This is a genomic window from uncultured Shewanella sp. (assembly GCF_947501225.1).
Classification (GTDB): Bacteria; Pseudomonadota; Gammaproteobacteria; order Enterobacterales; family Shewanellaceae; genus Shewanella.
On the sequence record NZ_CANMUW010000011.1, the window covers coordinates 115,343 to 162,797 of the forward strand.

General features: G+C 49.7%; 44 protein-coding genes and 1 pseudogene. 24 read left to right on the forward strand and 21 right to left on the reverse strand.

Features of this window, described 5'->3' with window-relative positions; translation table 11 throughout:
- The first annotated feature begins 489 nt into the window (after positions 1-489).
- Positions 490-1,179 carry a 2'-5' RNA ligase family protein gene (locus Q1B47_RS15505; RefSeq protein ID WP_299795416.1) on the forward strand — a complete coding sequence of 230 codons (690 nt, stop codon included), beginning with the start codon at positions 490-492 and terminating at the stop codon, positions 1,177-1,179.
- 136 nt (positions 1,180-1,315) lie between these two features.
- Here Q1B47_RS15505 and pepB read toward each other — a convergent pair whose 3' ends face one another.
- The gene (gene pepB, locus Q1B47_RS15510; protein WP_299795418.1) at positions 1,316-2,593 is read right to left on the reverse strand and encodes an aminopeptidase PepB; all 1,278 of its coding nucleotides are present in this window, start codon (positions 2,591-2,593) and stop codon (positions 1,316-1,318) included.
- A gap of 287 nt (positions 2,594-2,880) precedes the next feature.
- Here pepB and sfsA point away from each other — a divergent pair, with 287 nt between their 5' ends.
- The 10 genes from sfsA to Q1B47_RS15560 all read left to right on the forward strand — a co-directional run bounded on the left by sfsA (position 2,881) and on the right by Q1B47_RS15560 (position 11,121).
- The gene (gene sfsA / locus Q1B47_RS15515) at positions 2,881-3,621 is read left to right on the forward strand and encodes a DNA/RNA nuclease SfsA (protein WP_299795420.1); all 741 of its coding nucleotides are present in this window, start codon (positions 2,881-2,883) and stop codon (positions 3,619-3,621) included.
- A gap of 159 nt (positions 3,622-3,780) precedes the next feature.
- Complete coding sequence (gene dksA, locus Q1B47_RS15520; RefSeq protein ID WP_299795422.1) at positions 3,781-4,224, forward strand: RNA polymerase-binding protein DksA; 444 nt, start codon at positions 3,781-3,783, stop codon at positions 4,222-4,224.
- A 260-nt stretch (positions 4,225-4,484) separates the two neighbouring features.
- Entirely contained in the window at positions 4,485-5,357 is an 873-nt protein-coding gene (gene gluQRS / locus Q1B47_RS15525) for a tRNA glutamyl-Q(34) synthetase GluQRS (protein ID WP_299795424.1), read from the forward strand.
- Between the two features lie 253 nt (positions 5,358-5,610).
- Positions 5,611-7,008, forward strand: coding sequence for a polynucleotide adenylyltransferase PcnB (gene pcnB, locus Q1B47_RS15530; protein WP_299795534.1), 1,398 nt, complete (start codon positions 5,611-5,613; stop codon positions 7,006-7,008).
- Positions 7,008-7,511, forward strand: a complete 504-nt coding sequence (gene folK, locus Q1B47_RS15535) for a 2-amino-4-hydroxy-6-hydroxymethyldihydropteridine diphosphokinase (RefSeq protein ID WP_299795426.1) — start codon at positions 7,008-7,010, stop codon at positions 7,509-7,511. Before pcnB ends, folK begins: the two co-directional genes overlap by 1 nt.
- Before the next feature lie 112 nt (positions 7,512-7,623).
- Entirely contained in the window at positions 7,624-8,418 is a 795-nt protein-coding gene (gene panB, locus Q1B47_RS15540; RefSeq protein ID WP_299795428.1) for a 3-methyl-2-oxobutanoate hydroxymethyltransferase, read from the forward strand.
- A 132-nt stretch (positions 8,419-8,550) separates the two neighbouring features.
- Complete coding sequence (gene panC / locus Q1B47_RS15545) at positions 8,551-9,396, forward strand: pantoate--beta-alanine ligase (RefSeq protein ID WP_299795452.1); 846 nt, start codon at positions 8,551-8,553, stop codon at positions 9,394-9,396.
- Positions 9,397-9,705: 309 nt separating this feature from the next.
- Positions 9,706-10,236: a DUF4124 domain-containing protein gene (locus Q1B47_RS15550; RefSeq protein WP_299795536.1), complete on the forward strand. Its 531-nt coding sequence runs from the start codon at positions 9,706-9,708 to the stop codon at positions 10,234-10,236.
- An 88-nt stretch (positions 10,237-10,324) separates the two neighbouring features.
- Positions 10,325-10,732 carry a hypothetical protein gene (locus Q1B47_RS15555; protein ID WP_299795454.1) on the forward strand — a complete coding sequence of 136 codons (408 nt, stop codon included), beginning with the start codon at positions 10,325-10,327 and terminating at the stop codon, positions 10,730-10,732.
- Complete coding sequence (locus Q1B47_RS15560) at positions 10,729-11,121, forward strand: DUF4144 family protein (protein WP_299795456.1); 393 nt, start codon at positions 10,729-10,731, stop codon at positions 11,119-11,121. Before Q1B47_RS15555 ends, Q1B47_RS15560 begins: the two co-directional genes overlap by 4 nt.
- Positions 11,122-11,183: 62 nt before the next feature.
- On the opposite strand, the gene Q1B47_RS15565 is transcribed toward Q1B47_RS15560, so the two are convergent.
- From Q1B47_RS15565 to Q1B47_RS15590, 6 genes are all read right to left on the reverse strand, one after another.
- On the reverse strand, positions 11,184-11,954 hold the full coding sequence (locus tag Q1B47_RS15565) for an ABC transporter permease (protein WP_299795538.1): 771 nt from the start codon (positions 11,952-11,954) through the stop codon (positions 11,184-11,186).
- A 2-nt stretch (positions 11,955-11,956) separates the two neighbouring features.
- Positions 11,957-12,913 carry an ABC transporter ATP-binding protein gene (locus Q1B47_RS15570; protein ID WP_299795458.1) on the reverse strand — a complete coding sequence of 319 codons (957 nt, stop codon included), beginning with the start codon at positions 12,911-12,913 and terminating at the stop codon, positions 11,957-11,959.
- A gap of 82 nt (positions 12,914-12,995) precedes the next feature.
- Positions 12,996-13,526 (reverse strand): hypoxanthine phosphoribosyltransferase, encoded by a 531-nt coding sequence (hpt, locus tag Q1B47_RS15575; protein WP_299795460.1) that lies wholly within the window; start codon positions 13,524-13,526, stop codon positions 12,996-12,998.
- Between the two features lie 18 nt (positions 13,527-13,544).
- Positions 13,545-14,204 carry a flavin prenyltransferase UbiX gene (locus tag Q1B47_RS15580; protein ID WP_299795462.1) on the reverse strand — a complete coding sequence of 220 codons (660 nt, stop codon included), beginning with the start codon at positions 14,202-14,204 and terminating at the stop codon, positions 13,545-13,547.
- A gap of 119 nt (positions 14,205-14,323) precedes the next feature.
- Positions 14,324-15,706 carry a UDP-N-acetylmuramate:L-alanyl-gamma-D-glutamyl-meso-diaminopimelate ligase gene (gene mpl / locus Q1B47_RS15585; RefSeq protein ID WP_299795464.1) on the reverse strand — a complete coding sequence of 461 codons (1,383 nt, stop codon included), beginning with the start codon at positions 15,704-15,706 and terminating at the stop codon, positions 14,324-14,326.
- Between the two features lie 37 nt (positions 15,707-15,743).
- On the reverse strand, positions 15,744-16,034 hold the full coding sequence (locus tag Q1B47_RS15590; RefSeq protein WP_299795466.1) for a hypothetical protein: 291 nt from the start codon (positions 16,032-16,034) through the stop codon (positions 15,744-15,746).
- 381 nt (positions 16,035-16,415) lie between these two features.
- Between Q1B47_RS15590 and Q1B47_RS15595 the strand changes: the two genes are divergently transcribed.
- Together Q1B47_RS15595 and Q1B47_RS15600 are read left to right on the forward strand one after the other, a co-directional pair.
- Positions 16,416-16,706: a DUF134 domain-containing protein gene (locus tag Q1B47_RS15595; protein ID WP_299795468.1), complete on the forward strand. Its 291-nt coding sequence runs from the start codon at positions 16,416-16,418 to the stop codon at positions 16,704-16,706.
- Between the two features lie 60 nt (positions 16,707-16,766).
- A pseudogene (locus tag Q1B47_RS15600) lies at positions 16,767-17,174 on the forward strand (NifB/NifX family molybdenum-iron cluster-binding protein); the annotation flags it as partial.
- Between the two features lie 376 nt (positions 17,175-17,550).
- Here Q1B47_RS15600 and Q1B47_RS15605 read toward each other — a convergent pair.
- Both Q1B47_RS15605 and Q1B47_RS15610 read right to left on the reverse strand, forming a co-directional pair.
- Positions 17,551-18,948: a tryptophanase gene (locus Q1B47_RS15605; protein ID WP_299795470.1), complete on the reverse strand. Its 1,398-nt coding sequence runs from the start codon at positions 18,946-18,948 to the stop codon at positions 17,551-17,553.
- Positions 18,949-19,448: 500 nt separating this feature from the next.
- Positions 19,449-20,033: a hypothetical protein gene (locus Q1B47_RS15610; protein ID WP_299795472.1), complete on the reverse strand. Its 585-nt coding sequence runs from the start codon at positions 20,031-20,033 to the stop codon at positions 19,449-19,451.
- A gap of 326 nt (positions 20,034-20,359) precedes the next feature.
- Between Q1B47_RS15610 and Q1B47_RS15615 the strand changes: the two genes are divergently transcribed.
- On the forward strand, positions 20,360-21,064 hold the full coding sequence (locus tag Q1B47_RS15615) for an oxidative stress defense protein (RefSeq protein ID WP_299795474.1): 705 nt from the start codon (positions 20,360-20,362) through the stop codon (positions 21,062-21,064).
- Between the two features lie 115 nt (positions 21,065-21,179).
- Here the strand turns inward: Q1B47_RS15615 and Q1B47_RS15620 are convergent, their stop codons facing one another.
- Entirely contained in the window at positions 21,180-23,231 is a 2,052-nt protein-coding gene (locus Q1B47_RS15620; protein ID WP_299795476.1) for a sodium:proton antiporter, read from the reverse strand.
- A gap of 347 nt (positions 23,232-23,578) precedes the next feature.
- Between Q1B47_RS15620 and Q1B47_RS15625 the strand changes: the two genes are divergently transcribed.
- Positions 23,579-24,319, forward strand: a complete 741-nt coding sequence (locus tag Q1B47_RS15625; RefSeq protein ID WP_299795478.1) for an ABC transporter substrate-binding protein — start codon at positions 23,579-23,581, stop codon at positions 24,317-24,319.
- A gap of 152 nt (positions 24,320-24,471) precedes the next feature.
- Positions 24,472-25,368, forward strand: coding sequence for a LysR family transcriptional regulator (locus Q1B47_RS15630; protein ID WP_299795480.1), 897 nt, complete (start codon positions 24,472-24,474; stop codon positions 25,366-25,368).
- 150 nt (positions 25,369-25,518) lie between these two features.
- On the opposite strand, the gene Q1B47_RS15635 is transcribed toward Q1B47_RS15630, so the two are convergent.
- The 3 genes from Q1B47_RS15635 to Q1B47_RS15645 are packed head-to-tail and all read right to left on the reverse strand — an operon-like array spanning position 25,519 to position 28,220.
- Positions 25,519-26,088 (reverse strand): LUD domain-containing protein, encoded by a 570-nt coding sequence (locus tag Q1B47_RS15635; protein WP_299795482.1) that lies wholly within the window; start codon positions 26,086-26,088, stop codon positions 25,519-25,521.
- 4 nt (positions 26,089-26,092) lie between these two features.
- Positions 26,093-27,466, reverse strand: coding sequence for a lactate utilization protein B (locus Q1B47_RS15640; protein ID WP_299795485.1), 1,374 nt, complete (start codon positions 27,464-27,466; stop codon positions 26,093-26,095).
- A gap of 10 nt (positions 27,467-27,476) precedes the next feature.
- Entirely contained in the window at positions 27,477-28,220 is a 744-nt protein-coding gene (locus Q1B47_RS15645) for a (Fe-S)-binding protein (protein ID WP_299795487.1), read from the reverse strand.
- 386 nt (positions 28,221-28,606) lie between these two features.
- Between Q1B47_RS15645 and Q1B47_RS15650 the strand changes: the two genes are divergently transcribed.
- A complete protein-coding gene (locus Q1B47_RS15650; protein ID WP_299795489.1) occupies positions 28,607-29,617 on the forward strand; it encodes a WD40 repeat domain-containing protein in 1,011 nt (336 codons plus the stop codon).
- 41 nt (positions 29,618-29,658) lie between these two features.
- Here the strand turns inward: Q1B47_RS15650 and lgt are convergent, their stop codons facing one another.
- The 4 genes from lgt to Q1B47_RS15670 all read right to left on the reverse strand — a co-directional run bounded on the left by lgt (position 29,659) and on the right by Q1B47_RS15670 (position 34,375).
- Positions 29,659-30,450, reverse strand: coding sequence for a prolipoprotein diacylglyceryl transferase (gene lgt, locus Q1B47_RS15655; protein WP_299795491.1), 792 nt, complete (start codon positions 30,448-30,450; stop codon positions 29,659-29,661).
- A 193-nt stretch (positions 30,451-30,643) separates the two neighbouring features.
- Positions 30,644-31,174 carry a GNAT family N-acetyltransferase gene (locus tag Q1B47_RS15660; protein ID WP_299795493.1) on the reverse strand — a complete coding sequence of 177 codons (531 nt, stop codon included), beginning with the start codon at positions 31,172-31,174 and terminating at the stop codon, positions 30,644-30,646.
- 377 nt (positions 31,175-31,551) lie between these two features.
- On the reverse strand, positions 31,552-32,835 hold the full coding sequence (gene gabT / locus Q1B47_RS15665; RefSeq protein ID WP_299795495.1) for a 4-aminobutyrate--2-oxoglutarate transaminase: 1,284 nt from the start codon (positions 32,833-32,835) through the stop codon (positions 31,552-31,554).
- 70 nt (positions 32,836-32,905) lie between these two features.
- Positions 32,906-34,375, reverse strand: a complete 1,470-nt coding sequence (locus Q1B47_RS15670) for an NAD-dependent succinate-semialdehyde dehydrogenase (protein ID WP_299795497.1) — start codon at positions 34,373-34,375, stop codon at positions 32,906-32,908.
- A 126-nt stretch (positions 34,376-34,501) separates the two neighbouring features.
- On the opposite strand from Q1B47_RS15670, the gene Q1B47_RS15675 reads away from it, so the two are divergent.
- Entirely contained in the window at positions 34,502-35,431 is a 930-nt protein-coding gene (locus Q1B47_RS15675) for a LysR family transcriptional regulator (RefSeq protein WP_299795499.1), read from the forward strand.
- Between the two features lie 37 nt (positions 35,432-35,468).
- On the opposite strand, the gene Q1B47_RS15680 is transcribed toward Q1B47_RS15675, so the two are convergent.
- Positions 35,469-36,263, reverse strand: a complete 795-nt coding sequence (locus tag Q1B47_RS15680; RefSeq protein WP_299795501.1) for a transporter substrate-binding domain-containing protein — start codon at positions 36,261-36,263, stop codon at positions 35,469-35,471.
- Between the two features lie 133 nt (positions 36,264-36,396).
- Complete coding sequence (locus tag Q1B47_RS15685; RefSeq protein WP_299795504.1) at positions 36,397-36,945, reverse strand: DUF3087 domain-containing protein; 549 nt, start codon at positions 36,943-36,945, stop codon at positions 36,397-36,399.
- 367 nt (positions 36,946-37,312) lie between these two features.
- Between Q1B47_RS15685 and Q1B47_RS15690 the strand changes: the two genes are divergently transcribed.
- From Q1B47_RS15690 to Q1B47_RS15710, 5 genes are all read left to right on the forward strand, one after another.
- Positions 37,313-38,671 carry a Na+/H+ antiporter NhaC family protein gene (locus tag Q1B47_RS15690; protein WP_299795506.1) on the forward strand — a complete coding sequence of 453 codons (1,359 nt, stop codon included), beginning with the start codon at positions 37,313-37,315 and terminating at the stop codon, positions 38,669-38,671.
- A 496-nt stretch (positions 38,672-39,167) separates the two neighbouring features.
- Positions 39,168-39,860 (forward strand): hypothetical protein, encoded by a 693-nt coding sequence (locus Q1B47_RS15695; protein WP_299795508.1) that lies wholly within the window; start codon positions 39,168-39,170, stop codon positions 39,858-39,860.
- A gap of 128 nt (positions 39,861-39,988) precedes the next feature.
- Positions 39,989-40,732 carry a pseudouridine synthase gene (locus Q1B47_RS15700; RefSeq protein ID WP_299795540.1) on the forward strand — a complete coding sequence of 248 codons (744 nt, stop codon included), beginning with the start codon at positions 39,989-39,991 and terminating at the stop codon, positions 40,730-40,732.
- Positions 40,733-41,182: 450 nt separating this feature from the next.
- Complete coding sequence (locus Q1B47_RS15705) at positions 41,183-41,674, forward strand: rod shape-determining protein (protein WP_299795510.1); 492 nt, start codon at positions 41,183-41,185, stop codon at positions 41,672-41,674.
- Positions 41,675-41,786: 112 nt separating this feature from the next.
- Complete coding sequence (locus Q1B47_RS15710; RefSeq protein WP_299795512.1) at positions 41,787-42,089, forward strand: DUF2004 domain-containing protein; 303 nt, start codon at positions 41,787-41,789, stop codon at positions 42,087-42,089.
- Positions 42,090-42,452: 363 nt separating this feature from the next.
- On the opposite strand, the gene Q1B47_RS15715 is transcribed toward Q1B47_RS15710, so the two are convergent.
- Positions 42,453-44,609, reverse strand: coding sequence for a S46 family peptidase (locus tag Q1B47_RS15715; protein WP_299795514.1), 2,157 nt, complete (start codon positions 44,607-44,609; stop codon positions 42,453-42,455).
- 219 nt (positions 44,610-44,828) lie between these two features.
- Positions 44,829-46,007, reverse strand: a complete 1,179-nt coding sequence (locus Q1B47_RS15720; protein WP_299795542.1) for an aromatic amino acid transport family protein — start codon at positions 46,005-46,007, stop codon at positions 44,829-44,831.
- 753 nt (positions 46,008-46,760) lie between these two features.
- Between Q1B47_RS15720 and Q1B47_RS15725 the strand changes: the two genes are divergently transcribed.
- Positions 46,761-47,327 (forward strand): TMEM165/GDT1 family protein, encoded by a 567-nt coding sequence (locus Q1B47_RS15725; RefSeq protein ID WP_299795516.1) that lies wholly within the window; start codon positions 46,761-46,763, stop codon positions 47,325-47,327.
- Positions 47,328-47,455: the final 128 nt, after the last annotated feature.

Consider the following 47,455-nt stretch of genomic DNA (forward strand, 5'->3'; position numbering starts at 1 on the left):
TAACGCCGCTCAGGTGTTCTTCGGGAGCTCCCGAAGGGCAAATCGATAAGCAACATTTTCTGTATTCTTTATTTATAAGAATAAACATTGAATTAGAAAACTAGTCCTTCTATTTCATGAAGACCACCACGGATGGTGGGAATGTCATTAATGCAGGAGCAATTAACGACCTTGAACTCTGCCACTTCTAGACTTGCTGAATTCTGCATATTGAAGTGGTTTGGGTATATTTTCCCAAGCATCTGAACGATATCCAGGAGGAACCTACAGTTCCCGCTACAGGATAGCCTCACGACACAAGGACTAGATTAACCAGTTTAGTCCCTGGTAAGTGTAGCGACAATCGAGGCTATGAAGCACCACCAGCTAAGAGATTACGGCAATCAGCCATAAAGCCATATGATTTTGCTACAATTAACCACAAAAGAATTAAGTCTTAAAAACTATTTAAGGTTAATTAAGCGAGTTCTTTCAGATGGAGCGGCTAATATGAAAAGATTATTTTTAGGCGTATCCCCCGATGCGGCGCAGGTCGAGCAACTACTCAAGATCCAGACCACTCTTTTCAAGGCTGGAGATAAGGAGAGGGCTTGTGAGGGGCGGGATGCGGATAGAAAAACGGCTAACTATTACACCGGTGTCGGGTGCAGGGTCGAAAAGCAAAATTTTCATATGACGCTTGCCTTCCTGGGAGCCGTCAGCGATGAGATGCAGGAGCAACTGGAGTCGACACTGGATAGCTTCTACGCCATCAACGCAAACCAGTGGGCCTCCTTCGATGTGGCATTAGATACACTTACGCTCTGGAGAAAACCTCAGGTGCTCTGTCTGTCGGGAAAAGTCGATGATGAAAATCTGCAGATTACGGTAGACAGATGCAGATATGCCGCCAGAGAGGCCGGACTTTTCAGCGGAAAAACCGACAAAGACAATAGAAGCGGTGAACCAGCCTTCACCCCGCATATCACCCTGTTTAGAAAAGCAAAGAAGATCCCCCAGGCGCTACTGCCCGAAACAAATTTATTACGGGATGAGTTAATAGAGCGCGCCCTTATTCCACTGACGCTCTCACCACAGCAGATGCACCTCTATGAATCGGTCAGCACCCCGGAGGGGGTCGAGTACCATATCCAGCGCTCCTGGAAACTTATACCGACCGGAACAAGCCAGCCCGGTTAACTCTCAAAACTATCAAAACTCTCGACAAGTCAGTTACAACCGATAAAAAAGCCGGCACCTTTTCAGGTGCCGGCTTCAATATTTAGCTCAAATTCGCCGTGATGTACGAGTCGTCTATCGCTCTGAACACGAGATATTAATCCTGCAATAATGCTGCGATAGTCAAGACACCGTGTGTCGTTCCGCCTGCGGCCCATAATGCATTGGAGGTATCTGCAAAGGCGGAGGCAAGATCCATATGTAACCACTGAGCCTCCGGGGCAACAAAGTGCCACAGGAAACCGGCAGCATTAGAGGCACCACCGGCACCGCCCCCCTTCATGGGTCGGCTGTTAGCGGTATCGGCATAGGGCGATGGACACATCTCACGATGCCAGGGGTCCAGTGGCAGCGGCCAGACCCGCTCACCCACTTCGGTCGCTTTAGCCTGCGTCATAGCCAACACCTCACTCGATGGTGAGAAGATAGCGTTATAGTTAGTTCCGACAGCCATCAGGGCTGCGCCGGTCAGGGTGGCCGCATCGATGATCAGAGGAGCGCCGGTTTCCGATGCCGCCTGCAAACCATCGGCTAATACCAAGCGCCCCTCAGCGTCGGTATTGACCACCTCGACAGAGACGCCATTCTTATAGGTCAAGATGTCACCCAGCTTGTAAGCATGACCACTGATAAGATTCTCAGCACAGCAGAGGAACAACTTAACCCGCTTGTTCAACCCCTGCTTCATCGCCAGACCCAGCGCCGCGGTCACGGTCGCCGCTCCGCCCATGTCACACTTCATCCCCAACATGCCTTCGGAGGATTTAATGCTGTAACCGCCGGAGTCGAAAGTGATCCCCTTACCGACCAGGGCAACGGATACCGGAGCATCTTCACCAAGAGGGTTATAATCAAGCTCCAGCATCGCAGGTGGTCGCTCACTGCCACGGCCCACGGCGTGGATACCGATCCACTTCTCTTCGAGCAGTTCGGCACCTTCGATGATGCGATAGCTCACCTTGTCTGAGCCAATCTCGGATAACCAGTGGGCGGCAAGAATAGCCAACTTCACAGGCGCTAAATTTTCAGGCGTCTCGTTGATCAACTGGCGGGCAAAGCTGGCACTGGCGAGTCTGTTTTCCAGTTCGGTCCGGGTCGCTTCATCCCCGGTCCAGCGGATATCGGAATTAGACTTTGCCGTAGCAAATCCCTGAGCGAAAGCCCATTGAGAGTGCAGATCCCACAGCTCTCCCTCTAATGAAAGTGTCGCTATCCCCTGGCTGCGCAGTTTACGCGCCGCCTTCTGGATCTGGCGTAACTCATCGCCCCCCTGCAGGTGAATAGCCGCCTGATCATTTTGAAATGTCACATCGGCCTTCCCCCAGTGGGCAGCAGGTGCCTCTTTGGTGAGGCTCACTTTCATTAACTCTGTCATGCCTAATCCTTCCTTTTATACATCTTTTTGTAGTTAGGTCTTTCCCGTACGCGCTAAACTAAGAGACGGAAAAAATAGATAACCTGAGATTTGCTTGTCCGAAGTGTACTGCATAGAGCTAGATACCGAAAGCCATCACATTTGATTGTTCCCGGCTAAATTAGCCGGGAGTTGAATGACCCGGTGTGATGCTATTTCCCCCGCTTAATTGTAAAAGACTCATTATTAACCCGGGAAACTGATAACCTAATCTCATCTGTTATCTCTTATGGAGCCCCAGCCGGCTAATGCAGTTCACTCCCCCTTTCGAACAGGGCGTCTTACTGAGACGCTATAAACGCTTCCTTACCGACATTCGACTCAGCGATGGCAGTGAGGTCACCATACACTGCCCCAACACCGGCTCGATGAGAAACTGCCTCTTTCCCGGTGAAAAGGTGTGGTTCTCCACCTCCGATAACCCAAAACGTAAGTACTCACGCACCTGGGAGCAGGCTGAGTCCGATGTGGGGCATATAATAGGTATCAACACAGGCAGAGCCAATCAGCTGGCTGAAGATGCCATCAGAGACGGGGTGATAACCGAGTTGAGCGGTTATGGCTCGCTCAGACGTGAAGTCAAATACGGCAGTGAAAATAGCCGTATCGATATTCTTCTCAGCGACGCCGAAGAGGCAAAAAACAGTGAGCGGGGCGACACACTAACCAAGGCCGACTGCTATGTGGAAGTGAAGAGCTGTACCCTGCTGGAAGAGGGTCAGGGCTACTTCCCCGATGCGGTCACCACCCGAGGACAGAAGCACCTGAGGGAGTTGATGGAGGTGGTGGCTGCCGGCCATAGAGGCGTACTGCTTTTTGTGGTGCAGCATACAGGAATAGAGTCTGTTCAGGCGGCGGCTCATATCGACCCTGACTATGCCAATTTGCTGAGTGAAGCACACCGCGCCGGGGTCGAAATCATCGCATATTGCGCCGAAATCTCCCCAAATGGGGCCTCCTTGATTAAATCATGCCCTGTCAAACTTTAAATGGCAGCTAAAAGTTGAATTAATTGAGAATAGGGGACATAGTCAAGGAATAACGTCAAATGGATACAAAAAGTTTGCTTGGATTATCTGTTTCTGATATAGATATCGGCCTTAAAATACAAGCGCCCTACAAAGCAAACGATTAACAGGAGATGGGTTATGCCAGAAGGCACTAAAAAACTCGGCGTGCTCGCTATCGCAGGTGTAGAACCTTACCAGGAGAAACCTGGTGAGGAGTATATGAACGCAGATCAGCTGGACCACTTCAGAACGATTCTGGACGCTTGGCGTAATCAATTGCGTGAAGAGGTCGATCGTACTCTTAACCATATGCAAGATGAAGCGGCTAACTTCCCGGATCCTGTAGACCGTGCGGCACAGGAAGAGGAGTTCAGTCTTGAGCTTCGTGCTCGCGACAGAGAGCGTAAGTTGATTAAGAAGATCGAAAAGACACTTCAGAAGATTGAAGAAGATGATTTCGGTTTCTGTGAATCTTGCGGCATCGAAATCGGCATCCGCCGCCTCGAAGCTCGTCCGACAGCCGATCAGTGCATCGACTGTAAGACACTTTCAGAGATCAAAGAAAAGCAGATGGCCGGCTAACCAGCGGCTCTTGACTGCATGAGTAAGCGGGGGTTGGCCCCGCTTAACAGCTCTTTTCTGTTTTTAAGCTAAATTCAGCGCTTCGCTCAGCTCTCTGGTTGATCACCGACAAGCATTAGATGCTCGTCTCTCCTCCCCGCTGACACATTTATCGTAAAGCCAGATGCCAGCCGATGGCTATTCCGGCACTGTTAAACCCAGCCTAAACATATTATGATCCTCTCTGGTTTTATAACCTATCAACTATAGGTATCGTCACTTTGAGTCAATCCCCATACATAGGCCGATTTGCCCCCTCTCCTTCAGGTCCGCTTCACTTCGGTTCTCTGGTTGCGGCCGTAGGCAGCTTCTTGCGGGCGCGCTCTATGGGGGGTCAATGGTTGGTGAGAATCGAAGATATCGATCCTCCCAGAGAGGTACCGGGAAGCAGCGACGATATTCTTCGAACGCTGCATGCCTATGGCCTGGAGTGGGATGGTGAGGTGTTGTACCAAAGTCAGCGGGTCGAGGCTTATCAGGCTAAACTCGATAGCTTAATGGACGCCGATCTCGCGTATTACTGTCAATGTACACGCAAACAGATCAAGGCGATGGGTGGCACCTATGACGGTCGCTGCGGCAAGCTGGAAACGCCACTGACTCATGGGGCGATAAGAATACGCAATACGATCGGCATAGACAGATTTCAAGATACCCTGATGGGCCGGATACAGCTGGATAAAGCCTTTGCCAATGAGGACTTTATCATTAAACGTAGTGATGGCCTCTACGCCTACCAGTTGGCCGTAGTCCTGGATGATGCATTTCAGCAGATCACTGAGGTGGTTCGGGGCTGTGACCTGCTTGAGACAAGTTGCAGACAGGAGAGCCTCTTTGCACTGTTTGGTTTCAAAGCGCCCACCTGGCTACACCTCCCCCTGGTCTGCACCACACCGGGCATGAAGCTGTCGAAACAGAATCATGCCCCCGCTATCGACATCACTCAGCCACAAAATAGCCTGAACGCCGCACTGTGTTTTCTGGGGCAACCCAGTGTCGAACCCAGAAAAGAGATGCCCCTGATGCTGGAGCAGGCCATATCTCAATTTGATATCGACCTGATCCCTAAGCAAACCGAGATCATCCTCGATTAACCGCTTACGCTGACTTGCGTTCTCCTCCTTAAGAGGTGCAGGGAACACCAGCCCGAATCGGGTGCCCCATGGTGGTTCGGTGCTAACGGCTCAGCTTTTCTGGCGACTTTACCTGGCCAACTATAGAAGATCGCACACAAATTCAAAACGACGTGAGTCAATGGTGATCAATCGTATACTCATTGAGCCATATTTGAGTTATCATAGCCGACTTATTTTAAATCGCAGTTAAGTTCCAAGTTCGAGGTGTCCCATTTTTCGCCGTATTAGCAAATTCTGTAAGCAGTTCTTTGATGACAATCAAGCAGCTGACGAAACCACACAAACAGGGCTAAGTTTGGAGGTTGTCCCGAGAAAAGATCACTCTATCTCTCGCAGACAGATAAGCGAAAATGCCATAAAGGTACTCTATCGATTACATAAGTCCGGGTTTAAGGCTTATCTCGTCGGTGGAGGGGTGCGTGACATTTTGTTGGGCCTGCAACCGAAAGATTTCGATGTGGTAACCAATGCGACACCTGAAGAGATCAAGAAACTCTTTCGCAACTGCCGACTGGTCGGAAGGCGCTTCCGTCTGGCCCATATCGTCTTTGGTCGCGATGTGATCGAGGTCGCAACACTGCGTGGCCACCATGTCGATTCGGGTGAAAAGATCTCCAAGACCAATGCCGAAGGCCGACTGCTACGCGATAATGTTTACGGCACCATAGATGAAGATGCGGAACGTCGCGACTTCACCGTCAATGCACTCTATTACGACATCAGTGACTTCTCTATACATAGTTACGGCGGTGGCCTTGAAGATCTGAACTCAAAAACCATCAGATTAATCGGCGATCCCAACACCCGCTACCGTGAAGATCCCGTGCGTATGCTCAGAGCCGTGCGTTTTGCGACTAAACTCGACATGACCATAGATCCCGGTGCAGCCGACCCAATCTATGATCTGGCTCCACTGCTGAAAGATATTCCCGCAGCGCGCATGTATGAAGAGGTACTCAAACTCTTCTTCAACGGCCAGGCGACAAATAACTTTGAGATGATGCGCGAATTTGGTCTGTTTGCGCCTCTCTTCCCACTGATAGATTCACATCTTGAAGATGAGCCCAATGGCTTTACCGCTAAGATGCTTCAGGCTGTCATGGAAAATACCGATCTGAGAGTCCGCGCAGAGAAAACGGTAACGCCCGCCTTCTTCTACGCAGCCATACTCTGGTACCCATTGAGTCAACGTGCCGACGATATCGCTCTTGAAAGTGGTCTGAGTCTCTATGACGCCTATAACGCCGCGATGGGCGATGTGATGGAGCAGCAATGCCGTAGCATCAGCATCCCACGCCGCTTCAGCACACCGGCTAAAGATATCTGGCAACTGCAGCTCAGGTTCGATCGCAATCAGGGCACGCGTGCGTTTAAGTTTATCGAGCATCCTAAGTTCCGTGCGGCCTATGATCTGCTTCTGCTCAGAGCGCTTGCCGAGGGTGGTTCGGTTGCCAAGTCTGCCGCATGGTGGAAGAGCTTCGTCGAGGGAGGCGATGAGCAACGCAGTGTCATCGCGCGCTCGGCAAACAAGGGCAGCCGTAACCGCAACTCTAATCAACGCAGACGCCGCAGATCCACCCCAAAGAAAACGGCTAAGCCGACAGAGTAATGGCGTTAGTTTTTGTTGCACTAGGGGCAAATCTTACCGACCCGCAGACTCAGCTCGATAACGCCTGTAAAGCGCTTACCGAGCTGGCCCTGCCAAGCCCTGACTCAGCAGATAAGAGCTCACTTAGAGTTTCCCCCTACTACCGCTCCGCCCCGATGGGAGATGTGGTACAGCCCGACTATGTCAACGCCGTCGTCAGCTTCAATACCAGGCTCCAACCTATCGAGCTGTTGGATGCACTGCAAAAAATTGAAAACGAGCAGGGCCGGGTGAGACTCGAGCGCTGGGGACCAAGAACCTTAGATCTCGACATTCTTCTCTATGACAATCAAACCATAGACTCCCCAAGACTCACGATCCCCCATTATGGAATGAAGCAGCGCAGCTTTGTCCTGGTGCCTTTAGCCGATATCGCCCCCCGGCTGACTCTTCCCTGCGGCACAAAGCTCGAGCAACTTATAAATGCCGAATTGACCGCAGAATTAGAACAAATAGTCAGATAATATTGAACTCGGCTCTGTGTTGGCTTATAAAAGCACACTGTCTTTATCCAAATCTAAATGCGAAAGCTGAATATTTAGCACTAATACAATTAATCGATTTAAGATCATCACTATGTCTAAAATAACTAGCTCTACCCTGCTCAAGTTTAAGCAGGAAGGTAAAAAGTTCACTGCACTCACGGCCTATGACGCAAGCTTTGCAAGCGCCTTCGACAGTGAAGGAATTGATGTGCTACTCGTCGGTGATTCGATGGGAATGGTACTTCAAGGACATGATGATACTCTACCCGTAACGGTCGAAGATATTGCCTACCATACACGCTGTGTTCGCCGTGGTATCAAACGCTCTCTGCTTATCGCCGATATGCCGTTTATGAGTTACGCAACGGCCGAGCAAGCGATGACAAATGCCACCGCCTTGATGCAAGCCGGCGCGAATATGGTCAAGCTAGAGGGCGGCCACTGGTTACTGGACACCATAAGTAAACTGACCGAACGCGGTATCCCGGTCTGTGCTCACTTAGGCTTGACCCCGCAATCGGTACATGTGTTCGGCGGCTTTAAGGTTCAGGGACGCGATTCAGACAATGCCCAGCGTATCCTGGATGAGGCTAAGGCTATCGAAGCGGCCGGAGCTCAGCTGCTGGTTGTAGAATGTATTCCGGCAGCACTTGCCAAGGCCGTCAGCGAAGCATTAACCATTCCGGTGATAGGCATCGGAGCCGGTGCCGATACCGATGGCCAGATACTGGTTATGCACGATGTATTGGGGATCTCCAGTGGCTACATTCCCCGCTTCTCTAAGAATTACCTGAAGCAGACCGGTGAGATCCGCGAGGCTATTCGCGCATATATCGACGAAGTCGCACAAGGTATCTTCCCGGGCATCGACCATACATTTAACTAGGTAAGTATGCACTCAACCGCCGGTAAATATCGACACTCACCGGCGGCTTGGCCTGCAAACCAAGCAAAAATTCCCAGCCCGCTCTGGCGGGAGGAAGATCTATTCAGTAAAACAAAATAGTGCAGAGTTACTATGATCACCACTCAAGAAATCAGTCAGATCCGTCAACAAGTTCGTGCATGGCATGCCAAGGGCGAAACCGTCGCATTCGTTCCAACTATGGGCAACCTTCACCTGGGGCATATCACCCTCGTTAAGGAAGCGGTTAAACGTGCCGATCATGTCGTCGCCTCAATCTTTGTCAACCCGATGCAGTTTGGTCAAAATGAAGATCTCGATGCCTACCCGAGAACGCTGGCTGCCGACCAACAGGCATTGACCGATGCCGGTGCCGAACTGCTCTTCACCCCGACACCAGAGATCATCTACCCAAAGGGGATGGAGCAGCAGAGCTTTGTAGAGGTTCCAAAAATCAGCGAAGAGCTATGCGGGGCCAGCCGTCCCGGACACTTCCGTGGTGTCGCCACAGTGGTCTGCAAGCTGTTTAATATCGTCCAGCCCGACATTGCTCTTTTCGGTCGCAAAGATTTCCAACAGCTGCTGGTGATAGAGACCATGGTGGCCGATCTCTCGATGCCTATTGAGATTGTTGGCGTCGATACCATACGCGAGGCCTCAGGCTTAGCCATGAGCTCACGTAACGGCTACCTGAGTGAGGCACAGAAGGATAAGGCTGCGACACTTAAGCGGACTATGGATGCCATGTCCGATGCAATCCAGCAGGGTGAGTCCATTGCCGATGCCATTAAGGCCGGCACTCATCAGTTGAGCGAAGCTGGATTCAGACCCGATTACCTCGAGGTACGCAGTGCATCGGACCTGTCTCTGGCGAGCGACGAAGATGCCTCACTTGTTATCCTTGCAGCGGCCTACATGGGCGATACACGCCTGATTGATAACCTCTGCTTCACCCGCTAAACAGAGTGTTGCCTGTCGGGGTACCCGGTTAGGGTGCCTCGATTAATCCGTTCAACAGCTATATCGTCATACCTCTCTATATTGTCTTATTAATCAAAGCCAATATTGTCAGAACTCCCTCTCAAAAAACTGGTTTTATCGCGCCAGTTACGCCATAGTAGTATGGATATATAAGAAAGTATTAGATGTCGTAATGGCTGGCTGAATGGATGTTCGTCAAATATCTTAGGTGTTTTTCGATATACAGCCAGAGATGGTGACACTCATTAAGTGAGTGAGCAGAAAGCTGAACAGAGGATGTATAGCCTGATGGCAAGAGTGATACTCATATTTTTTACCTGTCTGACTTTTACCAGCCTGTTAGTCGGTTCAGCTCTGGCTGGTAGCATCTATAAATGCATCAAAGATGATAAGGTTGTCTTTAGTCAGACCAGCTGCCCCAAAGAGTTCAGCCAACGCCAGATAGAATACGATCTGGGGATCACCACAGAGATCGACTCAGATAAGCCACAAAACTTTATCGACCCTCTCTCCGCACTGCTCGATATGAAAACCATCTCCAAAGAGAAGCTGATGCAGCTGATCAACGCTGAGATGTACCGTTTAAAACAGGAAAACAGCTATTTCGATATATTAAGGGCCAGTGAAGAGCAGAAGATAGAGCGTAAGCGTTATTGGCAGAAAAAAGAGAAGGATAACCCCGAGTATCTTAGTGAAATGAAGGAGATGCACCTCTATTTCGACGATCTTATCGCTAATAACCAGAAGAGCATAGATCTTCTGCAGCAACGCAAGGCGCTGGTCCAAGCCGAAGAGAAACCGGAATCAACTGAAAAGTAAGTTTTAAGATATTAGTCTTAAGGCCTTCGTTATAAACTGTCTGTTTCTGGTTTTCCCTATTTCAGCAACTCAAGAACTCTCGCTCCCGATGAAAAAACTCACTTATCTCACTGTTTTTATAGCAGGCATACTGCTGGGAACACTCCTCTCCTATTTCACGCTGCAAAAGATCATCGCCAGTCGCGGCGGCATGGGGATGCATGGTTTTATCGATAAAGCCCATACCATACTCAACCAACCAGAGGTCATGGATCTGCTCGTGTGTAGCAAACTCGCCATGAGTAACGATGAAAAGATCGATAATATGCGCCTTAACCTCACGTTAAATGAGCAGCTAGAGCCTATAGACAATGGTGAGATGCGTGCCCTGTTCGTGCTTATTTACGTCAAAGGCTACGCCTTCGGGGTTGCAGACTCGATTGCAGACAAACAGGCCGCCTTCGGGCAATATAGGTGCAGTAATCGTTACCCTTGGCTATTAAAACGCGGCGAATGAAAAGCAGTAACAGAAAAGGCGATATGAAGCGTTACGAGAACAGGCAGATCAAGTGGCCGGCAATACTCATTCAACAAGACCCTGACGGACTTACCTATCTGGCGTCGGAGCATGAGTGGCTACTCGAGACGCAGAGTCATATAGCGGCAAACAGCCGTCTGCTTGATGTATCGGGCGTCGTCTATGAGCTTACTCCGACACCGCATACTCAGCGGATGCCAGACAGACAACTAAGCTGGCAGATAGCGGATGAACCACTGTATTTACCTCAGATATTGGAGTTTGTCAGGCAACATGCCAGCTTGTCGGGTCACTGCTGCACCGCCAAATTAAGGGCAGACTCCTTGGAGCAGGTTTTTGAGATAATGAAGTTTTTAGAGGAGAGCTAGAAGCTTAAAACTATTTACTCAGGATCCCTGAGCTCATTCTCAGGGATCCTGAGCCGTCGCAGTTAGCTGCGCAGGCCTATTCCACGGCTGATCAGATAATACGCCAGGCTCCACAGTGCGACACAAAAGCCCACCATAACGGCGATCGAGAAGGGAACACTCATATCGGCATAACCTAAGAAACCGTAACGAAACACGTTAATCATATAGACCACAGGGTTCAGTGCCGATACCCCCTGCCAGAAGTCGGGGAGCAGAGAGAGGGAGTAGAAGACACCGCCGAGGTAGGTAAGCGGTGTTAACACGAAGGTAGGTACTATGCTGATATCGTCATAACTCTTGGCGAATACGGCGTTAATCAGGCCGCCCAGAGCGAACAGAATCGATGTCAGCAGCACAGTTATCGCGACGAGTCCGGCGTGATGCAGAGAGATATCGACGAAGAACATAGCCACGCCCGTCACTATACTTCCCACACACAATCCCCGGGCGACACCGCCGCCGACGTAGCCGGCAATCATCACATAGTGGGGAACCGGGGCAACGATCAACTCCTCCAGGTTACGCTGAAACTTGGCACTGAAGAATGATGATGCCACATTCGAGTAGGAAGCCGTGATCACCGCCATCATGATCAGGCCAGGTGCGATAAACTCCATGTAGGTGACACCTCCCATCTCACCGATCCGCTTTCCGACCAGGTTACCGAAGATCAGGAAATAGAGTGTCATGCTGATAGCCGGCGGCACTAAGGTCTGTATCCAGATCCGGGTGAAGCGATTGATCTCTTTGGTTAAGATGCTCTTAAATGCCGTGACATAGAGTGCTTTCATATTCATGACGTCACCCCCTTCTGAGCTTGTTCATGCTTGCCTTTCTCTACCAACTCCACAAACAGTTCCTCCAAACGGTTAGCCTTATTACGCATCGACAATACCTCCAGTCCCTGCTCACTTAGCTGGGTAAATACAGTATTAAGGCTTTGATCTTTCTCGACATCGACCTCTAAGGTGTGCGGGTCGCTTAAGCGGCAGGTGAGCCCTTCGAGCACGGGAGGTTCGGTCAGATCCCGGCCCAGATCGAGAACGAAGGTCTCAAGGTTCAAGCGGCTCAGCAGGGACTTCATGCTGGTACACTCGACCAGTACCCCTTTGTCGATGATACCGATATTACGGCAGAGCATCTCGGCCTCTTCCAGATAATGAGTGGTCAGAATAATCGTCACCCCTTCGGCATTGAGCTCCGTCAGAAAGGTCCACATCGAACGTCTGAGTTCGATATCGACACCGGCCGTCGGCTCATCAAGAATAAGTAGCTTCGGCTGATGCATCAGTGCTCTGGCAATCATCAAACGCCGCTTCATGCCACCGGACAGTGCCCGTGCGGGACTGTTGCGTTTCTCCCACAGATCCAGCTGACTCAGGTATTTCTGTGCACGCTCGAGCGCGACAGCCCTGGTTACACCATAGTAACCGGCCTGATTGACCACGATCTGCAGAACCGTTTCAAACTGGTTGAAGTTAAACTCCTGAGGCACCAGACCGATACAGAGCTTAGCCAACTCCAGCTCAGTGTCGATATCGTGTTCAAACACGGAGACCTTGCCTTCACTCTTCTGTACCAGCGAGCTAATCACACCTATGGTCGTTGACTTGCCGGCTCCGTTGGGGCCTAGCAGGGCAAAGAAGTCCCCCTTTTCGACCGTAAGGCTTATCCCCTTTACCGCCTCGACGCCGCCCTTATAGGTTTTCTTCAGCGAGTCGATAACTAATGCATGCTCAGTGTTTGTCATTTCTCTTCCAATGCAGTAAACCGATATCTGTAAAACGAAAAACTCCCGCCAGATGCGGGAGTTGAGAATAGAACGTGTGAGCTTACTCTTGCGGGATCACCTTAGCGATATAGGGCAGATTCCGATACTGCTCGGCGTAATCGATACCGTAACCGACGATAAACTCATCGGGAATAGTAAAGCCGATGAAATCTACCGGAACCTCTATCTCACGGCGATCCGGCTTATCGAGCAGCGTACATAACGCCAGACTCTTAGGGTCACGCAGTGAAAGCATCTCACGGATCTTATTGAGGGTATTACCCGAATCGATCAGATCTTCGACGATAAGTACATCGCGCCCTTGAATATCCGACTGCACATCTTTCAGAATCTTAACTTCACGTGTGCTGGTCATCGCATTACCGTAGCTGGATACCGACATGAAATCGATCTCCACATGGCCCTTAATACGGCGACAAAGATCGGCCATAAACACAACGGAGCCTTTCAACAACCCCACCATTAACAGGCGCTCGCTGTCAGCATAGTGAGCATTAATCTGCTCAGCCAACAGATCCAGTTTCTCGTCTATCTCCTGGGCAGAGATCATCTCTTCGATGGTGTGTTTCATAGTACTCTCAACATAGTATTAATTGTCGCTGTCACTGGCATTATGCTTATCATAGCCCCAGCGATTCGTTAATTCGTGTTCGACACCCAGATGATCAAGGATCCGGGCGACCATGAAGTTTACCAGATCTTCTACCGATTTGGGATCATGATAAAAGCCCGGAGCCGCGGGCATGATGGTCGCACCGAGTCTGGATAGGGACAACATATGCTCTAAATGTATAGAACTAAAGGGAGTTTCCCTGGGAACTAAGATAAGTTGCCCACGCTCTTTTATTACCACATCGGCGGCGCGTTCGAGCAAACTATTACTCATTCCACTGGCCACGGCCGCTAAGGTTCCTGTGCTACAGGGACAGATAACCATCTGTTTTGGCGCAGCCGAGCCCGAGGCCGGCGGTGAAAACCACTCCTCCTTGCCCAAAACATGCAGAGTGCCGGTGATACATGCGCCCTGCTCACGAAACAGCTCAGTAAGCTGCTCTGCGGCCTTGTCGCTGTTGGCACTTAACTGCAAACCATGTTCGGTCGCCATCACGACTCTGGCGGCCGATGAGATCATCAGAAATACCTGATAGTCGGCAACCAGCAGGCACTCCAACAGTTTCAGGCCGTAAGGTGCGCCGGAGGCCCCTGTCCAGGCCAGACTGACAGCCTTGGTTTTTCTTGGGTAACTCATAAAGTCTCAATAAAATAGTTGTAAGCGGTAAGTGTTAAGCTGTAAGCAAAGAAAGTGAAGAGCACAAGCTTGTTTCTCATGGCTCATATCTTAAAACTTATGACTTAAAACTTACCCCTTTAATCTTTCAATCTCTTTAACAGCTTCTGATGCAGACCACCGAAGCCACCGTTACTCATCACTATGATGGTGTCACCGGTTTGCGCCCTGTCGGCTACGGCATCGATTATCTCATCTATTTGGTATAGCACAGTAACGGGCAGTCGGGCCTTTTCCATTGCCGCCTTCACGTCCCAATTGATGTTATCCGCCTGATAGAGGTAGGCCTCATCGGCGAGCTGCATCGAATCGGCTAAGGTGTCTTTATGTACACCACTTTTCATGGTGTTTGAGCGCGGCTCTAAGATAACGGTGATCTTACCCTTACCGACCTTAGCGCGAGTCCCCTGCAGGGTCGTCGCTATCGCCGTCGGGTGGTGGGCAAAATCATCGTATACCTCTATGCCGTTCACCGTGCCGATAAGCTCCATACGGCGCTTAGGTGGTGAAAACCTGGTGAGCGCCTCGATGGCCGCCTCGGGTTGCACCCCCACATGACGCGCTGCCGCGATCGCCATGGTGGCATTCTCGACATTATGCTGGCCGATAAGGCTCCAATCCAACACGCCCTGAGAGTCACCTTCGAAGAAGAGCTCAAACTTATGACCGTCATCGGCCAACAAGTCGGCATGCCACCCACTCTCTGCTGGTGATTGCAGCCCTTTATTAAATGTCTCCTGCTCGCTCCAGCAGCCCAATTCCATCACCTGCTGCACCGCCTCACTATCCTTGGGCCAGATAATTTTCCCCTGACCGGGTACGGTGCGTATCACGTGATTAAACTGACGCTGTATCGCTTTCAAGTCATCGAAGATATCGGCATGATCGAACTCCAGGTTATTGATGACCAGAGTGCGTGGCTGATAGTGAACGAACTTGGAACGCTTATCGAAGAAGGCACTGTCATACTCATCGGCTTCCACCACAAAAAATGGCGAGTTACCCAGGCGCGCAGAGACACCGAAGTTTTGAGGAACACCACCGATCAGAAAGCCCGGCTCGTAGCCACAATCTTCCAGGATCCACGCCAGCATGCTCGAGGTCGAGGTCTTACCATGGGTCCCTGATACCGCCAGCACCCAACGGTTTGGCAGAATATGTTCGGCCAGAAACTGCGGACCGGAGGTGTACTTGAGACCGCGGTTCAATACCGCTTCGACACAGGGGTTCCCCCGGCTCATCGCATTACCGATAACCACCAGATCCGGCGCGTCATCTTCGTTTCTCCCGAGCTGGCTCGGGTCGAAGCCCTGAATGAGTTCGATCCCCTGCTCTTCGAGCTGAGTGCTCATCGGCGGATAGACATTGGCATCGCTGCCGGTAACCTTGTGGCCCTCTGCTCTGGCCAGAAGTGCCAGACCACCCATAAAGGTGCCGCAGATGCCTAAGATGTGTACATGCATGAGGTTGGCTCTGATGAGGAATAATCTGAGGGGTATTCTATCGCTTGAGGAGGCCATTGTCAGTTAACAATGGTTTAAATAACGCTTGTTTTTGATTCTGACTTTTATGGTTTTGAGGTGTATTAAGAACCATAGCTTCTATGGTGTTAATCGCCTGCAGCGGGCTTATGTGCAGGTATTCCTTCGGAACGGTGAATAGAAGCTTCTGGTTTCTGTGCTTATGAACGAGAGGCATGGATGCCGAACTGGCTTTTAGATATGGATATCGTTGTAAAGCCATCCATGCCCGCTTAACGAAAACATCCCTGTTTTCGATACCCTCATTCATACCTACACCTGTTTCTTATCTCTTCGATTTAGCCAAATACGGTGACACTTCGTCAATATTTCCCGCTCCCATTATCTGAAATGCTGTACGGAACAGAATTGGATTCTGCAGACCTTTATATCATTAGAAATTACAGTCAGTCATACCTAGTCTTATCTTCAAAATAAACTATTTGCATAATGCACTAGGCCCTGAATGAATAGCTATAAGCACCCAATTATTTAGCCGACACGAATATTTTTGATGGTGATCTACTGCACAGTTTGTTTTATGAACTTGCATGATAATCCCCAGTTATTGGCGTACGCCAATAACTAATAACTCTTTGCCCATGACTTTTACCAACAAGTTTTTTACTAACAGGAAGGGAGGCGATTCATCATGCCAAGACCCAGAAAGTGTCGCCGCTTATCGGCCTGTGTGCCCTGCAGCATGTTTAAACCTAATGGGATCCCTTCATCTGAGCTGACCAGGATCCAACTGGAGGCCGATGAGTTTGAGGCGCTGAACCTGGGCGATGTTGAGAAGCTGAGTCAGCTCGATGCCGCGGCCCGAATGGGGATCTCCAGACAGACATTCGGCAACCTGCTTGCCAGCGCGCGCAAGAAGGTCGCCACCGCCATCACCTGTGGACATGCGCTTCTCTTGCCTCTGGAGAGCCAAGAGAGCTAAGCCCCAGACTAATATTTACCTTTGATAGATGCCCCTATTGAAGGCTCACAAGGAATGACTATGATTATTGCAATGCCAATGAGTCGTGACCGACTCGCGAGCCACTTTACCAAGGCCCAGGAGATAGGCTTCTTCAACGAACATCATCAACTGATCGGCAGCTTTGCCAACCCTGCACTACAGGGCGAAGGATGCAGTGCCAAGAAGGCGATGTTGGAGCTTATCATCAACAACAAGACCAACATCATAATCGTGCAGCATATCGGCGAGCGTATGCTCGGTAAGCTACTCGATGCGGGGATCAGCGTCAGCAAGGGCGATAGCTCTCTTGGTATCGAAGAGCTGCTGAAAACCACACGCAACCTGAATCTGCGCCTTCTCCATGCCTCACAGGGCAGAGCCTCACTCAATCATGAGAAAAAGGGCGGCTGTTGTGGCGGAAGCGGAAAATCCGGAGGCTGTGGCTGTGGCTCTCATGGCGCCGGTTCTCAGGACAGTGCCCAGGCCTCCGCCAAAAAGAAGGCCGGTGGATGCTGCGGCGGCAACCCAGACCACGGGCAGTCGGGTAATAGAAAGTCCGGAGGATGTGGCTGTAGTGGGAGAGCCAAAGGCGGGGGTGAATCCGTCATGAGTCATCTGGCAAAACAGGCAAAGCCAGAAGCTACGCAACAGAGTAAGATGAGTTACGCCGGGTTCCGTAAACTGTAGCAGCCAGCCTTAACCCGCTGTCTATCGGGTGAAGGCACTATCAGAGGACTCAGCTCACGATTGAGGCTGAGTCCAATATCAAGCTTAACCCTTCTCCGACGTGTCCAATACGGCGCAAACCGAACAGAATCAATGGCTAGAGTGAGTTAAACTTAGCGGTAAAGTGCCTCAATACCGGGGGCTCGTAATCGAAGCTTAGCCCCTTCAGCGACGCCGCCTGCTCTTTGATGGCGATGAGCGCATCGGCGATATAATCCATATGATCATTGGTATAAACCCGGCGCGGAATCGTGAGTCGCATCAGCTCCATAGGTGACGCCTTCTGCTCACCGGTCTCAGGATCGCGGCCCAGCAGCAGTGAGCCTATCTCAACCGCACGAATGCCGGCCTCGAGATAGAGGGCATTACACAGAGATTGCGCCGGAAATTGATGGGCAGGAATATGGGGTAACATCTTAGCGGCATCGACAAACACCGCATGGCCTCCGGTAGGGTATTGAATCGGGATCCCAGCCTCACGCAGGCGCTCCCCCAGATAGGCGACCTGACTTATCCGGTAGTGAAGAAAGTCTTCATCGGCACCTTCATGCATGCCTCTGGCCAGCGCCTCCATATCCCGTCCGGCCATGCCACCATAGGTGACAAACCCCTCCATCGGTACGCAGCGGGTCTGCACGGCTCTGAATAACTCCTCATGGTCGCGCACACAGCAGAGCCCGCCTATGTTGACCATAGGGTCTTTCTTCGCCGACAGTGTCAGCATATCGCCATATTGGAACATCTCGCGAATGATCTCCAACATGGAGCTATCTTGATAACCGGCCTCGCGCTGCTTGATAAAATAAGCATTCTCACAGTATCTGGCCGAGTCGATCACCACGGGAATATCGTTTTGCTGCGCTATCTCATAGACCGCACGCATATTGGCCATAGAGACAGGTTGGCCCCCCGAGCTGTTACAGGTCACGGTAGTGATGATGGCGGCGATATTATTGGCACCATAGGTGGCTATGGTGTCACGGAGCTTATCGAGATCGAAGTTACCCTTCCAATCGTAGTAACTCTCGGTATCGAAAGCCTTTTCTGTCACCACGTTGAGCGCCTTGCCACCGTTCATCTCGATATGACCCGCCGTGGTATCGAAATGATAGTTAGAGATGAATACCGGCTCGGTGCCACCCCGCACCTGTTTCATCCGCTCTATCAGGCAGGGAAACAGTATCTGCTCGGCGCCGCGCCCCTGATGAACCGGCACAGTAAGCTTGTAACCGAAGAAGTGTTCGACGGATTCACACAGATTAAAGTAGTTACGACTACCGGCATAAGCTTCATCACCCATCATGAGCCCCGCCCATTGCACATCGCTCATCGCCCCCGTGCCGGAATCGGTCAATAGATCGATATAAACATCTTCACTGCGAAGCAGGAAGGGGTTGAGCCCGGCCTGAGCCAGGGCTTGCTCTCTATCCTCGAGGTTGGTCATACGAATTGGCTCAACCATCTTGATACGAAAAGGTTCCGGAATACGTTTCATTGTTTAATCCCTTGTAGCATTTTGTGCACCAGCCGAGCCGATTGAATACCACAAGGGTATCGAGATGTTCGCATGGCAAAGCTCGGCTAAATAGCGCGTTATGATTAACAGGTTTGGTAACCTGAATGAGTTAACTGAGTTAGCTTAAATGCGGACCGTTATCCGGCCGACCTGGGGGAATTAAACGTTGGGGAAATCGTAGGCAAGTTGGATATCGCAGTTGTACCAATGGAACAACACGGGCGTGTTGTTGGCAAACAGTTCCAGCATCGGCATCATCCTCCTTTGGCAAGTCGTAGGTTAAGACTACCCCTGAGTTGAGGATAAAACAAGCACTGAGTTTCGATAGCAATGGCATTGAGTATATGCCAATTCAGAGCCCATCAGGACGTGCAATGCAAATTAGAAATGCCTCTCCTGAAGCCCAGCCAGCAAGGCTATAGCCCAGAACCAAGGGCTTTGAACGCCCTTGATGAAGCAGCAGTGTAATGCACTAAATACTACTCTTGATGAGGGGTAAAGTAGCCCCCCAGATAGCGCCTTCCATAAAGCAGGATAACCCCGGCAACAGGCAATGCCATGGTGTATGGTCCTGCAATAAACAGAGCATCAATCAAGACAAGCAGTGACAGGAATACAACCTTATCATTAAATTCCGCGCCCATATTTTCCCCGGTAAATGCCAATGAAGCTATGGTGACACCCAACAGAAAAATAGCGGCGTTGAGTATGCTCGACACCCTGCCTCGCTCAAATTCGACGCTGTTAATCTGAGATTTTTGCCCCCCAACAGCACTACCGACCCTGGAGTTGACGCTCGAAAACTCGCTGCCCCTATAAGTGCTGTTTCTTGCTTTATCCCCGCCGGCCGGGTGCAGATGATCAATCCTGGCTCTGTTATAGATAGTAGCGGGTGAGACTCTTGACTCGACTAATTCAGAGGCGTTATAGGCCAGATCGGTACCATATTGATGCGCCTGGGTCGCCATTGAGACATTTTCCAGCCTGGCACTATAGATACATACCAAGGTATAACAAAAGAGAACGGCTAAGCCTAAAAGCAGATTTCTTCTTATTGAATACATGCCTACCCCCACCTTAGTTTTATTGTTTCAGGTACTTTCAGCAATGTCGGACAGTCATCTGAAGCGGGCGATCAACCGGATAGTCGTTCAGACTCAAATCCACAAACACAAAAAACAACCTGCAAATAACACTTTGATACCTAACGCCATAAAAGACAATCTATATTGAATATAGGTAACAATTTGACGCACCGGAGAGAGAAGTCCAAAAAAAGGGAAAATAAAAAGAGAAAAATAAAACCCTTTCTCAGAATCCCTGCGTTTATAACTTCAGAGATCACTTTTATCTATTCACTTTTATCTATTCACTTTTGGAGTTCAAACTGATGAAAAAATCACTACTAGCAGCACTGATATCTGCCGGCCTTATCTTATCAACACCTCAACTACAGGCCAGTGAACTCAATTTCCCGCACCTTGAAACCGTAGGCGTGAGCGAGGTAGCCGTCGAAGCGGATATGGCCGAAATAGATGTGGCCGTCGTCATAAAAGATAAAACAGCCAAAGCCGCTAAAGAGGGCTCAGATAGGGCCGTCGCTAAATTTATCGCAAGGCTGAAGAGTGCCGGCATAGAGCGCTCACTCATTCAGAGTGCAAACCTGAATCTGCAACCTCAATACCACTACGAAAAAGATAAGCCAGCCGAACTTATCGGCTATACCGCCAGCCGTCGTCTCACCGTAACCGTGAAGGAGCTGACCCGGCTCAATGCCATCTTAGACTCGGCGCTTGAGGAGGGACTCAACAGGGTCAACAACATCGCATTGAAATCCAGTAAAGAGGAGGAGTTGATAGCTAAAGCCAGGCAGGCAGCCATCAAAGATGCGCAGGCCAAAGCACAGCTGCTCGCCGAAGGGTTTGGCGAAAAAATTAAAGGGGTGTGGGAGATCCGCTACTACGAGCAACATCCCGTTCAACCTGTGATGCTGCGCATGAGTGCCAAGGGCGCGAGTTACGATGTGGGTGAGAGCTATCAGCAGGGACACGTCACCATTCGTGACCGGGTTGAAGTGATCTATCGATTGAAGTGACCCCTGTCGCTGTCAAGATAAGCCCTGACTCCTCTATACCCGCAACGGTTCTATATCTCTGTTGAAAGGGGTCAATACCTTTGATGCTATTGACCCCCTTTACAAGCTGGAACAACTAAGTTAATTGGCTCTGCTTCCTGCTTTGATGCATCTTAAACTCCACCGCTTCGATCAACTTCTCCGCATCGATCTGTGAGATCATCCCCTCATGGGAGAGCTCTTGAATCATCTTGCGCTCTGTATTTAACAATATGCGCAGAGCCAGGTATGACTCCACACGTTCTACCAGATGCGGAGACTCCTGCCTGAAATCATTCAGGGTATGCTTTGCAAATTGATTCACCTGCTTTATCTGAGCCATGGCCTGCTCGAGCTGAGCCGGCTCCAGTGACAGACTCGGCGCCAGCTCCAGTATATACTGGCTTGCCTCGAATAAGCCCCTGGCACTCTCGAAGATGATGATATGTTGTCTGTAATTTATGCCCCTGGCATAGGCACCAATTAATGGAACAGAGGCGCAGCGCTGAGACCATCGGGGAATTTGCCACTGCTTCTCAATCGAATGCCTGGGCCATATTCTGGGCGTACCATCGAGCGCCTTCTCGATGGCCTCGACCAGAATATGGGTCGCATCCTGACTCAATAACCCCTTGGCAAACTGATTCCAGTAAAACTGACGCTCAGACTCCAGCAGTTTACGCAGAAACTCTACATGGGTCTCCATGCTCCGCTCATCTTTAAAGGGTTCACTGACCGATACTATGTTGCTATCCACCAGCGGCCAGTTCACCGCCTTCAGGTGCTCATCGGCATGTAACCGTTCCCGTACTGAGATGATCTCGTCTGAGATCTTATGCTGAACCTTGGCAAACGCCTGTTGCTTGGCCTTAGGGAGCTTATCTAAGCCTAATTTCGCCATCACAAATCGCATAGATGAGCCATTCACTATAATGGTTAATACCACGATTCCGGCGGTCAGAAACAGGATCTGGTCCCGCAGTTGAATATCAAGGGATTCGTTGGTGGCGACGATTAGCGCCAACGCTAGTGATACCGCACCACGCAGCCCGCCCCATATCAATACTATCGACTTCTCTTTAGTCAGCCCTATGCCTATTCTGGCCAGGATAGGCATCAACCCCATTATGACCATGGCACGTATCACTAAGATGCCGGCGAATATGACCGCCAAATACTGCCAGTTGGAGAGATCTGCGATACCCAGGCGGGTAGAGACGACCAGCCCCACCAGGATAAAGATCAGGGTATTGAAGAGAAAAGAGAGGGTGTGCCAAAAATGGTGCAGATGCTCCATCACCTCCGGAGAGAATCGCGTTCTCCCCGGCCCGGCGTAGATAAGCGCCAGGGTGACGACACTCACAACCCCCGAGGCATGAAACAGGTGTTCGGCGAGGTAGAAAACCAGATAGGGCAGCACCAGTGTCAAGGCAATCTCAATCAGGCTGTCATTGAATATTGAGCCGATAAATCTCAGGCTTATCGCCGCGACTACCGCCCCGATCAGCACACCGATAGAAACGACACGAAGAAACTCAATGGTTACATCCAGAGGATTAAACTCAGGCTTTATCTGTGTCGCCAGCGAGAGAAAAAGAGTAAACATCACAATCGCCGTACCATCATTGAGCAGAGATTCTCCTTCGATCAATGTCTGCAACCTGACCCGCGAACACATCTCTTTAAGCAGGGAAACCACGGCAACCGGATCGGTCGCACTGACAATAGCGCCGAACATCAGGGCGGTGCCAAGAGACCAGTGCCATGGCAGCACTGTCAGGCTCAAAATTGCCGTAAACAGAGTACATATCACTAAGCCGGGAATGGCCAGCACCGCTATCTGTGAAAACATGCGCTTAAACAGATGCACCTCGAGAGAGAAAGCGGACTCGAACACCAGTGCAGGCAGGAAGATAAACATGATCAGATTGGCATCCAGCTGACTGGCGAGCACAAAGGCCGAACTGAGTTCATTGAGAATCGGCAGCTGAAATTCGAAATCCAGACCGGTTCCGATTAACATCCCCAGCAACAACAGGGCTACCGAATAAGGAATCGCAGTGTTTTTCAATAGCCTGCGAAGAACTATTCCCATTAATATCGCTATCACAAAAAAGACCAACAAGAGTAAGGTCGTTTGCATATGCATGAGATCTCCTATCGATAACTTCCCTATATCCTCTCTATTAAAAGTAGTCCGTAAAAGGTAATTACCCAAAGGTAGTGACCGATAGAAGCTCTGTTAATTGCAGATATCCATAAGTACGACTCAGAGGTCTGATCTGAGTAGTTAAGCAAAGTTTAAACTGACGAAGAAGGGCAGATGTTGTACGATTACGGGGGTAACATATATATTACATACTGGTACTTATTGAGCTGAGATCCGTTAATTCTGACCGAATGGATATCATAGTGAGCTAGCGAAATGTCTCGAGCTAATCCTTATTTGATATAACGCATTACATTGATAATGAAATCAAAAACAAGAGCTAGAGAATGAATATAAGCAAACTTTTTCTACTAATCCTATTTTGGATACCCTCTTCATTACTGACGGCTGCCGAGGTTAGAGTGGCTTTCGGCGAGAAGATCCCCCCTTTCTGTTTTCCCGCCACCGACTCGGGCATTGAGATCGAGGTAATAGGAGAGGCGTTGGCCTATCGCGGCCATGTGCTGAAACCTGAGTATTACCCCTTCGCCAGGATCCCGATCGCCTTCTTAGCCCGCAATGTAGACGCCGCCATGACGGATCTGGGTCGGGATATGGAGTCAGAGGGGGCCCTCTACGGCGATCCAGCAGTGTTTTATGACAACGTCTTTATCACACTCAAAGAGCGAAACCTCACTATCGAGAAGCCGGAAGATCTGCAGGGGCTGAGTGTCATAGCCTTTCATGGGGCCGCCAAACGATACCCTGAATGGTTAACAGATGTTCAGCAGTCAAACCTCTATCACGAACAGAACAATCAGGCGCTACAGGCACTGACCCTCGACAGACAGCATTATGATGTGGTGCTCAGCGATCGTAATATTTTTAATTATTTCACCCTACACCTGAAACGGGAAAAAGGGTTCGATCCTAAACCGGTTGAGGAGCATCATTTTGTTGAATTCAACCCAATGGACTATCGACCGGTATTTTGGGATGAACATATCCGGGATGATTTCAATGCCGGTCTGAAGCATCTGAAAGAGACCGGGCGCTATCAGGAAATATACGATAAATACCTGAAATAACAGAAGCTGGTTCATTACGCTTAACGCCAGTCTGAATAACGACAATCAAGTATAACAAGCTGCTAAATAGAGATTTACTGATTTACTTCAATAAGGCCTGAACCAACCTTGTTATAATTCCCCTATAGGTATCAACGCGAAAGGCTGTTTCAATGAGTTCAAACCCGGCTTGCGAGCTGCAACTAATCTATCTGTTTGTCCATCTGGTCAATAAGGGTGGGTTCTCACAGGTAGCTAAAGCGCTAAACATGCCTATCGCCACAGTGAGCCGTAAGGTGCACAAACTCGAAGAGAACCTGGATACTCAGCTCATCATGCGCAGCACCCGAAAACTACGTCTTACCGAAGAGGGAGAGGCGCTGTTTAAACGTTACCAGGATGCCATCTCTCAATTCGACAGCTGTTCTGACTCTGTGATTAATAAGCCGGAAGGCACACTGAGAATCGCCGCCCCTATCTCGATAATCTCTATGATATTTATCGGTGCAATAAATGAGTTCTCTAAGATGCACCCCGATATTCAATTGCATATCGCGCAAAATAATAACACCATTGATCTGGTGGAAGAGGGGGTAGATATTGCTATCGTCGGCGGTGCTCAGCCCGACTCATCCTGGGTCTCCAGCTCACTCGGTGTGCTCAATTATGGCCTGTATGCCTCACCACACTATTTGGCCCGAGCCCCAAAGATCTCCCACCCCAATCAACTCAGTCAACATGACTTGATTAAGGTTTGGCCCCTGTTTAACTGGACACTGAAACACAAGAGCGGGGAAGATTTTTACTACGATGGTCCGGCAAAACTCACCCTTGGCGATCTGTATGGTGCGGTGCACGCCGCCGTAGATGATGGGGGTATCCTGTATGGACCCGCACTATTTGTGAAACAGCAGCTGAAATCAGGTGAATTAGTCGAGGTACTGCCACAGTGGGCAGGAGAGCAGCGCCGGATCTCCATGCTGTATCATCAGCGAAGCCAGCAACCGATTAAGGTCAAACTCTTTATTGAATTTATGCAGTCAAAAGCCGAGAGCTTATTTGCACTATAGCTCTATGGTGGTCAAAAAGGCGACTCAAAGATTTGAGCCGCCATCATATTTTCAAGTTCACTGCGGCTAGCAAGCCCTGAAACTCAGGGCAGAACAATCAAATATCAAAGTGAACCTGTTGCAAAACAACAGGAACTTCACCTCTCTTACTTAAACCAGATACACGTTCAAACTACAGGCGCCGTGGGCACCGACAACCAGTGCCTGTTCAATATCTGCGGTTTTTGACGGACCTGCGATAAAGGTACCGAACTCTCCCTTCTCAAGAGTGAGCTTAGATGCCGCCTGATGCATATTAGGGACAATCGAATCGGCCTGCAGAACCAAAAACAGATTCTCACAGATAAATGGTGTGACTCTGTGTCCCAGGTTTTTGTTGTTCACCCATATAGCCCCGTTCTCGGCAACGCCAACATCACCTGGGATCACGGCATAATCGATATCCTTGAGCTCGTGAGCAGTCTCGGTAACCTCACGGTTTCCCTTAACACCATCGACCATGGAGATAACCTGCAATCCCTGAGCAGTAAGCTCATCGACCTTCTGCTGCAGTGCCTCTAACCCGCCCTGCTTATGCAGTGTTCCAGCGACAGTGTTAAGGTTTGTTTCGAATTGACCAAGAAGATCATCAATTCGTGGAGCCACATTGAATACGGGCATAGCCTGAGGAGCGATGGCCGAGCTCTTAAGCGCATTTAAAATATAATCTTTACTCGACATCTTTTTAGCCTCTGTTTTTCTTAAACCAAGCTTCGAAGCTTGAGTTTGGAGCGGTAGGAAGTTCACGGTATTTACCCCAGGCACCAGAGAATGGCTTGAGAAGACTACCGGGAAGGACTTTCAGTGCGGTGCGGGCAACACTCATAGAGCAGTTAAGCATGGCTTCGCTGGCCATGAAGTTCCCCACCAGAGGCATATAACTACTCTTGCCGTAGGGCAGTTTACCGGCCTCGGCTTTCAATCGGCGGTGGTGGTGAATGATCTTATCTAACGGTACCTTAGTCGGGCAAACATAAGAACAGCTGCCACATAGGGTACAAGCCCATGGAATAGAGTTGGTATCATCACTCTGCGCCCCGACGGCAATGCCGATAGGACCGGGGATGGTGTAGTTGTAGCTGTAACCGCCCGAGCGGCGGTAAACCGGACAGGTATTTAAGCAGCCGCCACAACGAATACACTTGAGCGACTCAGCCAATATCTTATCTTTAAGCATATCGGTACGGCCGTTATCGACGATGATGACGTGCATCTCGCCGCCATCCTGTGGACCGCGGTAGAAGGAGCTATAGGTTGTGATCGGCTGACCCGTAGCATTACGTGCCAGAGTTCTCAACAGGGCGGAAGCGCTCTCGATATCGGGCACAACCTTGTCGATTCCCATAGAGTGCAGCTGCAACTTGGGCAGGTTGGCGCCCATATCCGCGTTACCTTCATTGGTACAGACAACGACGGCACCTTTATCGGCAATCGCCATGTTGACGCCTGTCATCGCCGCATCGGCCGACAGGAACTGCTCTCTCAGATGAGCCCTTGCTGCCCGGGTCAGATAGGTTGGGTCTGACGCGCCGGCCTCTGTACCCAGCTTGTCATGGAACAGATCACCGACCTCCTCCTTCTTCATATGGATAGCCGGTACCACGATGTGTGATGGCGGCTGACCCGCAAGCTGAATGATCCGTTCACCTAAGTCGGTATCGATCACCTCTATCCCCTCCCGCTCGAGGTAAGGGTTCAGGTGACACTCCTCGGTTAACATAGATTTTGACTTAACCAGTTTTTTCACTTTCTTGTCGGCTAAGATCTTATGCACTATGCGGTTATGCTCCGCACCATCTTTAGCCCAGTGAACCTTAATACCATTATCGAGGCAGTTCTTCTCAAACTCCTCCAGATACTGTCCCAGGTTCGTCAGAGTGTGTAACTTCATCTCAGATCCAATCTGACGTAGCTGCTCCCACTCCGGCAGGCCACCGGCTGCACGGTCACGCTTTTCACGTAACATCCACAGGGCCTTAGAGTGCCAGTCGACTCTGGTTTCATCCTTACAAAATATCTCGGCTTTCTTTGCATGTACCGCTGAATTGTTATTTGACATAGTGGGCTCTCTATAGTGCGGCGTTAATCACCTGGGCGATGTGACGGATCTCAATCGGCAATTTCTGGCGTTTAATCATGCCATCGATATGTAGCAGACAGGAGGGATCGAAACCTACCGCATAGGCCGCGCCGGTTGCCGCATGGGCTTGCGCCTTATCTTTACCCATCTTGCCTGATACCGCCCCCTCATCCAGGGCAAAGGTGCCACCGAAGCCGCAGCATTCATCACGTCTGTCAGGATAGACAATTTCGACCTGAGGGATCTGACTCAACACAGCTTCAACCTTGTTGTTGCGGGGACCCATCTGCTCGCTGGGGGTAGCCAGGTCCAACATGCGGATACCGTGACAGCTCATCTGCAGGCTGATCTTATGGGCGAATGGCTTCTTAAATACCGGGATAGGGGAAACATCGTGCAGGAACTCAGTCAACTCATACAGCTTGTCTATCACCGCCTGTGCTTCAGGGCTGGAATCGAACTCATGAAAATTCTCTTTGGCTGCAACCAGACATGAGGCCGCCGGACAAACGATAGCGTCGCACTCAACGCCTTTAAATGCATTCAATAACTTGAGGGTGGTTTTCTTAGCCTCATTGAAACAACCCGAGTTGGTCATAGGTTGACCACAACAGGTCTGCCCCTCAGGCAGTATCACTTGGTGACCAAGCTTTTCCAGCAACTCTAATGTGGCAATACCCACATCCGGCATCATCTGATTCACCAGACACGGAATGAAAAGTGCGACTCTCATATGGCGTTCTCTTATTGTTGGCTGCCGCGGGTACCTGACTCATCACTCATCGACTGCAAAGCCATCAGTCAGATACATCTCCCCGGTGGCAGGGTTATTTAATAGCCACAAGTCTAGGCATTACCCAAATAATAAGTAGTGCTAATTTAGTAAATATGACTCACAATATTTCCAAAAATGAAACAGAGCCCGCTAATATTCCCCACCTATTCACAACAAACTAACGCCCTTTGTAATACCGTTCGGCTTAAATCCCCATAACAGCTCATCCATCAATCTGGGGCACCAGAATAGGATAAAGCCTGATGATGGCACCTTAGTTATCGGTCCTAAGAGTGTGTTAGGCTAATGCCTATCGGCATAATGCAAAGCAAGGAGAGAGGAGAGTGAAAGTTATCAAGCTTGCCCTGCTCTGCGCCTGCATGATGCTCACCCTGACGGCTTGCAGTGACCCTGCCACGGATAAAACATCACTATCGACAGATAGGCTAACCAGAGATCGTGTCGTGGCGGCTCAAATATCCGCAGACGGGACTACCTCTGCACTGCTGACACGCAACCATCGACTCTCCGTATGGGATAACCAATCCAAAAGTTTACTTAACGAATGGAACGAGTCTGATCTCATCGAAGAGCTCTACCATATTTCAATGTCGGGAGATAAGCGTCTGCTGGGCACGGCCGGTAAACACAGAGTCTCAATTTATGATATACATACAGGAAAACTCACCGTGACCTGGCAGGTTAAGGGGTTCGATCCTGAGGCGACAATCACCAGCCTGCACCTGAGCCATACGGGGAATGAGGTACTGATTGGTTTGAACGAAGGTTCGGTATTCACCGTAGACCTGGTGAATGGTCAGATCTCCATGTTTCTGCTTCACGATGGACCGGTGACCCGCGTGAAATATGCGGCACAAAACCAGCAGGTGATGTCGGCATCTCACGACGGTAACCTGCTGTTCTGGGCCACGACTACAGGTACAGTGATACAGGAGTATGCCAAACGATTCCGTATAACCAGCGTCTCATATGATGAAGCCAATCGAAAATTATTTATTGCCGATGCACTGGATAATCAGTTCATCGCCGACTCATTAACGGCGCAGACTCTAACCAAACTCGACTATCTGGAGCGCTACCGCTATTTTCGCCAGGCACTATTTGTCGACCGGGGTAAGATGCTTATCACCTCCTCCTCGAAGCAGGAGTTAGCCAGTTGGGATGCCAGGACTGGAGCCGAGCTGGCAAGGTGGGATATCACCGCCTTCTCAGCCGGAACGACTGTGCTCTCTATGGCAGTCGATATTTCGAATACCCTATGGAGCCTGAGTTCAGACGGCGCATTAGAGAGCTGGGCTATCGAACCGCTTCACCTCTCCAGCTCGGGACTATAATGTCGTTTCGGCTTCACGAAACGACATTATATCTTGAAGAGTTACTGGGCTGCGCTTTTGGACTTAACATAAGGCAAGATCAACAGAGCGATTCCGACCACGAGGAAGGGGATGCTCAGCATCTGCCCGGCACTCATGACCCAATCACCAGCATAAGCAGCCTGCTTCACCTTCACAAACTCGATAGCAAATCTGGCACCGAAGACCAGACATAGGAAGAGGCCGAATATCGCACCCTCTTTCTGCTTCATCTTAGTGTATTTGTAGATAGCTACCAGAGCGATAAAGATAGCCAGATACGCAACGGCCTCATAAAGCTGCGCCGGATGACGGGGCAGCATATCGACGCGCTCGAAGATGATGGCCCATGGTGCATTGGTTGGCACACCAAGGATCTCCGAATTCATAAAGTTTGCCATCCTGACAAAGAAACCAAATATCGCGGTAGCTATGGCCAGTCTGTCGAGGAGATAGAGAAACGGCATCTTCACTTTTTTATGATAATAGAAGAGCGCTAAGATAGCGCCTAAACCACCACCATGGCTGGCCAAGCCCCCCTCCCAGATAGCGAAGATCTTTAAGGGGTGGCTAAAGTAATAGGCGGGGTCATAGAAGAAGCAATGGGCTAACCTGGCGCCGACAATGATCCCGATAACACAGTATATCAATAGGTTATCTAACGAATCGACGTCAAGTCCCTCCTTGATATAGATGCGTTTCATCACCTGAAAGCCACATGCAATCGCCGTGGCAAACAGCGCGCCGTACCAATGTACCTTAAGCCCCATAAACGAGATTAATACAGGATCGATATTCCAAATAAAGTGGTCCAAATTAAGCCTTCCGATTTAATGCGAGAAAATTGTTTATCTGACAGGAGTTTTACGCTGATACTCTTGATTAGGCAAGCACTGTTTACCCTAAAGATGTGTCTGAATTTTACTGAGAAACAGATATAGAGTGCCGGTGTCACTCACATGCTCTCCGTTTAATCGTTAACCTAAGGTAAATCGCCGGGTAAATAAGTTAAAGCTCTTTATAGAACAGGACGGTTGCCTCATATTCACCGTCTGAGCTCAAGGCGAAATTTGGGATCTCTCCGGCGAAACTATAACCTAGATTCAGATACAGGGTAGAAGCAACATCCCCCTTACGTGTATCTAATACGATGAGCGTTCTGTCCAGCTCTAACGCCAGCGGTTCGAGCTTAAGCATCAACTTCTTTGCAATCCCCTTTCCTCTGGCACAGGTTCGCACCATCAACTTCTCGACTTCGGCGCGATGTTGGGCGTTACGCTTATCTGCCATACAAAGCTGGACACTGCCTAAGACTTTGTCACCATCGTGCGCCAGAATGAGCTTGCGTATGCCTGAGCTCATGTCGGCTTCGACACCTTCCCAATAGGCCATAGCATCGGTATGAACAAAGGGATGAATAAAGCCGACCGAAGCGCCGCTCTCAACGCAATCGATCAGCAGCGAAGATAACTCCTCTTTGAGATGCTCACCCGAGGCTAAAGCTGTCGATTCAAACGACTCTACCACTGAGATATCCACATTCACTCCTTGCACAATCCTGTGCGCTACAGATAACAAGCCATGGTGCGGCTCTAATACTTTCTAGCTCTACTAACTACTTTCTAGCTCTACTAACTAATAGTCTAGTCCCATATGTTCATATTTTTATGCTCAAATCTGCATCCCGGAGATTATTTACCGACGCAGGATCATCAGGATGGCTTCTGAGACAGATTTAGAATGCCCTACAAGCAAGGGAGTCGGTACACTTCAGGTATAAAAAAACACCCCGCCACAGAGGGACGAGGTGTTGACTTCAAACTTGTAATTTACTGTTTATAGCCTGCAGGTCATAGCCCATAAACATTCGCGGCTAAAGCCGCTCCTACAGCTCGCAGCTCAAGGCTGCTCCTTGCTTAACTCCCCGCAAGCTCATTAAACAGCTTAGTGAATCTCTCCAGTCCTTCGCTGATTATCTCATCCTCTATCGTCAACGCCGGCAGGAAGCGGATCACGTTACCATAGAAGCCGCAAGCCAGGAGTATCAGCCCGTGCTCGGCGGCTTTGCCGATAATGGCCTGGGTGAGCTCGGTATTTGGTTTGCCGGCATCGCCGTCGATGACCAGCTCCAGGGCGATCATAGCTCCTTGATGACGAACTTCGCCAATCAGATCCGGATAAGCTTTCTTCAGCAAAGTAAGCTGCTCATGGAAGATGCTGCCGATGAGTGATGCCCGCTGAACCAGATTCTCCTCCTCCATCACCTCCAATACCGCCAGGGCTGAAACGCAGCCCACGGGAGAGCCGCCATAGGTACCGCCTAAGCCTCCCGGCAGAGGCGCATCCATTATCTCACTCCTGCCCACGACGGCCGCGATAGGAAATCCACCGGCGATTCCTTTAGCCATGGTCATCAGATCCGCCTCGACATTCGCGTGTTCAAAGCTGAACATCTTACCCGTTCGGCCAAACCCGGTTTGGATCTCATCGGCTATCAGGACGATACCATGTTGATCACAGAGTCGGCGCAGTGCCTGTAAAAAATCTGCCGGGGCGGCATAGAAGCCGCCCTCGCCCTGCACGGGCTCAACTATGATGGCCGCAACATCACTCGGTGCAATGTCCACCTTAAACAGATTTTCCAGTGCCTTAAGCGAGTCGCTTACAGATACATCATGAAAAGCCATGGGATATGGAGCATGATAAATATCACCGGCAAATGGCCCAAACAGGTGCTTATAGGGAGTGATTTTACCTGTCAACGCCATGGTTAAGTTGGTTCGGCCATGAAAGCCGCCATTAAATGCGATAACTCCTCTGCGGCCTGTATGGGCGCGGGCAATCTTGACGCAGTTCTCTACCGCTTCGGCGCCGGTAGTGACGAAGATGGCCTTCTTATCGCTGTCACCCGGTGCGATAGCGGTCAGCTTTTCGGCCAACTCAACCGCCGACTCATAGGGGTTGATCATGACACAGGTATGGCTGAACTTATCTAACTGAGCCTTGACTGCCGCCACAATTTTAGGGTGGCTGTGGCCGGTATTACACACCGCAATTCCGGTACCGAAATCGATATACCGTTTACCCTCTACATCCCATAGCTCGGCATTCTTCGCGCGCTCGACATACACAGGGTAGACATTACCCTGACCGCGGGGCATAACTTTGGATTTACGCGCTTGTAGGCTGCTGTTCGTCATAACTCTCATCCTTTGATTTGATACAGGCGCCAGACTCTAGGTTCTAGGTTCCTGGTGTCTGGCGCTCTATTTATCTATCCAGGCCACCCATGCACAGGTACTTAATTTCCAGGTAATCATCGAGACCATACTTAGAGCCTTCCCGACCACTCCCGGACTGCTTCACCCCGCCAAACGGTGCCGCGGCATTGGAGATAATTCCCTCGTTTACCCCTACCATGCCGAACTCCAGCCCCTCACCGACCCGCCAGATACGGCCAATATCACGGGAGTAGAAGTAGGCTGCCAATCCATATTCGGTGTCGTTGGCCATGGCGATCGCCTCCTCTTCGGTATCGAAACCGATAATAGGTGTCACAGGGCCAAATATCTCGTTCCGCGCCAATGGCATATCGTTAGTGACGCCGGTGACAATTGTCGGCTCGAAGAAGTTAGCGCCCACTTCGCTGCGCTGACCTCCGGCTAAGAGCTTGCCTCCCTGGGCGAGAGTGTCATCGACCAACTTACTGACACCGTCCACCGCGGCCGATGAGATCATAGGGCCGATAGCCACCCCCTCAGCGAGGCCATCTCCCACTGTCAGATTTGCAACCGCACTGGCAAACTTATCGGTGAACTCCTTGGCTATCCCTTTTTGAACATAGATGCGGTTAGTGCAGACGCATGTCTGACCTGCATTGCGGTACTTGGAAACGAGCGCACCCTGCACGGCGGCATCGATGTCCGCGTCATCGAAGACGATAAAGGGAGCATTTCCACCTAGCTCCATGGAGACCTTCTTCACCGTCGTTGCGCTTTGAGTCATCAAAATTTTGCCCACCGCCGTGGAGCCGGTGAAGGTAAACTTTGAGACGTCGGGATGCTGTGTCAGCACCTTCCCCATGCCAACGGCGTCTTCGCCCACCACGACATTAAATACACCTGCAGGAACACCTGCCCGCTCGGCGAGCTCGGCCATGGCGAGCGCCGACAGCGGTGTCAATGGAGAGGGGCGAACCACAAAGGTACAGCCTGCCGCCAATGCCGCCGCTGCTTTACGGGCGATCATGGCGTTAGGGAAGTTCCAGGGAGTAATAGATGCCACAACCCCCACCGGCTGCTTAATGACGACGATACGCTTATCACCCGATGGCGCGGGAATCGTATCACCATAGACGCGCTTCCCCTCTTCAGCAAACCACTCGATAAATGCGGCGCCATAACCTATCTCACCCTTCGCCTCGGCGAGTGGTTTACCCTGTTCCAGTGTCAGGATCCGTCCCAGATCGTCCTGATTGTCCATCATGAGGTTGAACCAGGTTCTTAGAATCGCGGCTCGCTCATTAGCCGACTTTGCAGACCAGGCCGGCAGGGCTCTCTTTGCGGCCACTACCGCCGCTTCGGTTTCATCGATACCGGCATTGAGGACTTTGGCAACGACGCTATCATCGACAGGGTTGGTCACTTCGAAAGTCTGAGGGGATGCAGTGTCGGCCTCAGCCCATCGACCATCGATATAAGAGCCGGTTTTTACCAGACTGGTGTCTTTAAGATCTTGCATATTCACTCCTGCAGAAATAGAGATTGCCATTAAATGTACCTCTTAAACCAATGCTCCTATTGAATCGCAAAATGAACTCATGTTAAATACAAAACATTAAACCTTATGTTTTATAGTGGTAAAACTATGGGCAAACATTCGATCATTCCAAAAGCCATAACAGAGTACGATCTGCGACTGCTTCGCATCTTTCGTACCGTTGTTGAAAACGGCGGCTTCTCGGCCTCGGAAGCCGAGCTGGGTGTCACCCGCTCGACCATCAGCGTGCATATGTCTAACCTTGAGAGCCGAATGAAGCTTAAGCTCTGCAGCCGGGGGCGTGGCGGATTTGCCTTAACCGAAGATGGACAAGCCGTCTATCACGCCTGCATAGAACTGTTTGACTCGCTAAATGATTTTTCACTGCTGGTCAATGGCTTAGGTAAGGAGCTTAGTGGCGAACTGATTCTGCTCTGCGCCGATCAACTCGACAGTACCATGCAGCAGAAACTCGCAAAGGTGGTTCAATACCTGCACAAAAAAGAACCTCAGCTTCATCTGATCTTAGACGGGGAAGCCATCCACAATATCGAGCGTTCACTATTGCAGGACAAGGCTCATGTCGGCTTACTGCCCAGTTATCAGCAGATCGAAGGGCTGAGCTACCAGACCATCTTCAGTGAGCCTATCTATCTGTGTTGCAGCTGCAATCACCCCTATTTCGAGCTGAGCGATGAAGCGATCACTCCCGAGATGTTAGCGCGGACACCCTCGATCCATCCGGGTATAGATATCGACTTCGAGGGACGCGAGCAGTTGAAGAAACTGAACCTCTCGGCAAAGGCGTATCAGTTCGACACCAGAAAAACCCTGATCCTCTCCGGCTGCTATATCGGCTACCTGCCACAGAGTTATATCCGGAGCGAGCTGGAATCAGAGCAGATGAGGATAATCCACTCGGATTCGGCAAGTTATCAATTTAACCTGTCGATGGTATTTAAGAAAAGTCCGCGAGAGACCAGCAAGGTGGAGCTTTTGAAAGCCGCTTTCGAAGCAGTGTTTAGCACTAAGCCATAGCAAGCTGAAAACAAATCAGAAGTGACTCAAACAGGGATCAGGGCTTATAGGCACTCTCGGACCACCAGGTCTCGACTATCTTCCTATAGCTGCCGTCACGTTTCATCTCGGTCAGGGCCTCGTCAAACCTATCCCTGATATGAGTGAGGCCATTCACCTTAGAGAAGCCCATATAGGCAGAGGTGGTCTGGATGATAGGTGAGAGCCGCTTGATGTTCTTACATCGTTTAATGGAGGTATTTTGCAGCACCTTGACCCGACTGGATGCGTAGTGAATCGTATCCTTCTCACCGATAAGAATATCGATATCGCCGGTGCATAACTTAAGGAGCAGGGTATCGAACTCAACTTCGATGCTTATTCGCTTAATGACCCTGTCGGCTACCGCCTCATCAAAGATAGAGCCATAACTGAAATCCTGCCTCGCGCCAAAGTGGTAATCACTCAACGCTGTCAGATCACCATCGAAGGTGATCGGAGAGTCTTCGACGACGAACAGGGTTATCCTCTCCTCCATCAGCACCACCTGGCTAAAGTCGATATAGCTCAAGCGTTCCGGGACAATCAAAACTTCGATCAAGCCATCGATCTTCCCCTCTTTGAGGAACTTCAGCGCCCTGGACCAGGGCAGGACCTGTAACTTGATGGGCTGATCGATGCGCTGAAAAACCGCCTCAACCAGACGCACAGACACGCCATGAAATTCACCGTTAACGGTATACTCGTAGGGGGGATACTCCAATATCGCAATATCGAGTGTCTCTTCGGCGCTCACCTGACAATGCAGCCAGATGTACAAAAACAGCGTTAGCACTATGACGATTCTTTTCATGACTCACCCGAATAAACGCTTGCGCCAACCGAGTCTTGGCAAAAGTTCTACCCACCAAGTTTAGACTAAAATCCCCCTGCTCACCTTAGAGTGCAATATGGATAACGTTCGCTTCACGGCATCAACTTCCCCTTCAAGCCTCAGGGCTGAAACCCGTCAGCATCGACTCCTCAAACATTTCGGGAGACACAGTTACTGCCTGCTCGTTAATCGTCTCTTCCAGCCTTGATATCTCCTGCTCTAATTTTGAGAGCGTGAGGGTATTATTATCAAGCAGGTAGACCTGCTTCAGGCTGGTATAGTAAAAACTCAAGACAATGAGCGCATCCAGATTACCTGCACTCGCCGCATTTTTAATGCGCTTAAGCTGGCGATAGATGCGGTTATGCAGTGCCTTTAGTCGCCATACATAGTAGACCTCGGCAAGAAATGGATTATCTTTTATCCGCCACAATACGCCGCCACACACCACTAAGGCTAAGATAACGCCGAGTAAGTTAAGGTGAAAATTACCGGTTGACTCCCCCTCGGCCCTGTTTGCCAGGCTGGCATCGACACCGAAGGCGGCAATAAGTGCGGCACCAAACCCCAGTGACAGGATGATCAGACCGACAACCAAGCCCAGACTGACAAGGTTAAGGCTTTTTTTATATATACTCTTATCAATTTCGCGTAACTTCATACCTTCAATACCTCTTAGACAGGGCACAATTCTGTTCTGCGTAAAACTTAAGTCATAGTATCTCAGGAGGGGCTTAAGACTGAATGAATTCGGTGATTGAATGCACAGTTTTGTCTGCAAACGGTGAAAATGCGAACCTAGAAGTAAAAACATCTAGACGTCTAAATTGACAGACGTCTATAAATCTCATATCCTCTCGTTCATTGAGATGTACCATTGCGTCATTTTAGGCTCACAGCTAAGCATTAGTTAAACATTGACTAAACTTTGGTTAACATGAGTTAGATAAAAGATAGAGATGACGACCTGTTCCAGCTAGGAGGGCTAAGAACCAATGGTTTGATGAACGACGAAAAGAGAGAACACTTTGACGATTTCCACTAATACCCAAGAAACCAGCTCGGCCAAAAACGCTGCTCCCGGTGCCTCATTTGTGGCACTACTTCCCCTTTTTCTATTTCTGGCCCTGTTTATCGGTGCCGGTGTCTATTTTCAGAGCCAGGGCGTTGATTTTGCGTTTTATCAGCTTCCCAGCGTTATCGCGATTTTGCCTGCCATAATCTTTGCACTCATCATATCGAAACAGAAACTGAATCAAAGCATAGATACCTTTATCGCAGGTATCGGTCACTCAAATATCATCGCCATGTGCCTTATCTACCTGTTAGCCGGCGCATTTGCATCCGTGGCTAAAGCCACCGGTGGTGTAGACGCAACTGTGGCTCTTGGCTTGTCTCTGGTACCGTCAAACCTGCTATTGCCAGGCTTCTTCGTCATCGCCGCCTTCATTGCAACCGCCATGGGAACCTCGATGGGTACAATTGCTGCCGTAGCCCCGATTGCTTTAGGTGTGGCTAACGAAGCTCAGATTGAGCTAGCCATTATGGCGGGTGCTGTGATCTCCGGCGCCCTTTTCGGCGACAATCTCTCGATCATATCCGATACCACGATAGCGGCGACACGAACCCAGGGCTGTGAGATGAAAGATAAGTTCAGAGAAAACTTAATCTTCGCCATTCCCGCTTCTGTCATCACCCTAATCATCTTCACACTCGTCGGCCAGGGCCAGGCCGAGGTCGCGCCTCAGGAGATAGATATTATTAAGGTGATCCCTTACCTCACCATTTTAGTGTTGGCCATTTCCGGCTTAAATGTATTTGTGGTTCTTACCATAGGCATTTTACTGGCGGGTATCACAGGCCTGTTCACCATGGATTATGGCCTAATCCAATTTGGACAGGATATCTATACCGGTTTCACCAACATGCAGGAGATCTTTATCCTCTCTATGCTTGTAGGCGGCTTAGCGGCATTGATGCAGCAACAAGGTGGACTGGCCTTCGTCAATGAGCTGATTGAAAAACTGATCACACGTTTCTCTAAGGCTAAGGGCGAAGCCTCTACTCGCGCTTCAGAGCTTGGCATGGCGGGTATTGTCGCCCTGACAAACACCTGTGTCGCCAACAACACCGTCTCGATTGTTGTCACAGGAGATATCGCTAAAGACCTTGCCCAGAAACACGAGGTCACACCAAAGCGCGCCGCCAGCATCATGGATATCTTCTCATGCATAGTGCAGGGACTTATCCCATACGGTGCACAGGCACTCCTGCTGGCCTCAATCTTTACCATCTCGCCGCTGGAGGCTGTCACTCACGCCTGGTATTGCATGATCTTAGCCCTGGTTGCTATCTCTATCGTGATTTTCCGTAAGCGAGTCGCCTGATTACAGCGTAAGCTAACATCGAAGCAGAGAAGGTTGCGGGAACAGGCACCTTCTCCGCTTTTAGTCCTTCTCTTCCTGGCTCATAGCTCATAACTCATAACTCGTAGCTCGTAGCTCATAGCTCGTAGCTCGTAGCTCGTAGCTCGTAGCTAACCATAAACATTCGTGGCTAAAGCCATTCCTACATGGAGAGCATCGCTGCCAGCACCTCCTATTTCGGCGCCATAACCTCGCAACTCACATATTAATAACCTATAACTATAGTGGTATTGAAGGTGCCGCTAAAATAGGGCACCTTAGGTGAGTCATTCAGCCGGAACATAAAGTGACCATAGCCTGATATTGCCGATATGAGAATCGTCATAGTGCTATACCAATACTCTTTTTAGGCTGAAACAGATAGGGATATCGCGTCTCGATAATGAGACCCAGTCAAGGAGTACAGCCAGCTGTGCTCCTTTTTGTTACTAAACGATAGAACATGTAGTGCAGACAGATGCAGTCAGAACTCAATGCCCACTCTACCCATTATGATCTCCACCGTCTGGTGATCTGGATGATCTTAGCCGGTGCACTCGTGACCTCTGTTGGCATCACCATCTCGATCTGGGCCGAATATCAGAGGATCGGAATCGAAGTCTTTTTCAGACGTGCCGATTTTCTTGGGGATTATATCCACTCACCACTGGCCTATGTTTATAACATGTCCCTGATCACCGCCGGCTCGTGCATCTTATTAGCCATGTATGGTCTATACCAGCTCAGGCTGGGTGATTTCAGCCACTACCTCTCATTTGCGGGCTTCTGGGTCGGCTTATCGATTATTCTTATCGGTGTCTTCCCGATCAACTACCTATATGAACACAGGCTCGTCTCCACCAGCTTTTTAATCGGCACCTTTGTTCTTCATCTGCTCACCATCAGCATGCGAATAAACCATAAAGAGGTATGCTCAACCCCACTGTTTTTACTGGCTATTTTTGGCTTTATCAGCGCCTCAGGGCTCATCTATCAGCTCGATTGGAGCCAGCTGGATTTTCAGCCCTGCTCCCACGAAACATCTGAGGTCTGCTGGGTCGCACTCAATATGTGGTTTCAAACCAATGTCACCATGCTTTGGTGCATCCTGCTCGCATTCAATGTCAGAAAGATTGCCGAACACAATGCAAGGATGCAGGCATCGGATTAACCCCTAAGGCAACCGAATATAGCGGTGAGCGAATCATTTAGATGTTAAACTCCCCCAACTAACGATTACCGCTTCTGTTCACAGACTCTATGACTTCAACCGCTAAGGCTACTCAGGCAACCACTTCGATGGCGAAAGCCCCGGTAGCGAACAAGGTCAGACTCGCGAAGTACCTGGCTCTGACAGGGCTCTGCTCCCGCAGGGCCGCGACGCGCTACATTCGCGACGGCCTGATAACGATTGACGGGCGCCCGGCAAATCATATCGATACCGTGACACTCATGGAGACACCCGGTGGCACAGACTGCAGAGAGACGCTGCTGTTCGACGGTATTGGGGTTGAGGGCATAGAGGCGAAACAGTACTGGATGCTAAACAAAGCCGTCGGCACAGATTGCCGTCTTCTGCCAGGCGATCCCGATTCACTGCTGCACCTACTGCCCGCCGCCCCCAGACTCTACCCTGTCGGCCGTTTAGACAAGGACTCCCGCGGCCTTTTGTTACTCACCAACGATGGCGAGCTGACCCAGAAGCTGATGCACCCGGATTTTGGCCACTCCAAGGTTTATCATGTCAGAGTCGACAGAGCTTTCGGTGATGATTTCCTGCACTTAATGGCGCAGGGTGTCAGCTACCGGGATGTTACGACCCTTCCCTGTGAGATGAAACGTCTTGATGACGATAAATTTGAGATAGTACTCACCCAGGGATTGAACCGACAGATACGCCGTATGAGCCAGGCCCTGGGTTTCAAAGTTATCGACCTCAAGCGAACCAAGATCCAAACCCTGGAGCTGAGCACGCTTAACGAGGGTGAGATGCGGCAACTGACTGAGCCTGAGATAACAAAGCTGAGATCAGCCTTGGAATGAAGACTGATTACATTTTTCTTTTGCCCAATGGTATTGGGATGTTTGTTTGAAGGTCATAGCTTCATGGCTATCTAACGCCTAGCCGGCGGGGGAATGTGTGGACACTTCTTCGGGCCGCTGTGAAGCCTTCCTTGGCCGCTTAACGAAAACATCCTTGTTTTCGATACCCTCAGACGCATCCACACCTGGGTATTCAAAAGAAGACTCTCTCTTCGATTAGGCTTTACCCGCAAAATATCAGCTTGTTGTGAAATCCTGTAATGGCTTATGTAAACCTCATAAACATCCACGCATCTTTTAATCTTGCTGTTTTGAATGACTTTTTTGAAGTCGATAATCCTTTTGCACCAACAAGTTGTAAATGATAGCTTTATCTAACTGAACAAGCAGCTAAGAACGTCATCGAGCTTCTATTGAATAAGACTTTAGTTGCCACGGAAGGATTGGTTCATGATTCGTAGTTTTATCAATAAATTTGGCCCTACTCTGTATATTCAAATATGGGAAAACCGGATTAGGGTTGTTGATGTAGAAAGCAATGAAGTATTTGATGAGAAACCATTATTGCAAATAGAAACTCGAAAGAATGGAGCAAAACACGTTACAGCTTTCGGTAATAATGCGTACATTAGTCCTGTAAATCCATTTTCCCATCCAAGATCGCTTCTTCGTGATTTCTTCATTGGAGAGCGCTTACTTCAAGAAATCGTAAAAAAACTCGTTGGTAAAAAATTCATATCACTTGCTCCCGCAATAATTGTTCATCCAATGGAAAAAATCGAGGGTGGCTTAACTATGATAGAAATCAGAGCATTTCGAGAAATGGCTCTGGGAGCTGGTGCAAGGGATGTTGCAATTTACCAAGGTAAAGGAACATTAGAACCATCAACAATTAATTTCAAAGAGATTGTAAAACAAGAAGAAATGCTGGCTTTGGAGTAGTTAGCAACTAACAAGCCTCTGAACTAAAATTTACCAAGGCTGTCATGCCATTTGCTGAGCAAATCGACCGCAAGCACATAGTTCACTTATTTGAGTGGCGTTAGGTGGCTAAATGAGTAACGAAGCTAAAGCACTTGAAGGAATTAAAAAGTCATCCGTTACTGAGCAAGGTGAGTACGGCATCGATGAGTTTGTATCACATCACATAGAAGAGCTTCCTAAAAGTTACTGGCAAAAACATCTGGGCACAGAGGCTCCGTCAAGCGAGCAAGTGATTGGCCTGCTGATTCTACGCTCTAAATGGGATAACGAAGAAGTCTATGACTTTACGTTACCGGAGGAAGTTACAGACTACGTATTAAGTGTGTCTTTCAATGAAGGTGGATCAATCGAAGACATCGAGATGGAGAGTTAGAAAAAACGCCTAACAAGTCAAAGCAGCAAATACAGCTAAAATCGAAGAGAAACACACTCGAGTGTGAACGCGGCTGTGACCTTCGACAGCAGGGATGCTGTCGCAGAGGCTATAGGGGTATACTCGCGCCGTGTCACAGAAGTGTTCGCACATTCAGCGAGCCGCAGGCTATAGATTAAATTTAAGCCATGCCATTCAATATCGGACTAAACACCTACAACGTCAGATGAGAAACAAAAAGATACTTGAAACTTGTTATCTGACAAGTAAAACCCTGATGGGTAAAAAACAAAACGGGCACAAAAGTGCCCGTTTATATTCTATTAAGCTCGAAACTCAAGCCTCGAACCTCGCCACTGATGGCTAGTGAACGATCTCCATCTCGGCTAACAAGTTATCTGCATTGTCCAGATACTTCATTACCCAAAGCATATAGCGACTATCGATCTGAATAGAGCGGTTAGTCTCTGGATCGTAACCCCAGTCGCCGATGATGCTCTCATATACACCATCGAACAGCAGGCCAACTAGCTCGGCGCGGCCATTCAGAGTCGGTGAACCTGAGTTACCGCCTGTGGTATCTAAAGTAGAAAGGAAGTTAACCGGTACCGAGTCCAGCGATTTAACGTAAAAATCACCATACTGCTTCTGCTTAATGAGCTCGAGTTGCTTAGACGGTGCATCGAACGGACTCACGCCGGTATCTTTAGCCAAAATACCTTCTAAACGAGTGAATGGCACGGCCTGCAGACCGTCCTGAGGCGAGTAACCTTTCACATTACCCACAGACACACGCAGGCTCGAGTTAGCGTCGGCGTAGACAGGCTTACCCTGCTCAGTGTTATACGCGATGATGGCATCCATATATTGAGGGCGCACCTTCATCAACTTACCCGCAAGCTCCTTATCTTTCCTCTCCTGCTTCATGTCCGTATCATACATGGCAACGGCAAATTTGATGAAGGGATCGTTCGATGCCTTAAAGTCGGCAACCGACTTATCCAGCCAGACCAGACGGGTATCCATATCACCAAGTTGAGTCTTGGCATACATCTTATCTAACGTCTTAGACAGTTTCTCTTCGTCAAGCTTCTTACCGATACCGAACACCTTATCTAAGGCAGTGATACGCTCGCTGGCAGGCAGCACCGCGTAACGCTTCAACATATCAAACAGAATCGCCTTGTCGACACTGGCTGCATAACGACGATCGATACGCTCCATGGAAGACTTGAAGCGGATCATGTCACGCTCCTGATAGCCTGGCTCACGCGCCATATCATCAAGCTGCTTCTCATTGGCCAAACGATATAACTTGCGCGCCGTAGGCACCATGGTGGTGTAACGGATATAGCCCAGGATGATGTCGCGCGCCTGGTGCTCCTGTCCCTCTGCGATCAGCTTGTCCAGCTCGGCCAGTGTCTTACCATATTGTTGTTTGCGCTTGCTATCTTTATTGATCCAGTTAGCCAGCTCTGACTCACGTCCCTTACGATCATCGAGCATGGTCGACTTGCCATAAAATTCGATCATAGAGGTGAAGTTCTTGGCATAGTTAGCCAGACCCGCGATCAGGCTCTCATACTTGATACGCTCGTCGCTGCCCTCGGGCGCCGTTTCCTTGATGATCTCGATAAAACGTTCACGCAGCATCTTACCTTCCGGGTATGCCCACTCGAACTGATTCTCGACCTCGTTGGCGGTGCGGTAGCGATTAGTTCGGCCAGGATAACCGGCAACCATGACAAAATCGCCATCGCTCACGCCCTTAGCCGACACCTTCAGGAAGCTCTTTGGCTCATAAGGTACATTGTCTTCACTGAAGTCGGCTGGCTTACCCTGCTTGGAAACATAGCCACGGTAGAAAGAGAAGTCACCGGTATGGCGAGGCCACATCCAGTTATCGATATCTCCGCCATATTTACCCACGCTTCCTGCCGGGTTGTACACCAGGCGTACATCGCGGATCTCAAGCTGTTTTACCAGGTAATACTCCAGGCCACCGTGGAAGCTATAGACCTGACAGCGGTAACCATCCTCCTTCTCACACTCGGCGACCAGAGACTTTTCCTTATGCTCTATCCCCTGATAAAAATCTTTACCTACCTTGTTCTCTAACCCTTTCTTAACCTTGTCAGTCACGTTGGTAACGGCTTCGGTCACATAGATACGCGAGCCCGGTGTCGCCTGCAGCTCTTCACCATAAGATTTGGCCAGAAAGCCATCTTTAAGCAGGTTTTTCTCAGGAGTCGAGTTGTACTGAATCGAGCCATAGGCACAGTGATGGTTAGTCACGGCAAGGCCTTTAGGCGAAACGAATGAAGCGGTACAGCCGCCCAGGCTGATCACGGCATTCATGGGGAATTCGGTTAATTTCGAGATCGATTTTGCGTCTATCTCCAGCCCTTTAGCCTTAAGCTCATCGGCTAAGGCAGGCAGTTGGTATGGTTGCCACATACCTTCGTCGGCTTGAGCACCGAAAGAGGCGGCGACAGCGACAGTAAGAAGCCATTTTTTCATTTTATTAAGTCCGTTTTGAATTATTATTCGATCAATTTGCTTGTGTTGCTTGTGTTGCTTGTGTTGATTACATTGCGAATGATTGCTTTGTTTTAAACCGGGCAAAAAAAAGCCGGGTCCGATATTTTCATATTCGAACACGACTCTATCATAAGCGGCCATAGTTACGACAGCCCCTGAATTATTCCCTTACAAAGCTGTAAGCTTGTCAGCCAGCGCCTATAGCGCGACCCAAAGTTGTGACACGATGATCACGGCACCTAACAAGCCTGCAATGGCTAACGCCGGGGTTCCGCCCGCTACCTGATAACCACTCTCAGCTGCCAGTGGGCGCTGCTTCATCGCCATCACTATCGGCAGGAAGATGATCATCACCACCAGGGGAATTGCCGCGAAGCCCAGTACTGCCACGAAGCCTTCCGGAATATAGAGCGCACACAGTACCGGAGGCACGAAGGTGATAAGCCAGGTTTGAATGCGGCCGCCAACTGTGGCTCTGGCGCGGGTCAGCTCTCCGATGAAGTCATACAAGCTCAGGGTCACACCGAGGAAAGAGGTCACCAGGGCAAAATCTGCAAATAGCGAGATACACCTACTCACCCATGGTTGAGCGGCTATCTCCTGCAGAGAGCTCACCAGTGCAGGCAGTGAACCGGCAAAGCCGTGAATGGCTTCACCGCCAACGGTCCCCAGGGTAACCAATAACCATAGAACGTAACAGAGCAGGGGCAGCGTCGAACCGATCAAGAGCACCTTACGCAGTGTCTTAGTATCGCCGTCGAGATAACGCACTAAGGTTGCGATACAGACGTGAAAACCAAATGAGGTAAATACCACGGGAATCGCTGCCATCCAGACATCGAGATTCCCCTCCTCCATCGCGGCAACCGCCATCTTAGATGGACTGACTTCAGGCATTAAGAAACCAACCGTGACCACCAGAAGCGCGATCATCAAAGAGAAAAGAATACGGGAGAGCTTATCTACCCAAGCCACACCGAAGGCAGCAAAAAGCCCCAAGGTCAGAGTAAATAATAATACGGCGGCTTGGCTATCTAACACGACATCAAACATGGTCTCGGCTTTCAAAACCAGCAGCGATGAGCCGCCGGTAAGGTATGCCGCAGTCAGAGCAAACAGCAGGCTTAAGAAGGAAGCCCCTTGTACAAACTGGCCTCGCTTGCCCAGTATTTTTCCTGTGATGGCGTGCACATTATCGCCCACACCGGTGCGAAGATTGATCTCCAGCATAAGCAGCGAGGTATATGCCGAAACACCCCAGATAACGACGAGCAGGAGTATGGCGGGAATGATCCCAAGAGCTGCCGTTGCCAGAGGCAAGGCTAACATTCCGGCACCGATGGCGGTACCCGCTACGATAGCGATAGAGCCGAGCATTTTTAAATTCACAAAATTGTCCTGTTAGATCTGTTTTTTTACTGTTTAGGCGGGTCAAATTTAGAACGACTTTGAAGGAGAGATTTAGCAAGACATCAAATCAAGATTAACAGCCTCCAATCGAATCGGGTCTATCGACCACCATGATTTCAATTGGCCTCAACGGCTTAAGTTAATCAATAAGTGTATTCACCCAATTAACTCAGCCACTGAGGCTGCATAAATCGAGAAGAAAATTGATAGAACTGCTGCATTACGACTCTATACTCTAAAAAATGATTGTTAAAGACATTAACAGCTCAGCCCCCGCTGGGCAAGCCACTTCTGTACAAAGTATGGCTGGAACCAAAGATGTAACATCTGCGTATCGAGTCGTTAAAAGCAATCCCTAAACTGCCCAGTTCGGCTGACCTTTGTAAAAATGGTTAGATTCCCCGTACATACCTCAAAACAGATAGAAAGAGTTGCACGTAAAGCCCGCTTAAGTATAATCCCCGCACTACTTCAGGGGAGTAGCTAACTGTTTCGCTTGCCTCATGCTTGTCTCATATCGACTCAGGCAGATGAACAGGCTAAGCAGAGTGAGCATCAACATACTTGGCCACATCGCCATGGTGTTCACAGCAACGGGCTCGATGAGTCATGTTGCCAGGCAAGACCTGAGTGCAGTTACCGCTTATTATTTTTAATAAATTGGGGGGCGGTGGGACTGCGCTCGGATTTTTTGCCCCCCTAAAGAAGGACACACTCAACTTGGAAGCTTTACTCGCATCAACACTCACCGTCGCAGTTGCCGAAATCGGTGATAAAACTCAACTACTTGCTCTCATACTCGCCGCCAGATTCAGTCACCTCAGAGGGGGAAAAACGGCTATCATTCTCGGCATATTTCTCTCTACGTTAGTCAACCACTTTGCTTCGGCCTGGTTTGGCCAATGGGCCATAGGTCTGATAAGTCCTGAATTTGCCAGATACCTGATTGCGGGGTCATTTTTTGCCATAGCACTCTGGGTTCTGGTTCCCGATAAGATGGATGAGGAGCAGAGTCGTTTCTACAGGATGGGCCCCTTCATCGCGACCTTTATCCTGTTCTTTATTGCCGAGATGGGGGACAAGACGCAGATAGCAACCGTAGTGCTGGCAGCAAAATATGATGCTCTCGCCATGGTCGTTATGGGGACTACATTAGGCATGTTGATTGCCAATGTGCCTGTGGTCATTGCCGGTCATTTCAGTGCGGAAAAACTGCCTATGACCCTGATCCACAGAGGTTGTGCGCTGCTGTTTGCACTGCTGGGTGTGGTTACACTGATATTTTAAGTTACGAGTTTTAAGTTTTAAGTTTTAAGAAAATAGCTAACAGAACTTACCGCTTATAGCTTATAGCTTATAGCTTATAGCTTATAGCTTATAGCTTATAGCTTATAGCTTATAGCTTATAGCTTATA

Coding starts and splice junctions, on each gene's coding strand:
- pepB (WP_299795418.1), bottom strand. CDS start 2,593: ATGACAGAGTTAATGAAAGTGAGCCTCACCAAAGAGGCACCTGCTGCC.
- Q1B47_RS15555 (WP_299795454.1), top strand. CDS start 10,325: ATGAAAAAACTCACTTATCTCACTGTTTTTATAGCAGGCATACTGCTG.
- Q1B47_RS15505 (WP_299795416.1), top strand. CDS start 490: ATGAAAAGATTATTTTTAGGCGTATCCCCCGATGCGGCGCAGGTCGAG.
- Q1B47_RS15565 (WP_299795538.1), bottom strand. CDS start 11,954: ATGAAAGCACTCTATGTCACGGCATTTAAGAGCATCTTAACCAAAGAG.
- Q1B47_RS15590 (WP_299795466.1), bottom strand. CDS start 16,034: ATGAATGAGGGTATCGAAAACAGGGATGTTTTCGTTAAGCGGGCATGG.
- mpl (WP_299795464.1), bottom strand. CDS start 15,706: ATGCATGTACACATCTTAGGCATCTGCGGCACCTTTATGGGTGGTCTG.
- Q1B47_RS15570 (WP_299795458.1), bottom strand. CDS start 12,913: ATGACAAACACTGAGCATGCATTAGTTATCGACTCGCTGAAGAAAACC.
- Q1B47_RS15620 (WP_299795476.1), bottom strand. CDS start 23,231: ATGCATATGCAAACGACCTTACTCTTGTTGGTCTTTTTTGTGATAGCG.
- Q1B47_RS15625 (WP_299795478.1), top strand. CDS start 23,579: ATGAATATAAGCAAACTTTTTCTACTAATCCTATTTTGGATACCCTCT.
- Q1B47_RS15610 (WP_299795472.1), bottom strand. CDS start 20,033: ATGTATTCAATAAGAAGAAATCTGCTTTTAGGCTTAGCCGTTCTCTTT.
- dksA (WP_299795422.1), top strand. CDS start 3,781: ATGCCAGAAGGCACTAAAAAACTCGGCGTGCTCGCTATCGCAGGTGTA.
- Q1B47_RS15550 (WP_299795536.1), top strand. CDS start 9,706: ATGGCAAGAGTGATACTCATATTTTTTACCTGTCTGACTTTTACCAGC.
- Q1B47_RS15675 (WP_299795499.1), top strand. CDS start 34,502: ATGGGCAAACATTCGATCATTCCAAAAGCCATAACAGAGTACGATCTG.
- Q1B47_RS15685 (WP_299795504.1), bottom strand. CDS start 36,945: ATGAAGTTACGCGAAATTGATAAGAGTATATATAAAAAAAGCCTTAAC.
- Q1B47_RS15560 (WP_299795456.1), top strand. CDS start 10,729: ATGAAAAGCAGTAACAGAAAAGGCGATATGAAGCGTTACGAGAACAGG.
- folK (WP_299795426.1), top strand. CDS start 7,008: ATGGCGTTAGTTTTTGTTGCACTAGGGGCAAATCTTACCGACCCGCAG.
- panB (WP_299795428.1), top strand. CDS start 7,624: ATGTCTAAAATAACTAGCTCTACCCTGCTCAAGTTTAAGCAGGAAGGT.
- Q1B47_RS15615 (WP_299795474.1), top strand. CDS start 20,360: ATGAAAAAATCACTACTAGCAGCACTGATATCTGCCGGCCTTATCTTA.
- Q1B47_RS15695 (WP_299795508.1), top strand. CDS start 39,168: ATGCAGTCAGAACTCAATGCCCACTCTACCCATTATGATCTCCACCGT.
- hpt (WP_299795460.1), bottom strand. CDS start 13,526: ATGAAACACACCATCGAAGAGATGATCTCTGCCCAGGAGATAGACGAG.
- gabT (WP_299795495.1), bottom strand. CDS start 32,835: ATGACGAACAGCAGCCTACAAGCGCGTAAATCCAAAGTTATGCCCCGC.
- Q1B47_RS15680 (WP_299795501.1), bottom strand. CDS start 36,263: ATGAAAAGAATCGTCATAGTGCTAACGCTGTTTTTGTACATCTGGCTG.
- Q1B47_RS15580 (WP_299795462.1), bottom strand. CDS start 14,204: ATGAGTTACCCAAGAAAAACCAAGGCTGTCAGTCTGGCCTGGACAGGG.
- Q1B47_RS15700 (WP_299795540.1), top strand. CDS start 39,989: ATGGCGAAAGCCCCGGTAGCGAACAAGGTCAGACTCGCGAAGTACCTG.
- panC (WP_299795452.1), top strand. CDS start 8,551: ATGATCACCACTCAAGAAATCAGTCAGATCCGTCAACAAGTTCGTGCA.
- Q1B47_RS15630 (WP_299795480.1), top strand. CDS start 24,472: ATGAGTTCAAACCCGGCTTGCGAGCTGCAACTAATCTATCTGTTTGTC.
- Q1B47_RS15640 (WP_299795485.1), bottom strand. CDS start 27,466: ATGTCAAATAACAATTCAGCGGTACATGCAAAGAAAGCCGAGATATTT.
- Q1B47_RS15595 (WP_299795468.1), top strand. CDS start 16,416: ATGCCAAGACCCAGAAAGTGTCGCCGCTTATCGGCCTGTGTGCCCTGC.
- Q1B47_RS15710 (WP_299795512.1), top strand. CDS start 41,787: ATGAGTAACGAAGCTAAAGCACTTGAAGGAATTAAAAAGTCATCCGTT.
- Q1B47_RS15705 (WP_299795510.1), top strand. CDS start 41,183: ATGATTCGTAGTTTTATCAATAAATTTGGCCCTACTCTGTATATTCAA.
- Q1B47_RS15720 (WP_299795542.1), bottom strand. CDS start 46,007: ATGCTCGGCTCTATCGCTATCGTAGCGGGTACCGCCATCGGTGCCGGA.
- Q1B47_RS15715 (WP_299795514.1), bottom strand. CDS start 44,609: ATGAAAAAATGGCTTCTTACTGTCGCTGTCGCCGCCTCTTTCGGTGCT.
- Q1B47_RS15670 (WP_299795497.1), bottom strand. CDS start 34,375: ATGCAAGATCTTAAAGACACCAGTCTGGTAAAAACCGGCTCTTATATC.
- Q1B47_RS15645 (WP_299795487.1), bottom strand. CDS start 28,220: ATGAGAGTCGCACTTTTCATTCCGTGTCTGGTGAATCAGATGATGCCG.
- Q1B47_RS15605 (WP_299795470.1), bottom strand. CDS start 18,948: ATGAAACGTATTCCGGAACCTTTTCGTATCAAGATGGTTGAGCCAATT.
- sfsA (WP_299795420.1), top strand. CDS start 2,881: ATGCAGTTCACTCCCCCTTTCGAACAGGGCGTCTTACTGAGACGCTAT.
- Q1B47_RS15635 (WP_299795482.1), bottom strand. CDS start 26,088: ATGTCGAGTAAAGATTATATTTTAAATGCGCTTAAGAGCTCGGCCATC.